At 62.8% G+C, this 57,671-nt stretch carries 43 protein-coding genes and 1 riboswitch (2 of these 44 running past the window's edge); of the genes, 11 read left to right on the forward strand and 32 right to left on the reverse strand.

Features of this window, described 5'->3' with window-relative positions:
- From DM813_RS21335 to DM813_RS21360, 6 genes are all read right to left on the reverse strand, one after another.
- Positions 1-425 carry the beginning of a cytochrome c/ABC transporter substrate-binding protein gene (locus DM813_RS21335; RefSeq protein ID WP_241653216.1) on the reverse strand. It extends 1,111 nt beyond the left edge of the window, so 425 of the gene's 1,536 nt are visible here — the first part of the coding sequence; it begins with the start codon at positions 423-425; its stop codon lies beyond the left edge, outside the window.
- A 5-nt stretch (positions 426-430) separates the two neighbouring features.
- Positions 431-1,099 carry an SCO family protein gene (locus DM813_RS21340; RefSeq protein ID WP_128325388.1) on the reverse strand — a complete coding sequence of 223 codons (669 nt, stop codon included), beginning with the start codon at positions 1,097-1,099 and terminating at the stop codon, positions 431-433.
- Positions 1,096-1,746: an SCO family protein gene (locus DM813_RS21345; protein WP_128325389.1), complete on the reverse strand. Its 651-nt coding sequence runs from the start codon at positions 1,744-1,746 to the stop codon at positions 1,096-1,098. The genes DM813_RS21340 and DM813_RS21345 overlap by 4 nt, the downstream gene beginning before the upstream one ends.
- The gene (locus DM813_RS21350; RefSeq protein ID WP_128325390.1) at positions 1,743-3,725 is read right to left on the reverse strand and encodes a cytochrome D1 domain-containing protein; all 1,983 of its coding nucleotides are present in this window, start codon (positions 3,723-3,725) and stop codon (positions 1,743-1,745) included. The genes DM813_RS21345 and DM813_RS21350 overlap by 4 nt, the downstream gene beginning before the upstream one ends.
- Before the next feature lie 18 nt (positions 3,726-3,743).
- On the reverse strand, positions 3,744-9,602 hold the full coding sequence (gene mnxG, locus DM813_RS21355; protein ID WP_128325391.1) for a manganese-oxidizing multicopper oxidase MnxG: 5,859 nt from the start codon (positions 9,600-9,602) through the stop codon (positions 3,744-3,746).
- Between the two features lie 191 nt (positions 9,603-9,793).
- Positions 9,794-10,396 (reverse strand): lytic transglycosylase domain-containing protein, encoded by a 603-nt coding sequence (locus DM813_RS21360; protein ID WP_128325392.1) that lies wholly within the window; start codon positions 10,394-10,396, stop codon positions 9,794-9,796.
- 177 nt (positions 10,397-10,573) lie between these two features.
- Between DM813_RS21360 and gspG the strand changes: the two genes are divergently transcribed.
- From gspG to DM813_RS21380, 4 genes are all read left to right on the forward strand, one after another.
- Complete coding sequence (gspG, locus tag DM813_RS21365; RefSeq protein WP_128325393.1) at positions 10,574-10,996, forward strand: type II secretion system major pseudopilin GspG; 423 nt, start codon at positions 10,574-10,576, stop codon at positions 10,994-10,996.
- Positions 10,997-11,011: 15 nt separating this feature from the next.
- The gene (locus tag DM813_RS21370) at positions 11,012-12,199 is read left to right on the forward strand and encodes a type II secretion system F family protein (RefSeq protein WP_128325394.1); all 1,188 of its coding nucleotides are present in this window, start codon (positions 11,012-11,014) and stop codon (positions 12,197-12,199) included.
- 38 nt (positions 12,200-12,237) lie between these two features.
- Positions 12,238-12,352: riboswitch (TPP riboswitch) on the forward strand.
- A gap of 79 nt (positions 12,353-12,431) precedes the next feature.
- Positions 12,432-13,079: a TenA family protein gene (locus DM813_RS21375; RefSeq protein WP_128325800.1), complete on the forward strand. Its 648-nt coding sequence runs from the start codon at positions 12,432-12,434 to the stop codon at positions 13,077-13,079.
- 3 nt (positions 13,080-13,082) lie between these two features.
- Positions 13,083-13,745, forward strand: coding sequence for a TenA family protein (locus DM813_RS21380; RefSeq protein ID WP_128325395.1), 663 nt, complete (start codon positions 13,083-13,085; stop codon positions 13,743-13,745).
- Here DM813_RS21380 and qhpG read toward each other — a convergent pair.
- From qhpG to DM813_RS21435, 11 genes are all read right to left on the reverse strand, one after another.
- Entirely contained in the window at positions 13,742-15,046 is a 1,305-nt protein-coding gene (qhpG, locus tag DM813_RS21385; RefSeq protein WP_128325396.1) for a flavin-dependent monooxygenase QhpG, read from the reverse strand. The genes DM813_RS21380 and qhpG overlap by 4 nt on opposite strands.
- Complete coding sequence (qhpE, locus tag DM813_RS21390; RefSeq protein WP_128325397.1) at positions 15,039-15,719, reverse strand: subtilisin-like serine protease QhpE; 681 nt, start codon at positions 15,717-15,719, stop codon at positions 15,039-15,041. Before qhpE ends, qhpG begins: the two co-directional genes overlap by 8 nt.
- Complete coding sequence (locus DM813_RS21395; protein WP_128325398.1) at positions 15,709-17,442, reverse strand: ABC transporter ATP-binding protein; 1,734 nt, start codon at positions 17,440-17,442, stop codon at positions 15,709-15,711. Before DM813_RS21395 ends, qhpE begins: the two co-directional genes overlap by 11 nt.
- 10 nt (positions 17,443-17,452) lie before the next feature.
- Complete coding sequence (locus DM813_RS21400) at positions 17,453-19,360, reverse strand: sigma-54-dependent Fis family transcriptional regulator (RefSeq protein ID WP_128325399.1); 1,908 nt, start codon at positions 19,358-19,360, stop codon at positions 17,453-17,455.
- A 196-nt stretch (positions 19,361-19,556) separates the two neighbouring features.
- Positions 19,557-20,591, reverse strand: coding sequence for a DUF1214 domain-containing protein (locus DM813_RS21405; protein ID WP_128325400.1), 1,035 nt, complete (start codon positions 20,589-20,591; stop codon positions 19,557-19,559).
- Positions 20,592-20,617: 26 nt separating this feature from the next.
- Positions 20,618-22,024, reverse strand: a complete 1,407-nt coding sequence (locus DM813_RS21410) for a DUF1254 domain-containing protein (protein WP_128325401.1) — start codon at positions 22,022-22,024, stop codon at positions 20,618-20,620.
- Between the two features lie 39 nt (positions 22,025-22,063).
- Positions 22,064-22,633: a DUF2889 domain-containing protein gene (locus tag DM813_RS21415; RefSeq protein WP_128325402.1), complete on the reverse strand. Its 570-nt coding sequence runs from the start codon at positions 22,631-22,633 to the stop codon at positions 22,064-22,066.
- A gap of 44 nt (positions 22,634-22,677) precedes the next feature.
- A complete protein-coding gene (locus DM813_RS21420; RefSeq protein WP_128325403.1) occupies positions 22,678-23,505 on the reverse strand; it encodes an SDR family NAD(P)-dependent oxidoreductase in 828 nt (275 codons plus the stop codon).
- Between the two features lie 26 nt (positions 23,506-23,531).
- Positions 23,532-23,951, reverse strand: a complete 420-nt coding sequence (locus DM813_RS21425; RefSeq protein WP_128325404.1) for a MaoC family dehydratase — start codon at positions 23,949-23,951, stop codon at positions 23,532-23,534.
- A 10-nt stretch (positions 23,952-23,961) separates the two neighbouring features.
- Positions 23,962-24,402, reverse strand: a complete 441-nt coding sequence (locus tag DM813_RS21430; RefSeq protein ID WP_128325405.1) for a MaoC family dehydratase N-terminal domain-containing protein — start codon at positions 24,400-24,402, stop codon at positions 23,962-23,964.
- Positions 24,403-24,471: 69 nt separating this feature from the next.
- A complete protein-coding gene (locus DM813_RS21435; protein WP_128325406.1) occupies positions 24,472-25,659 on the reverse strand; it encodes a lipid-transfer protein in 1,188 nt (395 codons plus the stop codon).
- 265 nt (positions 25,660-25,924) lie between these two features.
- Between DM813_RS21435 and DM813_RS21440 the strand changes: the two genes are divergently transcribed.
- Positions 25,925-27,850 carry a DUF1302 domain-containing protein gene (locus DM813_RS21440; RefSeq protein WP_128325407.1) on the forward strand — a complete coding sequence of 642 codons (1,926 nt, stop codon included), beginning with the start codon at positions 25,925-25,927 and terminating at the stop codon, positions 27,848-27,850.
- A 25-nt stretch (positions 27,851-27,875) separates the two neighbouring features.
- The gene (locus DM813_RS21445) at positions 27,876-29,246 is read left to right on the forward strand and encodes a DUF1329 domain-containing protein (protein ID WP_128325408.1); all 1,371 of its coding nucleotides are present in this window, start codon (positions 27,876-27,878) and stop codon (positions 29,244-29,246) included.
- A gap of 219 nt (positions 29,247-29,465) precedes the next feature.
- Here DM813_RS21445 and DM813_RS21450 read toward each other — a convergent pair whose 3' ends face one another.
- From DM813_RS21450 to DM813_RS21480, 7 genes are all read right to left on the reverse strand, one after another.
- A complete protein-coding gene (locus tag DM813_RS21450) occupies positions 29,466-31,163 on the reverse strand; it encodes an AMP-binding protein (protein WP_128325409.1) in 1,698 nt (565 codons plus the stop codon).
- 86 nt (positions 31,164-31,249) lie between these two features.
- Positions 31,250-32,314, reverse strand: coding sequence for a thiolase C-terminal domain-containing protein (locus DM813_RS21455; protein WP_241653217.1), 1,065 nt, complete (start codon positions 32,312-32,314; stop codon positions 31,250-31,252).
- A 106-nt stretch (positions 32,315-32,420) separates the two neighbouring features.
- The gene (locus DM813_RS21460; RefSeq protein ID WP_128325411.1) at positions 32,421-34,238 is read right to left on the reverse strand and encodes an SDR family oxidoreductase; all 1,818 of its coding nucleotides are present in this window, start codon (positions 34,236-34,238) and stop codon (positions 32,421-32,423) included.
- A gap of 25 nt (positions 34,239-34,263) precedes the next feature.
- Positions 34,264-35,403, reverse strand: a complete 1,140-nt coding sequence (locus tag DM813_RS21465) for an acyl-CoA dehydrogenase family protein (protein WP_241653233.1) — start codon at positions 35,401-35,403, stop codon at positions 34,264-34,266.
- 32 nt (positions 35,404-35,435) lie between these two features.
- Complete coding sequence (locus DM813_RS21470; RefSeq protein ID WP_128325413.1) at positions 35,436-36,581, reverse strand: acyl-CoA dehydrogenase family protein; 1,146 nt, start codon at positions 36,579-36,581, stop codon at positions 35,436-35,438.
- A 260-nt stretch (positions 36,582-36,841) separates the two neighbouring features.
- The gene (locus DM813_RS21475; protein ID WP_128325414.1) at positions 36,842-39,523 is read right to left on the reverse strand and encodes a LuxR C-terminal-related transcriptional regulator; all 2,682 of its coding nucleotides are present in this window, start codon (positions 39,521-39,523) and stop codon (positions 36,842-36,844) included.
- Between the two features lie 251 nt (positions 39,524-39,774).
- Complete coding sequence (locus tag DM813_RS21480) at positions 39,775-40,917, reverse strand: acyl-CoA dehydrogenase family protein (protein WP_128325415.1); 1,143 nt, start codon at positions 40,915-40,917, stop codon at positions 39,775-39,777.
- A 263-nt stretch (positions 40,918-41,180) separates the two neighbouring features.
- Between DM813_RS21480 and DM813_RS21485 the strand changes: the two genes are divergently transcribed.
- Both DM813_RS21485 and DM813_RS21490 read left to right on the forward strand, forming a co-directional pair.
- A complete protein-coding gene (locus DM813_RS21485; protein WP_128325416.1) occupies positions 41,181-42,365 on the forward strand; it encodes an acetyl-CoA C-acyltransferase in 1,185 nt (394 codons plus the stop codon).
- Positions 42,366-42,476: 111 nt separating this feature from the next.
- Positions 42,477-44,054, forward strand: a complete 1,578-nt coding sequence (locus DM813_RS21490; protein ID WP_128325417.1) for an AMP-binding protein — start codon at positions 42,477-42,479, stop codon at positions 44,052-44,054.
- Between the two features lie 69 nt (positions 44,055-44,123).
- Here DM813_RS21490 and DM813_RS21495 read toward each other — a convergent pair whose 3' ends face one another.
- The 8 genes from DM813_RS21495 to DM813_RS21530 form a co-directional block, all read right to left on the reverse strand.
- Positions 44,124-45,476 (reverse strand): DUF1329 domain-containing protein, encoded by a 1,353-nt coding sequence (locus DM813_RS21495; protein WP_431312005.1) that lies wholly within the window; start codon positions 45,474-45,476, stop codon positions 44,124-44,126.
- A 246-nt stretch (positions 45,477-45,722) separates the two neighbouring features.
- On the reverse strand, positions 45,723-46,178 hold the full coding sequence (locus DM813_RS21500) for a MaoC family dehydratase (RefSeq protein WP_128325419.1): 456 nt from the start codon (positions 46,176-46,178) through the stop codon (positions 45,723-45,725).
- A 36-nt stretch (positions 46,179-46,214) separates the two neighbouring features.
- On the reverse strand, positions 46,215-47,354 hold the full coding sequence (locus DM813_RS21505) for an acyl-CoA dehydrogenase family protein (RefSeq protein ID WP_128325420.1): 1,140 nt from the start codon (positions 47,352-47,354) through the stop codon (positions 46,215-46,217).
- Positions 47,355-47,369: 15 nt separating this feature from the next.
- Positions 47,370-48,566, reverse strand: coding sequence for an acyl-CoA dehydrogenase family protein (locus DM813_RS21510; protein WP_128325421.1), 1,197 nt, complete (start codon positions 48,564-48,566; stop codon positions 47,370-47,372).
- A 13-nt stretch (positions 48,567-48,579) separates the two neighbouring features.
- Positions 48,580-49,767: a lipid-transfer protein gene (locus DM813_RS21515; RefSeq protein ID WP_128325422.1), complete on the reverse strand. Its 1,188-nt coding sequence runs from the start codon at positions 49,765-49,767 to the stop codon at positions 48,580-48,582.
- 129 nt (positions 49,768-49,896) lie between these two features.
- Positions 49,897-50,697: an enoyl-CoA hydratase/isomerase family protein gene (locus DM813_RS21520; RefSeq protein WP_128325423.1), complete on the reverse strand. Its 801-nt coding sequence runs from the start codon at positions 50,695-50,697 to the stop codon at positions 49,897-49,899.
- 69 nt (positions 50,698-50,766) lie between these two features.
- Positions 50,767-51,912 (reverse strand): acyl-CoA dehydrogenase family protein, encoded by a 1,146-nt coding sequence (locus DM813_RS21525; protein ID WP_128325424.1) that lies wholly within the window; start codon positions 51,910-51,912, stop codon positions 50,767-50,769.
- Between the two features lie 114 nt (positions 51,913-52,026).
- Complete coding sequence (locus tag DM813_RS21530; protein ID WP_128325425.1) at positions 52,027-54,738, reverse strand: LuxR C-terminal-related transcriptional regulator; 2,712 nt, start codon at positions 54,736-54,738, stop codon at positions 52,027-52,029.
- 167 nt (positions 54,739-54,905) lie between these two features.
- Between DM813_RS21530 and DM813_RS21535 the strand changes: the two genes are divergently transcribed.
- The 3 genes from DM813_RS21535 to DM813_RS21545 all read left to right on the forward strand — a co-directional run.
- Positions 54,906-55,679 (forward strand): enoyl-CoA hydratase/isomerase family protein, encoded by a 774-nt coding sequence (locus DM813_RS21535; RefSeq protein WP_128325426.1) that lies wholly within the window; start codon positions 54,906-54,908, stop codon positions 55,677-55,679.
- Between the two features lie 45 nt (positions 55,680-55,724).
- The gene (locus tag DM813_RS21540; RefSeq protein WP_128325427.1) at positions 55,725-56,969 is read left to right on the forward strand and encodes a thiolase family protein; all 1,245 of its coding nucleotides are present in this window, start codon (positions 55,725-55,727) and stop codon (positions 56,967-56,969) included.
- Between the two features lie 85 nt (positions 56,970-57,054).
- On the forward strand, positions 57,055-57,671 hold the 5' portion of the coding sequence (locus tag DM813_RS21545; protein WP_128325428.1) for an SDR family NAD(P)-dependent oxidoreductase. 304 nt of this gene lie beyond the right edge of the window; the window shows 617 of its 921 coding nt (coding positions 1-617); the start codon lies at positions 57,055-57,057; its stop codon lies off the right edge, out of view.

Consider the following 57,671-nt stretch of genomic DNA (forward strand, 5'->3'; position numbering starts at 1 on the left):
TGATCAGCCATGCTCAGGACAAAGCGTGGCATGGCCGGGTCCAGCTGATTGCCAGCGGGGTCTCGACCCTCCTGAATCGCCCGGGCCAGGCTGGCCTCGGTGTAGGCCGGATAGCGCCGGCCATTGGCGCTGCGCAGCCCCTGCCCTTGCGCTAGCCGCTGCCAGTTGAGTACCGGCGGCCTTACGCCGCCCTCTGCCCGCCCCAGCCCGTCGGCGCCGTGGCAACTGCCGCAGGGCACGACACTGGCCGGCACCAGCATGTCGGCGGCGCCGACGCGCGCTGACACCTGGGCATCGCTGCTCGACAGCCCCTCGCGGTACAGGCGCTTGCCGGCGTGTTCCGCCGGGCTCAGGTCGAGGGCCTGGGCCAGCGTGCTGACGATGAGCATCAGCACCAGCGTTCCGGCAGGCAGTGCCCGGCACATGATGCTCAACGTCCGGCCAGCGGCTGGGACAGCAGCTGCAGGCGTTGTGCGATAGCTTGCGCCGGTGCATCGGGGCGAATCTTGCTCCAGCGTTTATTGGCCACGTCGCCAGCGATCAGCTGCGTGGAGTGCTGCTCAGGGCTCGGGATCAAATGCCCCAGACGCGCCAGCACCAGGTCCATCTGCGCCTTGTCGCCGGTCAGGAACAACCAGTTGGGACCGTCCACACCTTGTTTCTCGGCAAAGGCCTTGAGCACTTGCGGGGTGTCGTTGGCCGGGTCGCTGCTCAGTGAAACAAAGGTCACTTTGCTGGCGGCCTCCTCCCCGAGCGCCTCGCGCACTTCGCGCAACTTGCGGGTGATCAACGGGCAGGCATCGTTGCAGTGAGTGAAGATGACATTGAGCAGCACCACCCGGTCCTTGAGCACATCGCTGTAGAAACGCAGGCTGTTGCCGTTCTGGTCCTGCACCAGGCTATCGGTGAAGTAGGCCTGGGCATCATGGGTGCCGGCGGTCGGCGTCACTGCACCTTGCGGTGCCTGCGGTGTTTGCGGCGCCTGGGGGGCGTGCCCTTCGTGGGCAAACGCCACCGAGCTCATGATCCACAGGCAGGCCCCGAGGGTCAGCCAGTCGAGCGCGCGCATGGGCGATTTGCGGCTAACGGTGGCGCTCATGGTTGCACCTCCTGGGCGATGGCTGTGTGTTTGGCGTGCACCCGGCGGGCGCTAAGGCGGTCAATTTCCTTGACCAGCAGCGCCGGGTCGGTAAAGCCGTAGAAGCGTGTCCATTTACCGCTGCGGCCATCACCCACCAGGATCAGCGGCGGGTGTTCGGCGAGGTTGGCACTGAAACTGCCGAGCCCCTTGAGGGTTTCGGTCACCGCATACGGCGAACCGGTGAGCCAGCTCCAGCCGGGGCCGACCTGGAATGCCTTGGCGTAGTCCTGCAGACGCTTGGAGTCATCACGCTGGGGGTCGACGCTGATCGACACCAGTTGCACTTCTTCGCCCACCCGTCCACCCAGCTGCTTTTGCACCTTGCCCATGATCGACGACACCACCGGGCACACGGTGGTGCAACTGGTGTAGATGAAGCCCATCACCACCAGGTGGTCGGAGACCAGGTCCTTTTCCAGGCGCACTGGCATGCCGTTCTGGTCCAGAAGCTGGACGTCGGCAAAGCGCACCGAGGTTTTCTCCTGGAAGGCAGCGGGTGCACCGTGGCCACTATGGTCACCATGGTCGCCATGGGCCTGGGCCAGGCCACAACTGGCGGCCAGCAGGCACAGGCTGAACAGTTTGCAGCGATTGAGCCTATTCATCGCACACTCCTTGAACCCAGGTCGGACGCTTGTTGGGCGGTAGCGGGCAGCACCCGCAAACTGGTGTAGTTCTTCTCGGCAAAGGCACTGCCCAGCGACGGCGCCTGTACATGCACGTACCAGGCACCGGCTTCGGCCAGCTCCAACTGTGCTTCGTAGACGCCATCGCCCACTTCATGCACGCGACTGTCGCGGGCTTGTGACGAGGGTGCCAGGAAGTAGCGCACGCTCAGGTCCTTGATGCCGTTGCGCGGAGTGCCGTTGCCTTCGACGATGCGAAAACGCGCGGTGTAGGTACTGCCCTGCAGGACCATCTTGGGGTCGAGCATGAATTCGACCTGTGGCGTTTGCCGGTGCTTCGCGGTCGGCGACACCGCCACTTCAGTGCTGAAGCAATGGATGATCTGCGGTTGATTGAGCAGGAAGGCGACATCAAAGGTACCCGCCGCTGGCAGTTTGATGGTCGAGCTGTACACCCCGGGCGACACCTCGCGCAGGCTGCGGTCGATCACCAGTGCCGCACGGGCGTTGTGCCCGCGGTTGGCGTAGCCGGACATCGGTGCGTTCATGCCTTCGGCATAAAAGTAGGTGGTGTTGTCGACCGGGTTGACCACAAACACCGAGTTCTCGTCACGGGCTACTGTCAGGCCCTGGGCCAACGGCAGGTCGCCCGCCTGGCGCGGCGCCGCCGGCCCGGCTTCAAAACCCTGGACAATCGGCTGACGGCCTTCGCCCAGGCTGCTCAGGTTGATCATGGTGACCTTCGGTGAGGCCAGGCCGCGCACATAGGCATAGGCTTTGGTGAAGGTCAGCTGGTAGGGTTCGGCAGCGACCGGCAAGCTGTGGATCAGCTGGTCGGTACTGGCGTCGATCACCAGCGCCTGGCTTTCCAGGGTGTTGAGCACAATGCCAAAGCGCCCGTCGCCGCTGAAGCGCATCGGTCCAAGGCCCTGATGGCCCTGGATGGTGTGCCGCAGTTCATGGTTGCGGGCATCGATCACGCTGATGCTGCCTTCGCGGCCATCGGCTACATACACTGCCTGCGACAACGCCGAGTACGCCACCGACAACGGATGCGGGCCGACCTTGAGCGTTTTAACCAGGCGCATTTCGCTGGCATCGATGACGCTCAGGGTACCGCTGTCGCGGTTGCTGACATAGGCGTAGCGGGAATCGGCACTGAAGGCGATTTCGTGATGGCCGGTGCCGGTGGCAAAAAACTTCAGGGTCTTGCGGCTGGGCACATCGATCACGGTGACGCCGCTGTGCGCCGGATCGCTGGCATTGTTACCCACCCACAGCAGGCGCTGGTCCGGTTGCAGGGCAACCCGCAACGGCTGCTTGCCGGCGTTGATGTTGGTCACGCGCTGAAAGGTCGCGGTGTCGATCAACGCCACTTCACCGCGCTCAGGCATCGACACGAACACCTGCTTGTCGTCACTGCTGGCGACCCAGTCCATGGGCACGCCGGGCAGTTCAATGCGCGCCAGGGTGCTTGTAACGCCACCTACCGAGACATTCGGGTCGATCACGGTAAGGCTGGCATCCTTGTTCAGCACCAGCAGGAAGTAGCTGTTGAGATCCAGCAAAGGCCGCGCGCCAATACTGCTTTTGAGAAACAACGCCACCCGCGCCTTGCAGCTCTTGTTGCGGTCTTTGGCCGCATCGCCGCTCAGCGCCGGGTCCAGCCAGGCGCCGGGCGACACCCCCGACAGTGGCTGGCCGCTGTTCTGGTCGGTGACCTTGAAACGGACGCTGGCGAATGCCCCCTCCGTCAGCACCCCGTCACTGCCCAGTGGCCGCGCCTCGAACTCGACCGTGACGCCGTCACGGCTGAGTCGGTGCAGGCCCTGTGGATCGCTCTCGACAGCCACCTCGCCGCGTGGGTCGCACCACAGGCTCTCGTAGCTGATACCCAGGCCCATCAGGGTCAACCCTGCCATCAAGCCCAGGTACAGCGGTCGATTCTTCTTGTTCATGACACTCCCCCTATTCCCTTACTGCGCTGGCGGTGTAGTCGGCGGTGTTTCGTCCGTTACTCGCAAGATGCCCCACAGGCCCGAGGCATTGCCGTAGGCGGCGTAGTCACGGAACAGGTAGTCACCCGGTACCGCATTGCCGCCACCGGCGCTGGGCACCATGAAGCTGAAGTGCGCAGCCGGCAGCACGCTCTCCTGGGCGCCGATGTACATGGCCTGCGGGTTGTAGCCGAAGCGCACCGAGCCAATGCCGGGCTGGGCCATGGGGTAACCGCTGACATCGGACTTCTCGGGCAGGAAGTTATGCAGCGGCCACAGGTGGCCATCGAGCTGGAAGGTGGTGCCGCGGCTGCCACCGGTTGGCATCAGCACATGGGTCCGCAGTGCCTGGCCGGGTTTGGCCCACAGCACCGGCGTTTGTGGATCGCCGCCAACCAGCGCGTTGCTGTAGGCCATGTGGGCGTTGGGAATATCCGCCCAACCGTTGCCATCGGCGTGGCCGAACGGTGCGTTCGGTGCAACGCCGAAGCGGTACCACAGCGGCTCGGTCTTGTAGTTGATGGCCATGTTGGAGTTGTCTTGCGGGTCGGTCGGCACGCCGTTGCCTTCGGCAGCGATGCCCTCCACAGGTCGACCGTTGGCCCAACGGGTGTTCAAGGCCTTCTGGAACACCAGGGCAAAGTCGCGGTAAGCGTTGGTGCCCGGTACCTGAACAGTGGCCGAGGCACGGCTGGCGGTGTCCTCCGTCCAGGTTGCGGTTTGCGGCAGAATGCTCATGGCGCCGACCAGGCCTTTTTGCGGTTGCTTGATCACATCCGCGGGGGTCAGGTTCAGGCCGCCAAACTCGATGGCCGTGGTGTTGATGTTGTCCACCGAGCGGCCGGTTTGCGTGACCGGTTTGCCTTCGCGCTCCAGGTGCCCGGCGTAGTACTGGTAGACCTTGCTTGGGTACGCACCGCTGCTGCCGGTACGCGGTGGCACGGTTTGCACCGGGTTCAGGCCGACGTTGACACCGTCCGACTTGGTGATGTCGTAGGCCAGCAACTGCGCATGCAGGCCGACATGGCTGGATGGACGCATCAGGTTGTTGTTGAAGGTGGTAGCGCCCTCGCTGTCATTGCGGTTGCGTTTGACCATGCCATGCATCACCGCCGTACTGGCCAGGTCCGGCATGACCATGGGCAGGCGGTTCTCCAGGGTCACGCTCAGGCAGTCACCGGCTGCAGCGCGCAGCACCAGCGGCTCGACCGGTACACCGGGCTTGAGTTTGCCGGTAATCGGATCAAGGTCGCTTTTGCGCACGTAGAGCACCGCGGTCGGGTCGTGCAGCGGCCCGCTCTGACCGCCGATGGTGAAGGTTTCGCCATCCTCCGGATCGGTCACCGTCACCTGCGGGATGTTCACTGCACGGCTGTTGTAGACCAGGGTACCGCCGTTGGCCTTGAGCGGACCGCCGACGTGCTGGCCGACGCCTGCCGGGTCGTTGATGCTCAGGTTGAGCGGGTTGCTGAGGATGTCGTTGGCCAGGGCCGCGACAATCTCATAGCTGCGCTTGACCGTGGCACGGGTACCGATGCCGTTGGGGTTGGCAGTAAAGCGTGGGCAGATACCGTCGAATGCCACGGTATTGCGTGCCGCCATGGGTTGCGGGTTGTTCGGCAAGGCGAACAGGTCGGTGCGGCTGTTGGTGTAGTTGCGCATGATGCCCCACAGGCCGTTCCAGTAGCCCTCAAGCGACGCGTCCAGGGAGTATAGATAGTCACCATTGGGTGCCGAGGCGCTGGAAATCATCGACACCGGCGCCATGAACCCCAGTTGTTCGGAGATGCCGACCATCTGCGAAGCTTTCCACCCCGAGTTCGAGCTGTTGCCAAAACCCGAGCCGTTCTGCAGCCACTTGACGCCGTGCAACGTCACGTTGTGTTCCTCTTCATGGCCACCGGCGTGCATCCGCAGGCGCACGTTGTCACCGGAGTAGGTGCGCAACATCGGCGTGAACGGGTCGCCCGGCTCACCACCGCCCTTGTTGATGTGCGGTGGGAACAAGGTGGTGCCACCGGTAGGGCCGACGGCCGAAGTGATCGCCTGTGGCGCCAGATTCAGGGCAGGAATCGCCCGGTCGATTCGGCTTTGCATGGCGTACGCCAGGTCGCCGGCCATGCCGTCGGCCTGCATCCCGCGCTTGCCGTCAGGCCCGACCCGGTTGGGGTCGTAGACCCGCAGTGCCAATGGCTCGTTACGGTAGTTGACGACGAACATGCCAGGGTCATCCACGGAAATCGCCTGTGGGCACGGCCGGCTCGGGCACGACGGCATCAAGCCGCCGCGGGCCTCGGTGACCGCCTCGAGCAGGCTCTCGGCTTCTTTGCGCACTGGCGGGTTGATGGCGTAACGGAAGCTGTCTGCCGTTGCCGGGAACGCCTGGGCATTAGGCACGCCATCCGGGCCTGCGCCGACATACACGCCCGCCTCGTAGGCATGCTGGAAGTCGCTGTACTCCAGGAAGAACTCGCGGTAGCTGTCGTTACGACCGTCGCCATCGAGGTCACCGGTCTTGACCACGGCTTGCCAGGAGGTTGGCCCGCCGTCTTGACGCAGCGCGGTGTTGTACAGTTGCTCACCGGTTTCTGCGTGGTACCAGGTCGACCCTGCCGGTTCTGCCAGCACGGTGGCGTACAGGCCCAGTTGCTGGTGCGTCGATGGGCCAAGGTGGTCGTGGGTAAAGATGGTGCCCAGGCCGCGGTCGACGTTGTTGACGTTGACCACCGGGTCTGCGAACCAGCGCTGCATCGCCGTGCGGGCGCCCATCCAGTCGGCGCGCCCGAAGCGGCCGAAGAACGGATGCGCCTTGGCCACCGGACACTCTGCAGTGCCTTCACGCGGGTCGCCGCTCTGGCATTCGTTGAACTCGCGAATGGCATGAATGCGCTCAACCACGGTGCCGGGCGAGAGGATGCCGTCTTCGTAGTTCCAGCCGTTGGCCGAACCGTCGGCAGCGGTGAGGTCCCACTTGGGCAGGTGGATGTGCTGGCCGATCACATCGGTCGGCGTGCGCACCTGGTAGTCATCCATCTCGTAGTACGACGGAATCAGGTTGGTGTGCTGGTACATCACGCAGTCGAAGGTGTTCATGCGCATCACCAGTGGCTCAGGTGGGCGCTGCTTGTTGATCACCGGCCAGACGTCTTCCCAGAGGGCAATGATGCGCGCCTGCGGGAAGTGGTAGCCGACCTTGTTGTACACCGCGTCGAACTGGATGTTTGCACCTTTGTAGATGCGCGGGCGGTCGGCGGTGAAGGTCGAGGAACCGGTGAAGGTCATGCCGTCCAGGCGTTCGCCACTGTTGAACTCACCGGTGCCGGCCGCCGAGGTCAGGCGCTTGGCACGGTCGTCCATGCAGGGCTCGTAGTACGGTGCGCCGGCCGTTGGCAGCGCGCCGTTGGTACGGAAGTTTCGCGCCACCAGTTGCTTGCCCGGCAACACGGCATAGCTTGGGTGCTCAAGCTTGGAGTGGAAGCTCATGGCCGCCTGTTCGACGTCCGTGCCCTCTTCGGGCAGGAACACCGCCTTGGCTTTGGTAACCTGCTTGGAGAAGTCCAGCGCAGTGGTGGTCACATCCGCTTCACCGCCATCGGCCACACCTTGCAGTGCATGCCGCGGCAGCCCGCCATCCCAGCCGCCGACCTGAGTCGGATCAAGGTTGGCCCACAGGGCATTGCCACTGTTTTTAAGTTGCTGCGCCTTGGTCGGGTCGAGCATGTCCAGCGGTGGGGTTGGCGGACGTTGGCCCACGGTGCTTTCAATGCCGCCGATCCAGAACGGATAACCGGGGTTTTTCAGGGTGCCGTCGGCATTGCGGTTGGCTTCACTGCGGTCCACCAGGGCGACCGAGCCTATCGCGCGAGGCGCGGCTTCATGATGACCGCTGTCATCATCACCTTCCTCCTCATCGTCATCATCCTGTTCAGCCACCAGCGTTTCCGAGAGTTTCGGAATCACCGCCACTTTGCCCGGCATCGGCGCCATGGCTTTGCCTGGCAGCGGTACGACCGCCGGAATCGGTGTACCGGCGATGATCTCGCCGTCCGGCAAGGCACGTGCGCCCGACGCCGGTTTACCGTTACGCAGGGCAAAAGGCGTGGTGTGGTAGCCGTCCTGGCCTTGGCCGGATACTTCCAGACGCGTGCCTTCTTCGAACACATCGTGCACCCGCCACATAGTCCACATGCCTTGGGCAAAGTGCGGGTAGAAGTGGCAGTGATAGATCGCATCGCCCGCTACCCGGTTACGGTTGCCCGAACCACCGTTAGCGATTTCGTATGTATAGCCGGCACCCGGGCCAATGCCCTGGGCATCGACATAGTCGGAATTGTCGTCATTGGGGTTGAACAGCCATTGGTGGCCGTGCAGGTGGAAGATGTGCTGTTCGTGGCCGTTGTGGGTATTGCGGAATTTGACGAAGTCACCAATGTAGCTGTGGTTGACGTTGGACGGCTCGGCCGGGAACAGTGCCATGGTGGCTTTGACCCCGACCTGATCGGCCGAAGGCGTTTCCCCGGGACGAATGTTCTCGAGCCCGACGTTGGCAGGCACATCCACCAGCATCGCCACGTCACCCACGGTGTGCGAGCTGAGGAAGAACTCTTCATAAGAGCAGGACAGGCAGTCATGCATCGGCCCGACACCCAGGCGGTTGGCGATCACCTCGGCGCCCATGCCGCCAGAGCCGTAGTTGATCATGAACGAGTCGCGGGTCGGCTCCAGTACATGCCCCATCACCGGGTCCGCCCAATAGCCGGGGAAGGCCTGGGTGACAGCTACCTCGTCGGTGAATTGCGAGGCAAAGTCGCGGAACGGCTCCAGCCGGTTGGGCAGTGCCGGGTTGCGTTTGCCGATGCTTTCCAGCGGATAGGTGGAAGGCGGGAAGCTACCGTCAGCATTGGAGCCCATGACCACCGCATCGGATTCGCTGGAGATGATCTCGTTGCCATCGACCATGGCAATGATCGGCGTACCGGCCTTGCCTTCACGCAACCAGGGTTCGCGCTGCGGATAGCGCGCCTGGTAATCGACTATCGGCTGTCCGGTCGGTGCACGGCCAGTGGTGCTCAGGCGCATCTCTTCTTCGGTCAGGGTGTTGCGGTAGGTGCGCCCACCTTTGGGGACCACCACCATTTGCCCGAACAGACCATTGGCAACGTTACCCGCGGCGCCTTCGCCACCAAAGGTGGCGCCACGGCTGGAGACGGCAAAGGCACCTTCGCGTTCGGCATACAGGGTGTAGGAGCGTGTGCCTCCCGGGGCCACCAGGTAGTTGCTGTTGCGCCCGGTATTGGCAGCAATGTCACCAATGCTGTTGACCGCCTGCATGCCGTTAACCTGAAAGCCGACGTGGCGGTCGGTGACCTGGTCGTCGACCACTTCACCTTCCTGGCCACCTACCTCGACTTCCTCTGCGCCCTCCTCTTCGCCCTCTGCTTCGATCTCCTCACCGGTATCGTTGGAGTGATTCGGGTTGGCCTGATAGGCCAGCAGGTTCTGCAGGTTGACGGTCAGGCAATCGCCGGCCGCCACCCGCAGCACAATGGGTCGCGGGCGCTTGTCCGGGCGCAAGGTGACCTTGCCCGGTACGGCGGCCCCGCCATTGGCCAGCGACACCTGATGCTCGTCGACCACATCGCGACTCAAGGCGAACATCATGCCGTTGGCATTCTGCGCACCGAGGCGGTTGAACATCAGTGGCTGGTCCAGCGCCACCACGTTGGCCACCAGATTACGCTCGCAGCGTACGGCAGCTTCACCCTCCGACTGCCACACAAAGGTGACGGCAGAGATCAGCATTGAAGTCAGGACGGAGCCTTTGATTGGTGTCATCATGGCGTGCCTCTGGTGATGCCGGGAACTTTGGAGGGGCTGCAGCAAGCCCCGTGCCAGTCTTTTTTGTTGTTTTAAATCAGTCAGTTAGGGGTGTTAATGAATCTCAATTGGGGGTTATCCCCCGAAATTCCCCAGTATTCGGGGGCGGCCCCGTAGCTGTCCCCATTACCCGCACCCGCCAATACCCCCGATCACAGCGGCGCATCCATTGCCAGCCCCTGTAACCGCCGATACTGGCGCAACACCTTGGGCACATAGCGCTGCGTCTCGGCATAAGGCGGAACTGCGCCGCGGCGCATGACTGCGTCGGGGCCGGCGTTGTAGGCCGCCACTGCCAGGGTGATGTCGTTGTCGAACATCGTCAGCATGCGCTTGAGGTAGCGCGCCCCGCCCTGGACATTCGAGGCCGGGTCCAGTGAATTCTTCACCCCGAGCTCGCGCGCGGTCCCCGGCATCAACTGCATCAGCCCCACCGCGCCACTCGCCGACCGCGCGTTGGGGTTGTAGCGCGACTCCGCCTGAATCACCGCATGCAGCAGCGCTGCCGGTAAATCGTTGGCCTCGGCTGCCTCTGCCACCAGCTCGGCATAGGGCATGCCGGTGATCAGTTGCGGCTGGTCAGCATTGCCCAGGCTGGCAACGGGTTCACTGACCACCCGCTGATAGGTCCGTCCGGGTCGATGAACGTTGGACAGCACATAGCTGCCGTCAGCCTTTACCGAGATGTACACATCAGCTTCGACCGGGCCTGTACAGGCCAGGCACGCAAACAATCCTGCAGTAAGCCAGCGCATAGTGCCGCCCTCCCCGTTGCGTCCCCCGAAAAGTGGGGCATATGCCCCGATTGCCGAGGCTTTTGAGCTATGACGCAAGCACTGTGCCGCCTTGCCGGGCGCGTGGCGCAAAGGCTTGAGGCAGACGCGCACGGCATTTGCATAAAGCCCTGCAGGCGCACAACGGAGGGCCTGGGCATGAACAACATAAAACGTTCGCAACGGGGATTCACTTTGCTCGAACTGCTGGTGGTGTTGGTGGTGCTGGGCCTTTTGGCCGGGATCGTTGCCCCCAAGTATTTCAGCCAGCTGGGCCGCTCTGAGGCCAAGGTGGCACGGGCGCAGATCGAAGGCCTGAGCAAGGCCCTTGACCTGTACCGGCTGGAAGTGGGGCATTACCCCAATACTGAGCAAGGCCTGCAGGCACTGGTGACGGCCCCCAGTGACGAAGCACGCTGGTCCGGGCCCTACTTGCAGAAAAAAGTCCCCCAGGACCCGTGGGGGCGTAACTACATCTACCGCCAACCCGGTGAAAACGGCGAGTACGACCTGCTGTCCATGGGCAAAGACGGTCAACCTGGCGGCGATGGCGAGAATGCCGAGGTCACCAGCTGGCAGTAAACGGAGGATCAGCACATGCGCTATGAGCTCAAGGCGTTGGGTAAATCCGGTGTGGTCCTGCTCACACTGGACGCGCAAGATGCCGGCCAGGCCCGCTTGCAGGCCGAGCAACAAGGCTTGCGGGTGGTCAGTGTGCGCAGCGCCGAGCGCTTCGCGCAGTTGCGCTGGCGCCGTGCTGAAGCCTTCAACCTGGTGCTGTTCAGTCAGGAACTGACCACCCTGCTCAACGCCGGCCTGCCGTTGATTGACGCGCTGGAAAGCCTGGCGGAAAAAGAGTCCGCCCCGCAGGCGCGCAAGACGCTCAGCGAACTGGTGCGTCTGCTGTATGAGGGCAAGTCGTTTTCACAAGCCCTGGGCCAATTGCCCAGTGTGTTCCCGCCGCTGTATGTAGCCCTGGTGCAGTCGAGTGAAAAGACCGGCGCCCTGGGCGATGCACTGGGGCGTTACGTCGCCTACCGCCAGCGCATGGACGAGGTTCGCCAGAAGATCGTCAGCGCCTCGATCTATCCGTTATTGCTGTTGTTGGTCGGCGGTGGCGTGGTGCTGTTTCTGCTCGGCTATGTGGTGCCGCGCTTTAGCCTAGTGTTCGAGGGGCTGGGTACCGAGTTGCCCTGGCTGTCACGCTGCCTGATGCAGGCCGGGATGTTCCTGCATGCTCACCAGGCAACACTGGGGCTGGGCTTTCTGGCGTTTTGCCTGAGCCTGTTCGTACTGCGGCGCGACCCTCGCGTGCGGCGCTGGCTTAACCGCCAGCTGGAACGTTTGCCTGCCCTGCACCGGCGGCTGGTGATGTACGAACTGGCGCGCTTCTATCGCTCGCTGGGCATTTTGCTGCAAGGCGGTATCCCGGTACTCACCGCCATGGAAATGGCCCGCGGTCTGCTTGGCGCTGCAGCCAAACAGCGGTTGCAGCACGCCTGTGACCGGGTGCGTGAGGGGCTTTCATTGTCGGCGGCACTGGAAGTCGGGCAACTGGTCACACCGGTGTCGCTGCGCCTGCTGCGGGCGGGCGAACAGTCGGGTAACCTCGGGCAGATGATGGAGCGCAGCGCCGACTTTTATGATGAAGAGATCAGCCGCTGGATCGAATGGTTCGTGCGCCTGTTCGAACCTTTGCTGATGACCTTCATTGGCCTGTTGATCGGGCTGATCGTGATCCTGATGTACATGCCGATCTTTGAGCTGGCTTCAAGCATTCACTAGCGCGTGACGTGACAAGCGATTGCACTTGCTGTATAGATTCGGCCACCAAGGGGAGCCCGGCAACGGGCTGAGAAACCGCTGGCACCAGCAGCGCGGTGACCCTTCGAACCTGATCCGGATCATGCCGGCGAAGGGATGGGGATTGCCAACCTGCCTTTTTGCCGGTCTCACTGCGAGGCCGCCCATGTCTGATGTACCCGGTCTCGCTGTCGCCCGCTACGAGGACAGCACGATGACCGCACGCTTCACCGATACCCTGCGCCAACAGAGCCAGCCCACCTGGACGCAGATCATTGAACACCGCTTCGTCAATGAACTGCTCGACGGCAGCCTGAGCGACGCAGTGCTGAGCAATTACCTGATCCAGGACCACCGTTTCATCGATGCCTTCCTGACCTTGCTCGGTGCCGCCATTGCCAGCGCCGACACCTTTGACGCGCGGATTCGCCTGGGCCGTTTTACCGGAGTGATCGCGGGCGAGGAAAATACTTATTTCCTGCGCGCATTCGAGGCCTTGGGTGTTTCCGAGGCGCAGCGCCAGCAGGCGCCGGATTCGGCGCCCACGGCAGGCTTCAAGGCAATCATGCGCGAAGCCGCGGCCACGCGCTCATATGCAGCCGCCCTGGCCGTGCTCAATGTCGCCGAAGGCCTGTACCTGGACTGGGCCTTGCGCGCGCCCGCAGCGCTGCCACCTCGCTTTGAACATGCCGAGTGGATCACCCTGCACAACAACCCGGACTTCCAGAGCTTCGTGGCCTTCCTGCGCGCCGAACTGGATCGCGTTGGCCCTGCGGACACGGCCATCAGCAATGACTTCTTCCAGCGCGCCGTGGCACTGGAGCAGGCGTTTTTCGACGCCGCCTACGACATCAAGGGGTAATGCATGGATATCTTCGATCGCCTCAAACAGGCCGCCGCCAGCGACTGGAACAGCTACGTCGAGCATGATTTTGTTCGTCAGATGGGGGCCGGCACCCTGGCGCAACCAGCCTTTCGCAAATACCTGGTGCAGGATTACCTGTTCCTGATCCAGTTCGCCCGCTCCTGGGCGCTGGCGGCCTACAAGAGCCGGACCCTTGCCGACATCCGCGCGGCGCAGGCGGGCCTGGCGGCAATCCTCGATGAAACCGAGCTCCATGTCCGGCTGTGTCAACGTTGGGGGCTGTCGCCTGATGACCTGGCCGCTACGCCGGAACATCAGGCCACCGTCGCCTACACCCGTTTCGTGCTCGACTGCGGCGCGGCGGGCGACCTGCTCGATCTGCATGTCGCCCTGGCGCCCTGCGTAATCGGTTATGCCGAAATCGGCCGCAACCTCGCCCCCGACGGCATCGAGGCGCTGGACGATCATCCGTACCGCGACTGGATCGGCGAATATGCCGGCGCCGGCTACCAAGGGGTGGCCACCGCAGCACGCGCGCACCTGGACGACCTCGCCTCACGGGCGATGACCGAGCGGCGTTTTGAAGAGCTGGCCAAACTGTTCGGCCAGGCGTCCCGACTTGAGGCCGACTTCTGGCAGATGGGCCTGGATGCTATCGGCTAACCACGATACCCCTGGGCGACAAGCCAGGCGCGCAGCATGGACTGCTGCGCAACCGGCCGGTTGCTCAGCAGCGCCTCAAGTTGCTGTCCGGCCTGCAGGCCGTGCACCAGCGGCGCCAGCTCCACGCCCTGCACATGCCAGATACCCAACGGCTGGTCCGGGCCGACGACCACCTCGGCTTCATCAATCAGCCCGTCGCGAATGACCGGGCGGCGGTCGACGCGTAGCTGACGGAAATCAGCCGCCGCATGAATTGGCTGGTCATCCGGCCAACTGCGGCGCGGCGCCCAGAATGGCTGATCGATGCCACGTTGTTCCTGGGCATAGAAGTCCCGTCCGATCCGCGCAAAACGCAGAAACAGCTGTTCGATCCGCTCCTGGTGGAAGCGCTTGGCCAATGCCGCGCGCTGCGGATGGCGCAGCAAGGTGTTGATCACCGCAGGGGCCTGCAACGCTGAAGACAAGGATTGGAAGATGCCGTTACCGGACAACGGATCCACTGCCATCGCGGCATCGCCTACACGTAGCCAGGTGTCACCGACACAGTCACCCGCCAGAATTGCCGTGCTGCTACGCGCATGCAGTTCAGCCAATACCCCGACATGCTCACCGAACAACTCGCAGGCCAAAGCCGACTGCTGCCGGCGCTGCGCGCAATACGCGGGGAGCTGCGCACGTGGCGGCAGGCTGCTGGTGCTGCTGTCGAGGGTGATCTGCCAGTAGCAACGGCCATCGGCCAGGCGTGCCATCCACGCCCAGCCATCGTCGAGGCTTTCCACCGCCGACAGCGGTTCACCCGCTTCGCCCTGCCAGAGGTTGAGCAGGCTGACGCTCTCCGGACCACGCAATCGGTTGGCCGTCAGCGGCGCCTGGCGGCCACGGGCCTCGACCAGAAAGTCGGCCTGCAGCACCTGCCCGCCGTCCAGTACCACCCGATGCCCCAGTGCAGTGTTCTCGACATCGCGAACCCGCCCTTCGATCACCGTCACCCCGGCATGGCGCAGGTCTTCACGCAGTGCCCGGTCAAACAGCTGGCGGTCGAGCAGAAATTCCTGATTGAGTTGCTGACGGCTGCCGTTCCAGTCCACCCGTCGCCGTGCCGGCACGGCAGCCTGCTCCAGTGCACGGCTCAGCCCGGCATGGCGCATGCCGTCGAGTACGCGCTGGGATACGCCCTCTACTGCAGCAAAACGGCGCCAGTCCGACACCAGCTCAACGGCATAGCCCAGGTGCCGTAAGCCCATAGCGGTGGCGCCGCCCGCGGGCCCTGCGCCAAGAATCACGATACGCGGTTCAGCCATGCTCACCTCCGCGGCGCTCAGGCCCGACAAATGCCGCCTGTTCGCGCAAATGAGCAATGAGTTGATCGCGGCTGGCCCCTGGATGCATGCGCCAATAGGCACACAGTTGGCCGCTGAAGGTCGCGCAGGCAAGGCTTGCACCGGCGGGCCCATCGCGCTCCCCCACGGCTGCGCCGAAATCTGCTTGCACGGTGTTCAGCCAGGACCACTGGCCTTCACGCAAGCGGGCATCGCCAGTAATACGCAACACGCCCGGGTAGCTGGCCGGGTAGACCGGCGCACCTCGCGCCGGGCTGGACGCACATAACAGCACCCCGGCGTCCTGTGCTTGCGCGCAGGCCTGGCGCAGTACCGGTCGATCCTGCGCCAGGCCCAGGCTCAGGTTGACCAGGGTCACACCTTGCTCCACAAGCCACAGCAACGCTGCGCTGACCTGCAGCACCGAGGTGGCGCCACGGCTGTCGAACACCTGGGCCATGCTTACCGCAACGCCGTCGGTTTGCTTCAACAGCCGCGCCAGCACGGCAGTGCCGTGGCCCAGGCTATCGGCCTGCAGTTCACCTTCGCAAAGCATGCCCTGTTCCAGCCAGAAACGCCGCCCGCCTGCCAGATGCCCGGCCTGCTGCGCGGTACAGCCCGAATCGATTACCCCGACATGTACCTCATTCACCATGGCGCAACGACTCCTGCCATACCGCTTGCAGGCGGCCGCTCTCAAGGTGCAGGTGCAGGTCGGCATCCGCCAGGGTGCTGGTGCGGTGGCTGATGAGGATGCGTGTGCGCCCGGCGAACAACTGGTCGATAGCCGCGATCACTTCGCGTTCGGTGGCTTCGTCCACTGCCGAGGTGGCTTCGTCCAGCACCAGCAGCCGCGGGTCCTGAAGCAAGGCCCGGGCAATGGCGATACGTTGCTTCTGCCCGCCCGACAATTGCTGGCCGCGCTCGCCCAGCTGACCGTCCAGGCCCAGCGGCAAGGCGTCGACCAAACCCTCCAGGCGCGTCAGGCGCACCACCCGTTCGAGGTCCTCGCGGCTTGCCTCGGGCACGCTGTAGGCGAGGTTCTGCGCCAGGGTGCCACGAAACAGCACAATGTCCTGGCTGACCACGGCGATCTGCTTGCGCAACGCCAGCAGATCCAGCTCACGCAGGTCGGTGCCGTCGAGCAGGATGCGGCCCTGGTCCGGGTCATAAAAGCGCTGCAGCAAGTCGATCAGCGTCGACTTGCCAACGCCCGAGGCGCCACTGATGGCGACCTTGATCCCGGCCGGTATGCAGATATCGACACCGCCGAGTACCGTGCCCAGGCGCTGTTCATGGGCAAAATGCACCGACTCCAGGCGCAACTCGCCGGGCCCGACAGGCATCGGCGAAGGCGATGCGGCCTGATGCACGCCGACGGGCTCCTGCTTGAGCTCCATCACCCGCCCGAGGCTCACGGCCATGCGTTGCACCGCCACATACAGGCCCAGCAGGCTTTGCACCGGCCCCACGGCCATGCCGAGATAAGTGGAAAAGGCGATCAACGCACCCAGTTGCCAGGTGCCCTGGATCACCCAGTAGCCGCCGACCAGAAACGCACAGGCGCGACACAGCGAGGTCAGCGTGCCCGGCACCGCCTGGGTGAAAAACTCGGTGACCTGCACCCGCAGCAACTGTCCCATGTAGCCCTGCCCCAGGTGCTCCAGGCGTTCGGATTCGCGGCGTTGCTGCCCGGCCGCCTGGATGAACTTCATCGCCGGTAGCGTCTCGACCATGAACGAGGAGACATCGGCAGAGCGCTCGCGCAGGCTGCGCACTTCACGCTCGACCTTGCGCCGCATCCAGCGCAGCCACAGCACTTCGACGGGAATCAGCAGCGCCAGCAACAACGATAGTTGCCACGACAACATCAGCATCAGGGTCACCGCGCCGATCAGGCCGATTACGCTGGAAACAGCAGCGAACAACGAGTCCACGGCAAAGCGCTGAATCTCGGCAACGTCACCGTCAAGCCGCGAAAGGATGTCGCCGATACGTTTGCGCCCGTAAAACGCCGGCGACAGCTGTTGCAGATGGCGATACAGGTCGTCGCGCAGGGCAAACAGAATGCGCCCGGACAGCCGCGTGTGCAGGTAGCGGTTAACGCCCGACAGCAGCATGCCGGCAATACCCACGGCGATCATGATCGCCGCCATGTGCCACAAAACCTGGAAGTCCTTGGCCAGCAGGCCCTGATCGATCAGGGTCTTGACCAGCCAGGGTTGCACCAGCACCAGTAGCGAAGCGGCAAAGGATAGACCCAGCAACACGGCGACCGCGCGCCAGTGCGGGCGCACGAAACCGTACAGCCAGGCCAGCGCCCGGCGCATCAGCTCCGGGTCGGAGGCGTTGACCAGCCTGAGGAAAATACCACCCATCACCGGCCCCTTAATCGCGCAGCTGCTTGAGTTTTCGGTACAAGGTCGCGCGACTGATGCCCAAGGCGTCCGCCGCGGCCGAAACGTTGCCCTGATGGCGGGCCAGGGCCCCGCGGATCAGTTCCACTTCGTTTTCGCGGATGCTGCCGCTTTGCTGCGCACTGCCGTTGAGCTCATCGAGCAGACAATCGGTCAGGTGTTCCAGGCTCAGCTGCTGTTCATCCGGCTCGCGCATGGCCAGTGCCGAACGCAACACCATTTCCAGCTGGCGGATGTTGCCCGGCCAGTCGAAGTTACCCAGCAATTCGCGCAGGCCTTTGTCGAGGCTGACGCCTTCGGCGCCGAACTTGCCCAGCAGGCTGTCGATCACCTCGTTGAGGTCGTCGCGGTCACGCAAGGCTGGCAGCTGCAGGCTGACGCCATTGATGCGGTAGTAGAGGTCTTCCCGAAAATGCTGGTCGAGGACCAGGCGCTTCAGATCGCGGTGCGTTGCGCAGATCACCGCGACATCGATGGCCTGCTCCTCGCCGCCGCCCAGTGGCGCAACCCGGCGTTCCTGCAGCACCCTGAGCAAACGCGCCTGCAGGGCCAACGGCATGTCGCCGATCTCGTCGAGGAACAGGGTGCCGCCATGCGCCTGGGCGAGGCGCCCGACCATTCCGCCACGGCGTGAACCGGTGAACGCCCCTTCGCGATAGCCAAACAGTTCCGACTCGATCAGCCCTTCCGGGATGGCCGCGCAGTTGACTGCAACAAAGGGTTTGTCTGCACGCGCGCTGGCCTGATGCAGGGCGCGGGCGACGACTTCCTTGCCGGTGCCTGTCTCGCCGAGCAGCAGCACCGGTAAATCATTGTTCAAGCCACGCTGGGCCATGCGCAGGGCCCGGGCCAGGCGGGCATCGCTGCCTGCCAGGGCGTCAATCTGCGCAGGTTTAGGCGCCGGCAATGCCTTGCCGGCAGGCTGCGCAGCCCCCATGTTGGCCCGCCGCGGCAGGTGCACCGCACGGAAGAAAAACTCACCCTTGGCGGTCTGCACGCTGCTGACCCGGTCGGTCCACAAGCGGGTGAGGAAGGTTGCCGTGCGTTCGCCCATCAGCTCGCTGCAACGTCGGCCAATCAACGCCGGACGCAGCAGGTGGAGCAACTCGCAGGCACGGTCGTTGGCCGCCAGCACCTCGCCATCGAGGCTCAGGGCCAACAGGCCGTGCCAGGCACTGCCGAGAAATTGCGGGCGGCTATGGAAAGCCAGCACCAGTTGTTCGGGGTAGCACAATCCGAACAGGCGGCTTTCGATGTTGCTGGCCGCCAGAATCAGCGTTGCCAGGTTGTCCTGGGGCTGGGCCATGACGCCTTCGCGGGTCAGGTCGAGCACGCCGATCACGTGCCCCTGCGGGTCGCGCAATGGCACGGAAGTACAGGAAAACGGGCTCAGTCGATCGAGGTAATGCTCACCACAGTTGATCAGGGTTGGCCGCCCTTCCACCACGGCGGTGCCGATGGCGTTGGTGCCGCGGCTCGACTCGCTCCAGCAGCTGCCCGGATGCAAATCGCGCAATCCCACCTGGTTGAGCTCGGCGGTCTGGCCGCCGATGGCCAGAATGTTGGCCTGGGCATCACCGAGGATGATCATCGCACTGTTGCCATGGCGATTGACCAGGTATTCCATTTCCGGTGTCGCGGCGTCGATCAGCAGCCGGTTGCCGTCAAGCAATGCCTGCAGGCGATGCCGTGCATCCAGCTCGACCTGCTCGTCTTGCAGGCAGCTGAGGCCGTATTCCAGGCTACGCCGCCAGGAGGCGTCGATTTCGTCACGCAGCATGCCCTGGGGCAAGGCGCCCTCGCTGATCAGCTTCAGGCGGACCATTCGCGAGGCGTGCACGGGGTCGGTCGTATTTGTTATTGGTATGTGTCGCGGCATGTCTCACTCCAGCGTGCTTTCTCCAGCGCTCTGCTTTTAAAAGCAAATGTCGACTTCTCACTGCTGATGCGATTGCTCCATCACCGCTGACTTTACTCTAAATTCCTCCGCTTCCACACTTCGCCATCACCTGTCGCCGTGTCGGTGCAGGCCAAGCCCCGACACGGCGATCTTTGTGCTTGCCTGGCCGATTGAATCAGATGGCCGGTTTGGCCTCGGGAAACTGCCAGCTCCCGTCCAGCACCTGGGCACGCGGTTTGTACATCCGGGTCATATAATTCCAGCCCGGCGTGATCGGCAGGCAGTTGCTGGCCCCGCTCTCACAGCCCCCAAACTGCACGACGATACTGCCATCGGCCTCGCGCTTGGCGGTGAGGTTGTTGAGGGTGTAGCGATTGAGCGGGTTCGGTTCGAAATAACCGGCGGCGTTGTACACGCTGATCGACCAGAACGCATCCACCGGCACGTCCTTGACGGTGAGCTGGTAGCGGGTAACGCCATCATTCCGGGCGGGCGATACATTGAGGTAGAACGCATCCCTTTCCTGGTTGCCGCCCCAGGCCGAGGCGCTGCCGATAAAGTGCCGTACCGGGTCGACTTGCGCCGGTGTACCGAACATCCTGCGCGAATCCGGCACCGTTGCCGCCAGCAACAGCAGCGAATTGCGCACGGCATCGAGGCTGGCAGTGTCCCACTGTGGTACCTCGAAACGCCCCGGCCCACCCGCTTGCTCCACCTTGATCCGGTCCTGGAGGGCGCGGCCGCTTTGCACGTCGCTGGCGGATGCCGGGTCGACCAGGGTGCGTACGCCCAGCAGCACGTAGCGCGTACCGACCGATTCGCGGCTGAACTGATAGTTGCCAGGCGCGTAGGCCACCCCTTGGGTGTATTGGTCTTCGTTGATGGCCATCAGCGAGAAATACCGTTGGCCGGCATCCGGCAAGGTCACGGTCACGGTCACCGGCCCGGCATCCAGGTCGAACACTGCTGATGAGTACAGCGTGTCGCGGTTCGGACGGATGACTACCTGGGTGGTGACCGGTACCAGATCGCGGTTGTGCACGAAGGTGCCAAAGCCGCCCCGGGCAACGACCCGGCTGAAAAACTTGTGTGATTCGGCGCGGACAAAGTTATCCGCGGTTACCCGGGTGCTGCTGACTGCAGGCTCTTCGGCCAGGCACACCGGGGCGATCAGGCTGAGCATAAGCAGGTAAGTGCGTAACGAATGCATGGTTGCCTCCTTTGACAGGTGGTGGGTCAGTCGATGCGTTGAACTTTCGGTGCCTGCCAGCGGCCATCCAGCGCCTCAGGCTTGGGCCAGTACAGGCGACCGGCCAGGTAGAAAGGCCCGTCAGGTGCAGGGAGCCAGTTGGGCACAAGCGCACTATCAGGTTGTGCATGCTGGATGTAGAGGGTCACCCCGCCGTCGGCATCCCGCTTGAGGTCGCCCAGCATCGGTGAATTGATCAGGTAGCGGTTCAACGGGTTGGACACCAGCAGGCGGTTGGCGTCGTACAGGGTCAGCGACCAGAACGCATTGACCGGCGGCAGCTGTCCGGGGGCAAAGCGCAGGGTGTACCGGTGCTGCGAGGCATCGAGCTTCTGCCCCTGGGCATCCAGGTAAAACGGCGGGTACAGCGTTTCTTCGCGGTCGTTGCCATACAGGCCGGTAACGGTCGCGCGCATACGGTACAGGTAGTTGTTGGCCAGGTAGTCTCGGCTACCTAGAAAACGCGACGTCGACACCTCGCCACGCGCCACCTGCTGGCCCAGCGCGTCGAAGTCTTTCCAGGCGTCGGCGATGCCCGCGTTGATCGCTGCACGGATGTCCTCAGGCCAGGCCTGCTCGTCAAAGGTCAGGCCGGGGCCGATGCCCAAGGCCACAAAGGACTGCATCAGCGCCTTTTCCGAGGGATGGATCGGCGACAGCCTGAGGACAAAGTTCAACTGATTGAAAAACGCCGGGTCGGTGCGCTCGGCTTGTGCGCTGAGCGGCACGGGAAAGTTCACGGCGGGGGCGGCCGCCGGCGCCGGCTGTCCGAGGTAGGCCGAGAGCGGCTGGACCTTGTAGCCGGCCTGAACCTTTTTCACGTTTTCCAGATCGTCCGGCCCGCGCAACTGGGTACGGTAGAAGACAAAGGCAAAACGGGTTTCGGAACGCAACACACGGTCGATGCCCGGCGGCACGCTGCCGTGCCAGTCGGGGCCCGCAATCAGGAACCTGCCGCCACCGTTGCCCGTGGTGCGGCTACCGACGTAGCCGAAGTTGTACGTGTAGGCGTCAACGAACTGCGCCGAGTAATAACGCCCGTCCTTCACCGGTGGCATCGTCAGCACCAGCGGCTCCGTACCGAGGTCGGCGCCCAGTTGCGAATACGGGGTATCGGCATTGGGCGTCGGGTAAGCCTTGTCATCCGGGGTGTAGATGCGCGCGGTGTTGTGCAAGGTGTTCCACGGCGCTTTGAATTCGGGGTGTTGGCGGTCCTGAAAATAGGTGTACTGCACCCGGTAATGGTCCACCAGCGGGAAACCATAGATATAGGCTTGCTTGGCAATGCTGCGGGCCTGTGCGGGTGTCAGGCTGTCGGCCAGCGTCAGCGGCGCCTGGCAGAACAGGGTCAGCAAGGCCAGCAGGAGGAAGCGTTTTATTGTGATTATGCTCACCGGGTACTCCTTGTCGTGATGCAGGGGCGCCGCAGCCCGTCAGCGCGGCGCAGGGTCTTCGATGGGTTGCCATTCATTGGCCAGGCGTGCCGCTTCGCCATCAGGGTGATACGCATGGCAGGTGCCGATCACCCAATGGCCGGGCAGCTGATAGTCGGGGTCGCGGCGGGCACGCTTGCGTTGCTGCATGCGCATCAGCGGCGCCAGGGTCTGGATGGCGGTCGTCGCCATGGGCCCCAGCAGTTCGGTGAGGTGCGTGCAGCCCTTGATGCCCCCTACCCGCTCGGCAACACGCTTTCTGAAGCCGGGGCCGATGCTCACCCCCACCAATGCCGAGTAGGCGCGGTTGATCTGACTGCACACCGGTGTCGGCGCCTGCTCCGACACGGCGGTGAGCTGCTGGATGACCAGCGAGCGGTCGACTGTCATGATCACGCGCATGTAGTGCAGTACGCCGTTGGCCGGGATCGTGCCGTAGGGAAACTCGGTGTCTACGCCCTTGGTGTCAAGCAGACGCCCTTCGATATCAAACAGTCCGTCGTCACGCTCAAAGCCTGTGCACACCACCTGGCGGGTATGCAGCAGGCGGCGCTTGGTTGTCAGGGTCATATGCACTCCGCACAGGCGGCGCACCGAAGTGCGCCGCCGCGTTTTCAGACGTTGCCCAGGCCACCGCCGCAGACCAGCACCTGGCCGCTGACGTAATCGGACTCTGGAATGCAGAACAGGTAGACGGCGCCGGCTGCCTCCTCGGTGTTGCCGGGCCGGCCCAGCGGAATCAGGCTCTTGGATTGCTCGACAATGGCCGGGCTGATGCCGACCTTGATCTCGCGGCCTTCGATGTTGATGTAGTTCGGGTCGCCCTCAACCGGCTGGGTCTGGCGGGTTTCGATATGGCCGAAGGCAACGGCGTTGACGTTGACCTTCATCCGTCCCCACTCCTTGGCCAGGCACTTGGTCATGCCCAGCACGCCGGCCTTGGCCGTCGAGTAGTTGACCTGACCCGGGTTGCCGCTGGCCGACACCGACGACACGTTGACCACCTTGCGATTGACCACGCGACCCTCAGCGGCCTCTTTCTTGGCCATGGCACTGATGATCGGCTGCGCGGCGCGCAGGATGCGGAACGGTGCGGTGATATGGCAATCGATGATCGCGTACCACTGCTCGTCGCTCATCTTCTGGATCACGTTGTCCCAGGTGTAGCCGGCGTTGTTGACGATGATGTCGATGCCGCCGTAGTTGTCGACCGCGGTCTTGACGAAGCGGTCGGCGAAATCCACTGCGGTAACACTACCGACGCAGGCTACGGCGTCGCCGCCGGCGGCGCGGATCTCGGCAACCACTTCTTCAGCGGGGCCGGCGTCAAGGTCGTTGACCACCACGCGCGCGCCATCGGCGGCGAGTTTCAGTGCCACGCTGCGGCCGATGCCACGACCGGAACCGGTCACCAATGCAACTTTGCCTGTGAGTTTACTCATGGGGGATAGTCCTTGTTTTTATAGGTTCAGGTCAGCGCCACGACGGCTTCGCCAACCAGTTTGTCGTCGCCGTATTGATTGGCGCAGCGGATTGCCAGGCGTACACGCCGTTCGCCATCGACTTCGAAACTGTCGATGACCTTGGCGCTGCAGGTCGGCACGTGGCCCAGCTGGGTGATACCGGTGAAACGCACGGACAGGCTGCGGATCTGCTGTTGCGCCACCCACCCGGTGAGCAACCGCCCCAGGTAGGCCACCGACAGCATGCCGTGGGCAAATACATCGGGCTGGCGCGCCTTGCGGGCAAAATCCAGGTCGATGTGCACCTGGTTGTGATCGCCCGAAGCGCCGGCGTACAGCGCCAGGGTGGTGCGGTTGACCGCAGGTAAGGTCAGCACGGGCAGTTCGAAGCCAACTTGCACGTCACGCCATTGCATAGGGTTCATTGCCGGCTCCTCAGCGCTGTACCAGGGATGAGCGAATGTCGGCGACATGCACGCCATCCTGGTTGGTCACACGGGTCTGTTGCACCACGAAGGTCAGCGCCCCGCCCTTTTTCTCGTAGACGTCCAGCACCTCGGTGGCAAAGGTCAGTACATCACCGGCGTAAGCCATGGCGTGGTAGTCGAAGGCCTGCTCGGCATGCAGGATGCGCCCCAGGTCGAAACCAAATATGTCCTGGACGATGTGGTCGGTATCGCGCCCCTCAGCCTCCAGGCACATGAGGAAACTGGGTGGTACCGGTAGCGACCGGTGCCCGGCAGCCATGGCTGCGGTTTCGTCGGTGTACAGCGGGTCGGTCTCGCCAATGGCCTTGGCGAAAAAGCGCAGGCGGCCTTTTTCAACTTCACAGGTGGTTACACCCAGTGAACGGCCGATCAGATTCTTGTCTGCCATCTCAGGTCGTCCTGTCAGTCCGTCCTATCAGTTTCTGAAACTGCGCGCCCGGGCAGGCGCGCACTCTCGTCAGCCGCGCCCGAACAGGGTCACGATGCCGGCGCCGCCCAGACCCAGGTTGTGCTGCAGGGCGTGGTGCAGATCCGCGACCTGGCGTTTGTCGGCTGTGCCGCGCAGTTGATGGGTCAGCTCGTAGCACTGGGCAAGGCCGGTCGCGCCCAGCGGGTGACCTTTGGACAGCAGGCCGCCTGACGGGTTGATCACCACCTGGCCGCCGTAGGTGTTGTCGCCATCCATCACGAATTTTTCGGCGCCACCCTCAGGGCAGAAGCCCAGGCCTTCGTAGGTCAGCAATTCATTGTGGGCAAAGCAGTCGTGCAGCTCGCAGACACGGATCTCGTCGGGGCCGACACCGGCCTTTTCGTAGACTTCGGTGGCCGCCTGACGGGTCATGCCGACACCGACGATGCTGATCAGCGACGCGGGTTCAAACGCTTGAGGCTGGTCGGTGACCAGGGCCTGGGCGAGGATGCACACATCGGTGCGCAGGCCATGCTGTTTGGCGAAGCGCTCGGAGACGACGATGGCTGCGGCGCCACCGCAGGTTGGCGGGCAAGCCATCAGGCGGGTCATCACACCCGGGAAAATGACCTGGTCGGCCATCACTTCTTCGGTAGTTACCACCTTCTTGAACACCGACAGCGGGTTGTTCGCAGCATGGCGACTGGCCTTGGCGCGAATGGCCGCGAAGGTTTCCATGCGGGTGCCGTACTTTTCCATGTGCTCACGCCCGGCACCGCCGAAGAATTTCAGGGCATCGGGCATGTCACGGCCTTCGGGGAAGATCGCATCGGCCACTTCATGGCCCTTGCCGTAGGTGATCGGGCGGTCGAGCCAGTGCGACTTGAGCGCACCGGGCTGCATCTGTTCGAAGCCAAAGGCCAGGGCGCAATCCACCGCACCGCTCTCCACCGCCTGGCGAGCCAGGAAAAGCGCTGTGGAGCCACTGCCGCAGTTGTTGTTGACGTTGATCACCGGAATGCCGGTAAGGCCGACTTCGTAGAGCGCCGACTGGCCGCTGGTGGAGTCGCCATACACGTAGCCGGCGTAAGCCTGCTGCACCTTGCGGTAGTCCAGCCCTGCATCTTGCAGTGCCTGACGAATGGCTTGTGCGCCCATTTCGATGTAGGTACCGCTCTGTCCAGGTTTGGCAAAGGGAATCATGCCAACACCGGCAACAAATACTTTCTGCGACATCACGTTCTCCAGGGTGAGTGATCAAGGCTCGCGACATTCGCCGCTGGTTGAGAGCGACCGCGGCAAACCGTTTTTCGATGGTCACGTAATGCACCGCGCTAACGCCCCCTCGGGTGGAGGGGGTGCGGGCAGCGAGGCAGCGCCCGCGTCAGACCAATGGTGGGGGTATCCCCCCCCACGCGAGGGGGAGGCCCTCGAAGCGTCGGCGGTAGCGTTCGCTGGCAGTTCACCCAAACAACAACAAGATCTCAGGGGTAACCAACACGTGACTTTCGCAAGACACATCAGCCCACAACAGCACTGGCGCGCACCTACCCGACAGGTCGCGTTCCGCCCTCACCTGCTGGCCCTCGCGGTTGCCCTGGGCACCTGCGCCAACGCCTATGCCATCGACTTCCAGATAGGTGAAATCGAAGGGCAGTTCGACTCGTCGCTGTCCATCGGGTCGAGCTGGGCGGTGCGCGGACCGGACCCGAAACTCATCAACGCCGCCAATACCATGGGCCTGCGCGGCGAGTCCGCCACGCGTACCGCCGACGACAACCGGCAGAACTTCAAGAAAGGCGAAACCTTTTCGAAGATCTTCAAAGGGGTGCATGACCTCGAACTGAAGTACGGCGAAAGCGGCGTGTTCGTACGCGGCAAGTACTGGTACGACTTCGAGCTCAAGGACGAACACCGGCCGTTCTACGACATCGACGACAGCGGCCGTGACGACCTGGCCAAGTCGTCCGGCGCCGAGTTTCTCGACGCGTTCATCTACCACAACTACACCCTCGGCGACCTGGCCGGTAACGTGCGCCTGGGCAAACAGGTAGTGAGCTGGGGCGAAAGCACCTTCATCGGCAACTCGATCAACAGCATCAACCCCATCGACGTCGCGGCCCTGCGCCGTCCGGGTGCCGAGGTCAAGGAAGGCCTGGTGCCGGTGAACATGTTCTACCTGTCCCAGGGCCTGTCAGAGAACCTCAACGCCGAGGCCTTCTACCAGCTGGAATGGGAAAACTCGGTGGTCGATAACTGCGGCACGTTCTTCGGCTCCGACCCCCTGCCCCAGGGCTGCAACGACCGCCTGGTGTTTGCCGGCCCCGACCTTGCGCCGGGCGTTGCAAAAAACACCGCGACGGCGGCGCAGATCCTGAGCGGGCGGGTGGTGGACAACGTCTACATGCCACGCCTGGAAGACAACGATGCGCGTGACGGTGGCCAGTTCGGCGTGGCCTTGCGCTGGTTCGTGCCGGAACTGAACGATACCGAGTTCGGTTTCTATGCCATGAACTACCACAGCCGTTCACCGTTCCTGAGTTTCAAGCAAACCACCACGGCGCCGATCACCGCAGGCCAGCTGGCCGCCCTGCCCGCCGCGGCCAGGCAACTGGCAGCCGCGCAGAACCAGTTTGACCGGGTGCGCTCGGCCCGTTACCTGGTCGACTATCCGGAAGACATCCGCCTGTACGGGGTGAGTTTCCAGACCACCCTGGGCGCAACCTCGGTCGGTGGTGAAGTCAGCTTCCGCCCCAACATGCCGCTGCAGATCAACACCGCCGACCTCAACCTTGCGGCCCTGCAGTCCACCGACACCGACCTGCGCACCCAGACCTCGCCAGTGTTCACCAGCGGTGAAACGGCCCAGGTGCTGGGCGGCGACCTGCCGGGCTACAAGCGCATGCCGGTGATGCAGGCACAGATGACGGCAACGCAGTTCTTCGACCAGATCTGGGGCGCCAGCCGCCTGACCCTGGTCGGTGAAGTCGGCTACAACCGCATCAACGGCCTGGGCGATGCCGATGGCACTGACGTGCGCTTTGGACGCAGCCCGGTGTATGGGCCTGGCGAGTTTCCGGGCAGCCAGAACGCAACGGTCTGCGCCACCACCACCAATCCCCAGAAAAAATGCAACAGCCATGGGTTCTACACCACCGATTCGTGGGGTTACCGCCTGCGCGCCAAGCTCGACTACACCAACGTGATTGCCGGTATCAACCTCTCGCCGAACCTGGCCTGGTCGCACGATGTCGACGGCTGGGGCCCGAACTTCGAGGAAGGCGCCAAGGCCGTCAGTGTCGGCGTGGATGCCGACTACATGAGCACCTACACCGCAAGCCTGAACTACACGGACTTCTTCGGCGGTGAATTCAACACCAGTACTGACCGGGACTACGTGTCGCTCAGCTTCGGCGTCAACTTCTAAGCCGCAACCGACAGAGGGTATCTACATGAAAGCAAACATGCTCATCACGGCCTCAACACTGGCACTCTCGCTGCTGGCCAGCAGCGTCATGGCCGCTGTCAGCGAGCAGGAAGCGGCGCAACTCGGCACGGCCCTGACGCCACTGGGTGCACAGAAGGAAGGCAATGCCGATGGCAGCATCCCGGCGTGGACCGGAGGCCTCAAGCCCGGCGCGGCCAGCGTGGATGCCAAGGGCTTCCTTGGCGACCCGTTCAGTGGCGAAAAACCGCTGTTCACCATTACCGCCGCCAATGTCGAGCAGTACAAGGACAAGCTGACCCCGGGCCAGCTGGCGATGTTCAAGCGCTACCCGGACAGCTACAAGATCCCGGTGTTTGCGACGCACCGTACCGCGCGTGCGGCGCCTGAGATTTATGCCGCCGCCAAGAAGAGCGCCGTCAACGTGCAACTGGTCAATGACGGCACAGGCCTGACCAACTTCGCCGACTCGCGCTACTACGCCTTCCCGATCCCTAAAAGTGGCGTAGAGGTCTACTGGAACTATGTCACCCGTTTCCGTGGCGAGAACGTCGAGCGCTGGTCGACCCAGGCCGTGCCTCAGGTCGATGGTGCCTACACCATCGTCGAGACCCATGACCAGAACAGCTTCCCGCAGTACATGGACGGGGTGAACCCGCAGGAAGCGAAAAACATCCTTTATTACTACATCTTTGCCGTCAACGCCCCGGCGCGCCTGGCCGGTACCGTGTCGATGGCTCATGAAACCATTGACCAGGTCAGCGAGCCCCGCAAAGCCTGGACCTACAACGCAGGCCAGCGTCGCGTACGCCGTGCGCCACAACTGGCCTATGACGCACCCGGCCTTGCTTCTGACGGCATGCGTACCTCCGACAACGCCGACATGATGAACGGCTCCCCGGACCGCTATGACTGGAAGCTTATCGGCAAGAAGGAGATGTACATTCCCTACAACAACTACCGCTTGCAATCACCCAGCCTGAAGTATGCCGACATCGTCAAACCCGGGCATATCAACCAGGACCTGACACGTTACGAGCTGCACCGTGTGTGGCATGTGCAGGCAACACTGAAGGCCGGCGAGCGGCATATCTATGCCAAGCGTGACATGTACTTCGATGAAGACACCTGGGTGCTGGCCGAGGTGGACCACTATGACGGCCGCGGGCAGCTGTGGCGCGTGGGTGAGAACTACACCTACAACCACTATGACAAAGGCCTGAATGCGCCAGCGGCGCAAGGTTTCTATGACCTGCTTGCCGGGCGCTATATTGTCGCCACGATGAGCAACGAATCGAAGCTTGCACCGCAATACGGTGGCCGTACCAAGCTGGCTGACTTCACCCCGGCGGCCTTGCGCAACGCAGGCATTCGCTAACCTCCCCCAGGGCTGCTTTCGCAGCCCTTCTTTTTTGCCTGCAACTTTATCTTCCACTGCCGTCGTAAAGGTGAGCAGCAGGCTCCGCTTGACGTCATGTGGTGTCTCATCGCGGATGAATCCGCTCCTACAGGTCAACGGTGCACCCGATATCTGTAGGCACTGGATACGCATAAAAAAGCCGGTCACAAGGACCGGCTTTGTCTATTGCACTACGCCTTATTCAAACAGCACCTTGCTACGGCTCGCTCCCCAGCCCTCGATCGCACCGTGATAGCGATCCTCGATCTGACTACGGCGAATCTTCAAGGTCGGCGTCAGCAACGCATTGGCGATGGTCCAGGGCTCACTGACCACCACCAGGCATGCCAGCTGTTCATGAGGCTCGAACTGGCTGTTGACGTCCGCAAGGAACACTTCAAGCTCCGTGACGACCTTGTCGCGACCTTCGGCAGTCGCCAGCGCAGCACGGGTATCGGGCGAGACATTGAGCAATGCCAACGGCTGTGCCAGCCCCACACCGGTAACGCACGACGCCTCGACCCGAGGATGGTTGCCCAGCTTGGCCTCGATCGGCACTGGCGCGACGTATTTGCCCTTGGCAGTCTTGAACAGCTCCTTGACCCGCCCGGTGATGCGCAGGCGCCCTTGTTCGTCCAGTTCGCCTCGGTCGCCGGTGCGGAACAGGCCGTCGACGGTATAGCTTTGTGCAGTCAGTTCAGGAAGCTTGTAGTAACCGAGCATCTGCGCCGGGCTTTTCACCAGGATTTCGTTGTCGTCACCAATCCGGCATTCAACCCCCGGAATCGCCGCGCCGACGTAACCCACCCGAACCTGCCCCGGCAAGCTGAAGTGCGACGTGCCGAAATTCTCCGACATGCCATAGCCTTCGAGCAGTTCCAGGCCAAGCTGGCGGTACCAGGCCATGACCTTGACCGGCAACGGCGCAGAGCCGGACAAGCCGGTATGCACCTGGTCCAGCCCCAGTACCGAGAGGATCTGCGCCTTCATCAGCGGGCCTTCCACGGGGTCGGCGAACGTCGTGGCCTGGACGTGCGGATCGATCTTGTCGTTGATGCCCTGGTAGAACTTGCCCCACAACCGCGGCATCGACAAGAAGATGGTCGGCCGCGCACGACGCAGGTCTTCGGTAAATGTCTCCAGCCCCAGGTTGAAAAACACCCGGCAGCCGCTGAACAGCGACACCGCTTCCACCACGGCACGCTCGGCGGTATGCGCCAGCGGCAAATACGACAGCAGACGATCACTGCTGCAAGTGCCCTTGCCGTTGGCGTACATGCAGCCGGTTACCGCCGGGGCGGCGTACATCGCGCCAAAGCTGTGCATCACACCTTTGGGATCGCCAGTGCTGCCCGAGGTATAGATGATGGTTGCAAGGTCTTCGGGCGTCGGCAGCGCCACGGTTTGCAGCGGCGCCGTGGACGCGACGATCTGCGCCCATGGCATGCCTTCGCCAGCGCTGGACTGGGGCAGATCGATCAGCGGCAGATCGTCCGGGATCGCGGCACGCACCGCTTTCCAGCCGGCCTCTTCGCCTTCCAGGCGGCCGACCAGCAGCAAGCGCACTTCTGCGTGTTTGAGCACGTAACGCACAGTATCGGCGTTGGCGGTGGTGTACAGCGGCACACTGACGTGCCCGGCCATCCAGATGGCCAGGTCGGCAATGATCCAGTGCGCACTGTTCTTGGCATACAGGCCAATCGAGGACTTGGCCGGCAGGCCGAGCGTTTGCAGGTAAGCGGCCACGCGCCGCGCCTGGTCACCGACCTGACGCCAGCTGTAGTCCTGCACACTGCCATCAGGCAAGGGTTGGGTCAGGTAGATCGCATCGGGTGTACTGCGCTCCCACTCGAGGAAGCGATGCAACAGGGTTGTCTGATTATTGTTGTTGTTCATGGCACATCCTGCATCTGAAGGGTGGTGCTCCACCTGGTGAAAGTGTTCTGTTCTAAGCGTTTCCTGCTGTAGCTGAACGCGAAAATTCAGTCGCGCTGATAAAGGGTGGTGATAACCGTACCATCAGAGCCGGCCTGATGTTGCAGGGCGATTCGGGCGTTGGCAACCTGCCGCCGACCGGCGCTACCGCGCAACTGCTGGACCAGCTCGACACATTGCGCCAGCGCACTGGCTGCGCCCGCCTGGCCGAGTGACAACAAGCCGCCGCCGGGATTGACCACCAGGTTGCCGCCGTAGGTGTTGTCACCCTCCTCGACGAACTTTTCAGCGCTGCCTTCGCAGCACAAACCCAGTGCTTCGTAGAGCAGCAGCTCGCTGAGTGTGCTGCTGTCATGCAACTCGCACACGGCAATGTCCTCAGGCCCTCTGCCCGTTTGCTCATACAGCTCGCGGGCGGCGGCGACATGAATGTCGTAGCCGACGTCGGCAAAAGGCGATGCCAGGTCGACATCGACCACCTGCCGGGGTGAGACACTCGCCTGACCCAAGATGCGTACAAGCGGGCCTTGGCAGTGGCGACTGGCGAACTCACCGGAGCACAGCACCACCGCCGCGACGCCCACCGTCGGCCAGGCCCATTGCGGCCGGGTCAGCGGCTCGGCCAGCATCGGCGCCTCGAGTACTTGTTCCAGGGTCATGAGCTGGTTGAACGCGGCCTGAGGGTTGTACGCCGCGTGCTGGCGCGCCTTGACCGCGATCATCGCAAAGGTTTCACACCGTGCCTGATAGCGGGCCATGTACGCCCGTGCAGCGACGCCCATGGGTTCTACCGCAGGCAGCACTAGCCCCTGGCCTTGCACGCCCAGGACCAGAATGGCTTCGGCTTGCCCCGCCAGAATGGCCTGATGTGCACATGCCAGCATCTGGTTGTTATCGGTGTGCTCCGGGAATTCGTGACGTAGCGCTATCCCCTGCATCCCGCACCGGTCGAGGGCACGCTGCAAGGTCGCACCTTCCGGCATGTCCGACGCGGCATAGATCGATGTCAGGCTGCTGGCGGGCAACCCGGCGTCAGCCAACGCCTGCCGGACCGTAGCCGCGACAAGGTCGTCCATGTCCGGGTACACCCTGGCCGGTCTGAACGGGGACATTCCTACGCCAATCACATTGACGCAACGTTGCATCGTGCTCTCCTGAAAATGCAAAGCTGCCGCTACCAGTCCCGGCTAGCGGCAGACGGCCGTTAGTGGCCGAGGGTTAGCCCGGGACGGACTCGAACAGTTCCACGGCACCGTTTTTCAGCACAATCACGTCACGCTCCACCGCACGCATCTCAACGATGATGCGCGTGGCAGACTCGCGCCACATGCGGGTTTCCAGGGTGTCGCCCGGCATCACGATCGAGGCAAAGCGGGCGCGCACGCTTTTGAACAGGCGCGAGTCGTTGTCGCAGAACGCCTTGATCACATGACGGCCGAGGTAGCCGAAGGTGCACAGGCCATGCAGGAACGGCTTTTCGTAGCCGGCCTTGGCGGCGTAGTCGGGGTCGACGTGCATCGGGTTCCAGTCGCCGCACAGGCGGTAAAGCAAAGCCTGGTTGACGTCGGTCTGGTCAGCGAGCACGGCATCCGGCACGCGTGCTGGCGGCACGTTGATCTCTTCGCTGGCAACCCGTTCAAGACCGGCACCTGGCACGCCCGGGTAGAAGCCGGTGACTTCGTTATAGAACAGCGGCGTACCGTGCTCATCGGTGGTTTCGATGGCCAGGACGCTCACCGAGCTTTTGCCTTTGTCGATGGCGGACTTCAGGCGCATGGTGTGCTTGAGCTTGGCCTTGGGCGGCAACGGACGATACATCACGGTGTACTGTTCGCCATGCAAGCCCTTGGCGAACGGCAGGTTCAGGCCTTCAAGCTGTGGCTCGCCGGACTTGGCAGCACGCAGGAACACCTCGGTTGCCGGCAACACGGCCATGGTCGGCAGCACGCGGAAGTCGTCACCGGTGAACTCGTTGACGTACAGCAGTTCAGTGCGGTCCAGCGGGTCTTTGGCGGCGCCGACGGCGAGCGCATAAAGCGCCGCATCGTTCTGGTCATACTCGGTTTCAAGGTAGGACACGGCATTGGCCGCCACTTCCATGTCGACGAAGGCGTTACCGCCCTTGGCCGGCGACGCCATGCGCGCGAACAGCTCGGTGAAACCTTCGCCGCCGTTGCTGTGGTGCACGCTGTGCTCGTCGAAGCGGGTAATGCGTTCCCAGTTGTCGCGCACCAGCTCCGGGCTGAGAGTGTTGGTGTGCAGAAGGCGACCTTGCGAACGCTCCCAGCGGTACTTGGCGTGGAAGCCGCCGCCGACTTCGAACAGGCCGCCGGTGTCCTGGCATTGCTCGCTGCACAGCCAGCCCACCAGCGGCGCAACATCGTCGACTTTCAGTTTGTCGTGCAGTTCCTCAGGGAACAGGCCGCTGGCGATGACCATACGTGAGGCGGCGATCGGTGCGATGGTATTGACGCGGATGTTCTTGCTCGCGCCTTCAAGGGCCAGCGAGCTGGCAAAACCGATCAGCCCGGCCTTGGCGGTGCCGTAGTTGCACTGGCCGAAGTTGCCGTAGATGCCGGTGCCCGAAGCGGTCATGACGATCCGGCCGTAGCCTTTTTCGCGCATGATCGGCCACACCGCGTGGGTCAGGCGGAAGGCGCCCTTGACGTGCACGGCCTGGATCAGGTCCCACTGTTCTTCGGTCATCTTGTGGAACGAGGTGTCGCGCAGAATGCCGGCGTTGTTGATGAGGATGTCGACGGTGCCGAAGGCTTCCAGCGCGGTGGCGACGATTTTCTCGCCCTCTGTGACCGAATGATGGTCGGCTACTGCTTCACCGCCAAGGGCACGGATTTCGGCCACCACCGCATCGGCGGCAGCGCTGGAGGCGCCCAGGCCATCGGTGCTGACACCGAGGTCGTTGACCACTACTTTGGCGCCGCGGGCACCCAGCAACAGCGCGTGGGCGCGGCCCAGGCCGTTGCCGGCGCCGGTGACAATGGCGACTTTACCGTCAAAACGAATTTCTTCAGACACGTGTGCACTCCTATTGTTATGGCGCTCACAAGGTGCGAGCGATGATCTCTTTCATGATTTCGTTGGTACCGCCCCAGATGCGGTTGCCGCGGGTGTCCAGGTACAGCCTGGCAATCGGGTATTCGGTCATGTAGCCATTGCCGCCGTGCAGCTGCAGGCAGGCATCGACCACGCGACTGCTGAGTTCGGCAGTCCAGTACTTGGCCACCGCCGCGGTCTCGGCACTCAGTTCGCCGCGCAGCAGCAAGTCCATGCAGCTGTCGACCCACGAGCGGCCGATCTGGATTTCGGTCTTGAGTTGCGCCAGGGTGAAGCGCGAGTTCTGGAAATCGAGCACCGGCTTGCCGAACACGATGCGTGTGCGGGTGTACTCGAGGGTGTTCTCAAGGGCCGCTTCGGCCTGGGCCTGAAAGCCCACGGCGCCGATGATGCGTTCCCAGGCCAGGTCATGCATGAGCTGGTAGAAGCCCTGGCCCTGCTCGCCACCCAGCACGTTTTCGGCGGGCACACGGCAGTCGTCGAAGAACAGCATGCTGGTGTCCTGGGCATGCAGGCCGATTTTTTCCAGCGGCTGCGAGCGTTCAAACCCGGCGCGCTCTTTTTCGACGATGACCAGCGAGATGTCCTTGGCCGTGCCGCTGGTGCCGGTCTTGCACACCACCAGGGCCATGTCGCAGGAGGCGCCATTGGAGATAAAGGTCTTGGAACCGTTGAGGACCAGCTCATCGCCGTCCAGCACGGCGCGGGTGCGCACCGCCTGCAGGTCGGAACCGGTGTTGGGCTCGGTCATGGCGATGGCGCCCACCGCCTCGCCGGCAATCATCTTCGGCAGCCAGGCTTGCTTTTGCGCCTCGGTGCCGTAGTTGAGGATGTAGAACGCCACCAGGCCATGCACACCAAAGCCCATCAGCCCGGTGGCGCCGATGCGCATGAATTCTTCGGCAAACACCATGTCGAACAGGCGGTCGGCACCCGGGCCGCCGTATTCTTCCGGCATGGAGGGCAGCAACATGCCCAGCTCGCCAGCCTTGCGCCACACCTCGCGGGGGACGCACTTGTCCTTCTCCCATTGGGCGTGGAACGGCGCCACTTCCTCTTCCATGAAGCGGCGTGCAGCGCGACGGTACTCGTCATGCTCGGTGCTGAACAGTGTACGGGGGATCAGGTATTCCATTGGGTACTCCTCAGCGGCCCGGATCAGAGCGTGCGCCCGACCAGATCTTTCATGATGTCGTTGGCGCCACCGGCAATGCGCAGCACGCGATGGTCAAGGTAGTGACGGGCTACCGGGTACTCGAGCATGTAGCCGTTGCCCCCGTGCAGCTGCACGCACTCGTCCACCACCCTGGTGTAGAGGTCTGAGCACCACAGCTTGGCGGCGGCTGCCGCTTCCGGGCTCAAGGTGCCGTTCAGGCACTGTTCCATGCAGCGGTCGACGTAGTTCTGCGACACCGCCAGCTGCATTTTCAGGTCGGCCAACTTGAAGCGGGTGTTCTGGAAGGCAAAGATTGGCTGGCCAAAGACGTTGCGGTCCTTGGTGTATTCCAGGGTGCTTTCCAGTACCGCGAGCGACCCGGCAACACTGCTGATGGCGATGGACAACCGCTCCCAGGCCAGTTCTTTCATCAACTGGAAGAAGCCCTGCCCCGGCACGCCGCCCAGCAGGTTCTCTTTTGGCACCCGCACGTTGTCGAAGAACAGCATGGTGGTGTCCTGGGCATGCAGGCCGACCTTGCGCAACGGTTGCGAGCGGCTGAAACCGGCGCGGTCCGCCTCGACCAGGATCAACGAAGTGTCCTGGGCGCCCTTGCCGGTGTTGCCGGTCTTGGCCACGACCACCACGATGTCGCAGTTGGTACCGTTGGAAATGAAGGTTTTGGCACCGTTGATGACGTATTCGTCACCGTCGAGCACGGCGCGGGTCTTGACCGCTTGCAGGTCCGAGCCAGTGTCCGGCTCGGTCATGGCCACGGCACCGATCGCTTCGCCTGCGGCCATCTTCGGCAGCCAGGCCTGCTTTTGCGCTTCGCTGCCAAAGTTCACCAGGTAGCCGGCGACGATGTCATGCACGCCGAAACCGATCAGCCCGGAGGCCAGGCCCGCGCGGTAGATCTCTTCGGTGGCCACCATCGAAAAACGCCGGTCCAGACCCAGCCCGCCGTAGGCGTGCGGCGTGGTCGCATTGAGCATGCCCAGCGCACCGGCGCGCTGCCAGATTTCCCGGGGCACCCGATGATCGGCTTCCCACTCTTCCTGGCGGGGCGCACATTCGTGCGCCAGGAAGCGTCGCACACTGCTGCGAAACGCCTCGTGCTCATGATCAAACAGGCTACGCGGGATCATTGAAGGTTTACTCCTCGGCTCATCGTTCTGCCGCCCTTGCGGGGGCGATGAATCGATCATAGGAGGAGCGTTGGTTGAACCGCCCCCTCACGGCGGGGGGGATCTGCGCGGTGACTCAAGGTAAGACTTGCGCCCCCCCGACCGGGGTTGGGCGCGGGGCGGCCAAGGCGCTTAGCCTAGGCCGGCGAAATACCCGTGCAGAGACCTGGCGAGACGTCCACGCAACGTCCCGCCAGCGCTCTGCACGGGTGGTTTCGCGCTTATTCGATCAGGCCGTTCTTGCGCGCCCAGGACACCGCGTCATAGCGGCTGGAAACACCCAGCTTGGCGTAGATGTTCTTCAGGTTCCATTTCACCGTTTCCAGGGAAATGTTCAGGGTCAGGGCCACGCGTTTGTTGGCCATCGCCTGACTGATCAACTGCAGGATGGCCAGCTCGCGTGGTGTCAGCATCGAGGGCGCGCCATTGGCGGATGAATCATTGCTGCGCCCTGCTCCGCCTTGGCCGAAGCGCTCCAGCAGCAGGGTCAGGTACGTCACGTCGGCGCTGACCAGTGTCTGGTTTGTCAGCGCCGAGAGCATCTTGCGCAGCACCTCGCCTTCATCCAGAAACGTGCGTACCAAACCCAGTTCGCGGCCTTGGGACAGGGCCGCGACCAGGTGTTCCTGGGCCTGCTCGGGTTGGCGCAGGTCGGCAGCAGCGCAGGCCATGAGCAACTGGCCGGTAACCTGCAGTTGACCGCGGCGGAATGTGCAAGCATAGCCATTGAGCAGTTGCAGATCCTGCAGCGCCTTGTCCGGGTAGTTGGTTGCCAGCAACAGACGCGCACGCGCCAACGCCGCCATCGCCATGATATCGGCCTGAAACCCTTGCGCGCCTTTGTGCAACTCTGCCAGCACCTGCAACTTGGCAACCTGTTCGCTGGCGTAGGCTTTGTTGCTCTCCAGCAAGGCAATGCGTACCTGTTCGGCCAGACAGTGGACCAGGGCGCGATCCTGGCCGATGGTGCGAAAATGACGTTCCTGGCGCTCCAGGAAAGCCATTGCCACTGCAGCACAATCTTGCAGCAGATCCAGACGCGCGCGGCAGATCGTGGCGCGCAACATGGTATCGGGCATTGCCCACTGCAAGAGCCCGCTCCGGTTGGCAAGGATTTCCCGCGCCTCATCGGTTCTGTCCAGCTCCCGATACACCTCAGCCAGGGTGGCGGCACCGAGGTACGCACTGGCCGAGCGGTGACCGTGAACCGACACGGCGCGGGCCAGTTGCGCAGCGCCAACGCGCTCGGCTTCAAGAATGCGCCCCTCCTGCAGGTAGCAGAGGGTTCGTGCGCCCTGAGCTACCAGGGCCATTTCGGCATCCAGCTCGGATTCAGGTATCGGGTTGTCATCCAGGCAGCGCAACGCCTCTTCCATGCGCCCCGCTGCCAGGTAGGCAATGGCCAGCAATGCCGGGGCACCATAGCGGGTTACCGAATAATCATCGGGCAACGCCTGAAAATCCTTCAGCAGGTCAATGATCGGTTCGGTGCGGTCACGCTGCAGCTCTATGGTGGCCTGCACCAACGGCAGTCGGTAGGCGACGTCGTCCTGATGGGCCGCACCGCTGTGACGAAACTGCTCTAGCCAGGCTTCGGCCTTGGCCGGACGCGCAGTCAGCGCATAGGCCAGGCAACCGAGGAAGAACAGCCGTGGCCTCGAGAACAGGATGTCCTGTGGCAAGCGGTCGAGCAGGCGCAGCAGCGGGCTGAGCTGCCCCAGGCTCCAGGTGGCCGGTGCCGCCCGTTCAATCACCTGGGCGGCAAATCCAAGATCGCCAGCCTGGGTGGCATGGCGTACGGCTTCGGCGAGCAGTTTTCGCTCAGCGAACCAGTGAGCCGCGCGGCTGTGCAGTTCCGTTTGCGAGGTGCTGTCGCGCCGGGCCAGGCGCGTGGCCAGAAAATCGCCGAACAGCGCGTGAAAGCGGTACCAGGGCTGACGGTCGTCCGCCTCAACGCGAAAAATCAGCAGGTTGTCTTCGTCCAGACGCTTCAACATCGCCTGCGCCGCGTCATTGCCGGTCACTGCCTGCGCGAGCGAGGCATTGAAGCGCCGGCAGATACTGATGCTTTCCATGAAGGTTGCCAGTTCGACAGGCAGATGGGCCATGACGTTTTCGGCCAGGTAACTCTGCAGGTCATCGGAGCGCCAGCCCATCTCGCGCAAGGTGCCGCGTGATTCCGGATCACTGCGCAGGAGAATGATCACCAGTTGCAAGGTCGCCGGCCAGCCACTGGTGAGTTCATGGATCTGGTGCAGTTCTTCCGGGCTGAGTTTCAGCGCCGCCAGGCTCTGCTCAAGGAAAGCCCGCGACTCGCTCAGGTCAAACGGCAAGGCCGCACAATCAATCTCCACCAGTTGCCCACTGAGCCGCAGGCGGCTGAAGCTCAAGGGTGGGCCAACCCGTGAGGAAATGATGAAGTGCAGGTTTTCCGGGCTATGGTCCAACAGTTTTTGCATCAACTGATGCGCGCGCGGATCAACAACATGCTGGTAGTCGTCGACAACCAGGTACAGCTCTTTATTGATTGAGGCGGCGCCTTCGACGATCGCCGCGACGACTTCATCGATCAACTCCTGACGCGCGCCTTCCAGCGGGATGCCACTGTCCAGGGCAATGCCCAGGCGTTGCAGGGCACCGCGCAGGTAGGCGAAGAATATCGACAGGTGTTTGTCATCGGCGCTCAGCGACAACCAGGCCACATCAGCCCCCGAGCGCATCATCACCTGGCGCCATTGGGCCAGCAGTGTGGTCTTGCCAAAACCGGGGCTTCCGGTGATCAGACCCACACGGCACTGCGCCATGCTGCGCAGATCCTCCAGCAGGCGTTCGCGAACGATCGTCTGGGTGCTGATGCGCGGTGGCGCAAATTTCGTCGATACGAGCAGTTTGTCGGTATGCATGTGCTGACTGGTCTCCGATCCCGCCGAATGCACCGCTACAGCACCCCAGGGTGCTGCACGATCGGCTAGGTGTGGCCACGTTCTGGCGTTTTTTTCGGATTATTTACCCGAATACCGGCAAAAGACAGCACGTATCGTTATTACGCCCTGACTTGCGGCACCTCGAGGATCCGCCTGGCACAGATGGTGGCGGGGATCAGCGATAAACCACCCCCTACAAGTGAGGGGGCTGTCGTCACTCCGGCAAAGGTTCAGAGGGTGCGTGCCACCAGTTCACGCATGATGTCGTTGGCGCCCCCATAGATACGGTTGACCCGGCTGTCCAGATAATGCCGCGCCACCGGATACTCAAGCATATAGCCGTTGCCACCGTGAAGCTGTACGCACTGGTCGACCACTTTTGAATACAGTTCGGTACACCAGAGCTTGGCGGCCGCAGCTGCCTCCGGGCTCAGCTGGTGTTGCAGAATCAGTTCCATGCAACGGTCGACGTAGGTCTGCCCGAGAACGATCTCGGTCTTGAGCTCGGCGAGTTTGAAGCGCGAGTTCTGGAATTCGAAGATCGGCGTACCGAATGCCTTGCGCTCGCGCGTATAGGCGATGGTCTGCTCCAGCACCGCCTGACTCGCGGCAATAGCAAGGATGCCGATGCTCAGGCGCTCCCAGGCCAGCTCTTTCATCAATTGATAAAAACCCTGGCCGGGCTCACCGCCAAGAATATTGGCCTTGGGCACACGCACATCCTGGAAAAACACCATGGTGGTGTCCTGGGCGTGCATACCGACCTTGCGCAACGGCTTGGACTTGCTGACGCCCGCCCGCTCGGCCTCAACCAGGATCAGCGAAATGTCGCGCGAGCCTTTGCCACTGGTGCCGGTCTTGGCAATCACCACGATGATGTCGCTGTTGGTGCCGTTGGAGATAAACGTCTTCGCGCCGTTGATGACGTACTCATCGCCATCCAGCACGGCGCGGGTTTTCACTGCCTGCAGGTCAGAACCGGTATCGGGTTCGGTCATGGCCACCGCTGCGATGGCTTCACCAGCGGCCATTTTCCCCAGCCATTGCTGTTTCTGAGCCTCAGTGCCGAAATTGTTCAGGTACCCGGCGCAGATGTCGTGCACGTTGAAGCCGTTCAAGCCCGATAGCCCCGCCCGGGCGATTTCCTCGACGGCGATCATCGAAAAGCGCCGGTCCAGTCCCAGCCCCCCATAGGCTTCAGGCGTGGTGGCATTGAGCATGCCCAGCTCGCCGGCACGCTGCCATACCTGGCGCGGCACGCGATGGTCTTCCTCCCACTGTTCATGGAAGGGCGTGCATTCCTCGGCGAGGAAACGCTGCACGGTGCTGCGGAACGCTTCGTGTTCATGATCGAAAAGGGTACGCGGAATCATCGTTTGACCTCGGGAGACAGTGGCTGCGTTGCGCCACATTAGGGCCGCGCAATCAGCTTCTGCCCCCTCGAAGCGGGTAGGCGGTGGTACTCGGGCAACTGTCAGCAACACCTTGCAGCGTGCCGGCGCCCTGCCCTACGCACCTGCGCCCCCCTCCGAAAGGGAGTTACGCTGATGTGCCGGAATTGGATTTACTGCGGGTTCCGTCGCCTCCGCCGGCACCGGCGAAGGACACCAGGCGCCACCTTCAAGAGACCTACGCCATGAAAGAAGCCGTTATCCTCTCAACCGCCCGCACACCCATAGCCAAAGCCTTTCGCGGCGCGTTCAACCACACCACGTCACCGACCATGGCGGCATTCGCCATCCGCGCGGCGGTAGAACGCGCAGGCATTCGTGCCAATGAAATCGAAGACCTGGTCATGGGCACCGGGATGCCTGCCGGTACGGCGGGCTGGAATCTGGGGCGCATGAGCGCATTGGCGGCCGGGCTACCGGTCAGTGTCAGCGGGCAAACCCTGGATCGGCAATGCGCATCAGGCTTGATGGCCATTGCTACGGCCGCCAAACAGATCATCGTCGACGGTATGCTGGTTACCCTGGGGGCGGGTCAGGAACATATCAGCCTGGTACAGAACCGCCACACCCAGTGGATTGGCGAGTTCCACGATACCCAGGTGCTCAGCCATGCACCGGATGCCTACATGCCCATGCTGCGCACCGCCGAACTGGTTGCCCAGCGCTATGGCATCAGCCGCGACGACCAGGACGCCTATGCGCTGCAATCCCAGCAACGTACAGCAGCAGCGCAGCAAGCAGGCCTGTTCGAAGGCGAGATAGTCCCGGTGACGGTGACCCAGCAGGTGGTGGACAAAGCCACGGGGGCCGTCAGCTTCCAACAAACCAGCCTGAGCCAGGACGAAGGCAACCGTCCGCACACCGTGCTGGACGACCTGACCCGGCTCAAGCCGGTCATTGAAGGCGGCTGTATCACAGCCGGCAACGCCAGCCAGCTGTCCGACGGTGCCAGTGCCTGTGTATTGATGGACGGGCGTCTGGCCGAACAGCGCAACCTTGAACCGCTGGGGGCTTACCGCGGCATTGCGGTGGCGGGCCTGGCCCCGGATGAAATGGGCATTGGCCCGGTATTGGCGGTACCGAAACTGCTCAAGGCCCACGGCTTGAGTGTCAATGACATCGGCCTGTGGGAGCTGAACGAGGCTTTCGCCTGCCAGGTGCTGTACTGCCGCAACGTGCTTGGCATCGACAATGACAAGCTCAATGTCAATGGCGGCGCCATTGCCATCGGCCATCCCTATGGCATGAGCGGCGCGCGCATGGTTGGTCATGCACTGCTCGAAGGTAAACGCCGCGGCGTGCGTTATGTCGTGGTGACCATGTGCGTTGGTGGCGGTATGGGCGCTGCCGGGCTGTTCGAGGTCTACTGACGTTCACACAGCTGTGCGTGCATGCGCCCCTCTCCTGTAGGGAGGCGCTGCACCAGGCGGTGCTTCCTAGAATGCGTTCTCCACTGATTACAACAACAAATGGAGATCGCGATGAAGATGAATTTTTCCCGCGTCATGGCTCAGATTGCCCAGCGCTATTCCAAGCAGGACGCGCTGGTCAACGTCGAGCGCAACCGGCGGTATCGTTTCGATGAATTGCACCGTTTGACCAATCGTATCGCCACGATGCTGCGCACACGGCTCAACCTGCAGCGTGGCGATACCGCGCTGTGCATTCTGGAAAACGACAACTTGTCGCTTTTGCATGCCTGGACCGCGTTCAAGGGTGAGGTGGCATTCGCCCACACCAACATCCGCGACTCCCTGGAAGAACACCGCTGGCAGGTGACTTTCATCGAGCCGAAAGTCATTTTCATCGAGCGGGCCCTGCTGCCACTGTACAACGACATGCTGCGTGCCAGCGGCGCCACGGTGGTGTGCATGGACCCGCCACCTGCCGGCTGCACTTTCGCGCTGGACTTCTGGGCACTGCTCGAAGGCGTCCCGGAGCAGGAGCCCGACATCGAGTCCGATGTCTACCAGGACACTCTCATCTATCGCTTTACCGGAGGGACCACCGGCAGGAGCAAGTGCGCCCGCTACACCATCGACAACTGGTTGGCGGCGCGTGATTCGATGTATGCCGATAGCGAGCAGAGTCAGGCCTTCAACGAAAACACCCGTTATCTGCACATAGCGCCCATCAGCCATGGCTCAGGGTTGTCGCTGCTGCCAACACTGTTTCGTGGCGGCTGCACCGTGACCCAGAATGCCGCCGACCTCAAGGCCTGGTGCCGAAACGTAGAAGCGGAGCGCATCACCACCGCGCTGATGGTACCGACCCTGGTCGGCTGGTTGCTCGAACTGCCCGAGGCATCACAGTCCGACCTCTCCAGCCTGCAAACACTGTTCTACGGCGCCGCTCCGATGAGTCCGGCCAAGCTCAGACAAGCCCAGCAGCGCTTCGGCAATATCTTCTTTCAGCTCTACGGTGCCACAGAGTGTGCCCAGGCGGTTTGTACCCTGACCAAGGCCGACCACCTGGATGCCGTGGAGACGGGTCGGCTGGCCTCCGCCGGACGGCCGGTCACCGGCATCGAGCTGAAGATTGTCGATGAAGCGGGTAATCGCCTGGCGCCCGGCAGCACCGGGGAAATCTGGCTGCGCGGGCGCGGCACCATCAGCGGCTACCACAACAATCCGCAAGGTACCGCAGCCGAGTTCAGCGATGGCTACTGGAAGTCCGGGGACCTGGGCTATGTTGATGAAGCCGGCTATGTGTTCATCGTCGATCGCAAGAAAGATGTGATCATCACCGGAGGTTTCAATGTCTACGCCGTTGAAGTGGAAGCCACCCTCAACGCCCACCCCGCCGTGTCGATGTCGGCTGTGGTGGGTATTCCGGATGACAAATGGGGTGAAGCGGTGCATGCCGAAGTGGTGCTCAAAGCAGGCATGTGCGTGACTGCAGAAGAACTGATCTTGCTGGTCAAGGAGCGTCTGGGCCGCTTCAAGGCACCGAAGTCAGTCAAGTTGGTGGAAGCGCTGCCCCTGAGTGCCGTCGGCAAGGTGCTGCGGCGTCAGGTAAGGGACCGTTACTGGTCCGATCAACCTCGCCGGGTATCCTGAACGACATCGCGGCACACGCCTTCGCCTGTTGCAGGCGTGGGCATGTGCCGCGATGGAAACCCTGCTATATCAGCGAACGCCGGCACCGGCCAGGCTGTCGGATGTCCAGCCGTTGTCGGGGCTGAGCTTGTCCATGACCTTCACACCGCCTTTGCCGGGCCAGACGTTGATGTAGTAGGTGCCGCTGATCAAGTCGTAGTGACCGCCCGGCGAATTGTTGATTGCACCGACATCATACATCTGGGTCATATAGCTGAAGCCGGGGCGCCAGAGCTGGCCACGCCCGTCATACTGGTCCACTGCCAGTGCGGTCCAGCTGTCCTCGTCGATGTAGAAGGTACGCTTGGAATAGATGTGGCGCTTGCCCTCCTTGAGGTTGGCCTCCACCACCCAGACACGGTGACGCTCCCAGCGCACCAGGTCGGGATTGATGAACTTCGGCCCGAACACATTCTTCGGGTCATCGGCGTAGGTGAAGCGATAGGTATTGTAAGGAACGTACATTTCCTTCTTGCCGATCAGCTTCCAGTCGAAGCGGTCCAGCCTGCCGTTGAACAGGTAGATGTCGTCGACCGTGGACATGCCCGAGGTACTGGCGTTTGGTGTGTCGTAAGCCAGATCGGGCGCCAGCCGCACACGGCGCTGCCCCGGCAGGTACTGATAGGCTTTGCGCCCCTTCTCGGTGTCGATGTTGTCGAAGGTCATCACCGCTTCGCCAGCGCGGCGTGCGGGGCCTGTGTAGTTGGCACGGGCACGGGTAATGATCGTCGGTGCCTCGGCCTTGCTGGTGTCGTAGTACGGCATCTCGTACATCCAGCGGCCCTCGGTCGAGACCACCAGTTTGCCGGCGGCATCGACGTTGTAGGCGCCGTACTTGGGCGCGAGGTAACCCACCCCCTGGTAACGGGTCAAGTGGTTGAACATCACCTCGATACCGCGTTTGGGAATCGGGAATGGCACGCCAGCGCGTGCGCCCTGCAAGTTCTGATCGTCGTTGGTCAACTGCGCCTGGGTAGCATTCTTGCGGGTGTTGTCGAGTACGAACTGCGGGTAACCGACCGTGCGGTGGGTCGGGTAGACATCAACGCGAAAGCCCGGCCTGGCCTTGATCAGCGCCTTGGTACCTTCGGTGAGCTTGTCTGCATACGTGTCAACGTTCGAAGCATCGATGGTGAACTGCGGTTTTTCGTTGATGAAGGGATCAGGGCGAATGCCCGACGCCTTGTCGAAACCTGCGGGCGCGGTCAGCAGCCCGCCGGTGTAGGCCGGGATGCTGCCGTCGGCATTACCGGCCATCTCGGCGCCCACGGGGGTCAATGTGGTGCCCAGTTGCCGGGCTTCCTGTTCGCTCACTGCTGCATGGAGCACGCCTGCGTGTGCAGCCACTAACGCGGCAGCAATCAGGGTTTTTGTCAGTCTAATCATGTCTCCAACCTCTAGGATGGTGGTTTGAGCGTCTGCTAAAGCGCGCCCGGCCCCTCAGGAAATGCGGTTTCTCTTCCCGTCCTGGCCCTATGTTTTTAACCAACCACCCTGTCCTCTCGCCCCCCCCTTATTGGCGCGGCGAGGGGGGGCCGTTTACCGGCCATCGCCAAAACACAAACGCCACGCAACAGAGCACTGTGCGTGGCGTTTGTGGGCGTGGCGTTTCTACCCGCCAGGGTGCGATCAGGCAAAGACGCGCAAGATGGTCTCCGCTACGCAGGCAGGTTTTGAGGCACCTTCGATCTCCACGGTCATCTCGTAGGTCACCTGGGCGCCGTTGCCCTCCAGCGGCTCCCAGGACTGCACCTTGAAGTGCGCGCGCAGGCGGCTGTCCACCGGCACCGGCTGGACGAAGCGCACTTTGTTCATGCCGTAGTTCACGCCCATTTTCACGTCACGCAGCTCAAACGCGTTGGTCATGAACGTCGGCAGCAGGCTCAGGGTCAGGAAGCCATGGGCAATCGGCTTGCCGAAAGGCCCGCTGGCGGCGCGTTGCGGATCGACATGAATCCACTGGTGATCACCAGTGGCTTGGGCAAAGGTATTGATGCGTTGCTGATCGATGCTGATCCAGTCGCTGGTGCCGACGACTTCGCCGACCAGGCCTTGCAGTTCAGCCAGGGTTTCGTAGCTTTTCATTGTTGTGCGGTTCTCGAGGGTCTGTCTGTAGGCGGATCAGGCGCGCAACTCGGCCTGCAATGCGGCCGCGCAGGCGGCTTCGTGACCGTCACTGCTACCGAGCAACACGTCGGCGACGACGGCACGTTTGTAGTAATGGCCGACCAGGTACTCTTCAGTCATGCCGATACCGCCGTGCAACTGGATGCCCTGGCCACAGACAAACCTGGCGGCGCGGCAAATGAGCATCTTGCTGCCGGAAACAGTCTTGTAGCGGGTCGCTTCCTCATCGTTGGCCATCGACGCCAGGGCCACGTGCAGGCTTGACCGCGCCAGCTCCAGCTCCGCAGCCATATCGGCCAGGCGGTGCTGCAGTGTCTGGAACGAACCGATGGGCACGCCGAACTGCTGGCGTACCTTGAGGTAGTCAGCGGTGACTTCAAGGGTTTTTTCCATCGCCCCGATCAGCTCGGCACACAGGGCTACAATGCCGTTGGCCAACCCCTGGCGCAGCCCGGGCAAACCCTGCCCTGCCTCACCGAGCAAAGCATCGGCAGCAACTTCAACGCCATCGAACTGCAGCTCCTGGACCCAACTGCCATCGTGCAGTGGCAACGTCTGGCATTCGAGGCCCGCGCAGTCTGCTTCGACCAGAAACAGGCTGACGCCCGGGGTCTTCGGTATTTGTGCAGAAACGATGAAGGCGTCCGCCCCCGGCGCCCCGAGCACCAGACTTTTGCGCCCGGCCAGGCGATAACCGTCGCCGGTGCGCTCGGCCTGCAGCGCAACCGGCTCAGGCATGCCACGCGAACCTGGCTCGCTGTAGGCCAGTGCTACGCGGTAGGAACCATCGGCCACCTGCGGCAGCAGGCGTACCTTCTGCGCCTCGCTAGCGGCGCCCAGCAGGGTCTGTGCGGCCAGCACGCCACAGCCAAGGAAAGGTTCCAGTACCAGGCCACGGCCCAGTTCCTGGGCAATGATTACTGTATCCACGAGCGAACCGCCAAGCCCGCCATAAGCCTCCGGCAACGCGGCCATCAACCAGCCGTTGTCGGCAAAGATGCCCCAGTTTTCGGCGCTACCGTTCTTGTCCGCTGCAAGCAGCGCAGTACGCGCTTCGAAACTGTAGGCCTTGTCTACATAGCGTCGCAGGCTGTCCTGCAACAGTTGTTGTTCCGAAGTGAATTCGAAATCCATAGCGGTTTCCTGATATCAGAGTTGGAACAGCATCTTGGCGATAATGCCGCGCTGCACTTCGCTGGTGCCGCCGTAGATGGTCGACGCCCGGCGCAGGAACATATCGTTGCTGATACCCCGGGCAAGCGCCTGCAGCGGAAACGGCTGCTGCGGATCGGCCTCATGCGGATGCGCATAGGCAATCGCACCGTAATCCCCCAGTGCCTCGATCTGCGCCTCGGTCATGCGTTGCTGCAGTTCAGTGGCGCGAATCTTGAGCATCGACCCCAGGGTGTGGGACGCCGGGTTTTGCTGTTCATCCAGGCGTGCAACACGCTGCACCAGCATCTCGATCGCCTGCAGCTCAGCCTCCAGGCGCGCCAGTTTCAGGGCGAACTCCGGACGCTCGAACAACGGCTTGCCGGCCACCTGCAGCGTGGTGCCAATCAAGCGCAGTTCGCGCATGTAGCGTTTGAGTTCGGGCAGGTCGGCGGTGGTGGCATGTTCGTTGTTGAGCAGAAACTTGGTAATGCTCCAGCCCTGCCCTTCGCTGCCAATCAGGTTACCCACCGGCACCCGTACATTGTCGAAGAAGGTTTCGTTCAAGTGATGGGCATCGTCGATGCTGCGGATCGGCCGCACGGTGATGCCGGGCGTGCGCATGTCCACCAGCAGGAAGCTGATACCCGCCTGCTTCTTCACCTGCGGGTCGGTACGCACCAGCAGGAAAATCCAGTCCGCGTGGTGGGCGTAGCTGGTCCAGATTTTCTGGCCATTGACCACGTAGCAATCACCGTCACGCTCAGCACGGGTGCGCAGCGACGCCAGGTCAGAGCCGGCGCCAGGCTCGGAAAAACCCTGGCACCACAAACGTTCGCCATTGAACACGGCCGGCAGGTGCTCGGCCTTTTGATCAGGCGTGGCGAAGGCATTGAGCACCGGCCCGAGCATCTTGTGCACGAAGCCATCCTGGGTCGGTGTGCCAGCCAGGCTGCACTCGTCATCGAACACCAGGATCTGCGGCACCGTCCAGCCCGTGCCGCCGTGTTCCTTGGGCCAGTACGGTGCCCCCCAGCCACGTTCGTTGAGGAGCTTTTGCCAACGCATGATCTGCTCGCGTGGCGAGCGGGTACAGCGCTGCTGCCCTTTCAGGTCCGCCGGGACCTGGTCCCGAAGGAACTGACGAACCTCCTGGCGGAACACCTCGAGGCTGGCATCAGGTCGAAAATCCATGGTGTTTCCCCTGTCAGTCTTTGCGGTACAGGGTGACGACGCAGGCGCCACCGATGCCGACGTTGTGTTGCAGGGCGATCCGTGCGCCTTCTACCTGGCGCTGTTCGGCGCGGCCACGCAGTTGCTGGACCAGCTCGGTGCACTGCGCCAGGCCCGTAGCACCGATCGGGTGGCCTTTGGAAAGCAGGCCGCCGGACGGGTTGACTACGTACTGGCCGCCATAGGTATTGTCACCATCGTCGACAAATTTCTGCGCCCCGCCTTCCGGGCACAGGCCAAGCGATTCATAGGTCAACAGCTCGTTCTGGGCAAAGCAGTCGTGCAGTTCAACCACGTGCACGTCTTCAGCACCGATGCCGGCCATTTCATAAGCCTGCTGCGCCGCCGCCCGTGACATCGAAAACCCGGCAACATCGCGCATGTCGCCGGACTTGAAGGTTTCCGCGCCGTCGGTAGTCAAGGCCTGACCGGCAATCGACACGCTACGGTCCAGACCATGTTTCAATGCATAGGCTTCACTGCACAGCACCACCGCTGCGGCGCCGCAGGTCGGCGGGCAGGCCATCAAGCGGGTCATGACCTCAGGCCAGACCACCTGATCGGCCATGACTTCTTCGGTGGTGATCACCTTGCGGAATACCGCCTTGGGGTTGTTGGCAGCGTGACGGCTGGCCTTGGCGCGGATCTTGGCGAAGGTTTCCAGCGGCGTGCCGAAGCGTTTCATGTGCTCCACCCCGGCGCTACCGAATATGCGCAGCGCGGCCGGGATCTGCGACGCGCCAGGAATCGCTTCGTCGCATTGATCCAGAAAAAGCTCCAACGGGCTCGGACGATCGGGGAAGGCACTACCGATGGCGCCGGGAATCATTTGCTCGAAGCCGAACGCCAGGACGATGTCGACCATGCCGCTGGCAATCGCCTGATTGGCCAGGAACAGCGCGGTAGAACCACTGGCGCAATTGTTGTTGACGTTGATCACCGGGATACCGGTCATGCCGACGTTGTAGAGAACGCGCTGACCGCAGGTGGAGTCGCCGAACACAAAGCTGGCATAGGCCTGCTGCACTGACTCGTAGCCAACCCCGGCATCGGCCAGGGCCAGACGCACGGCCTGTTCACCCATGACTGCGTAGGTCTCGCTCTGGCCAGGTTTGACGAAGGGAATCATACCGACACCCGCGATGACGACTTTCTGCCTCATGTCTTACTCCTCAGCGTTGGATAGTCTGCCGGCCTTCAGGGGCGTGTGCGCCGGATCATGACGGGCGGCAGGCGGTGAGTCTCAAGGATAGGTGCACGCTCATGCGCTCGGCCCCTCCCTATTTGGGGCTTACGGCGGCGGTAGCACCGCCCCCCGGTAGGACAAACCCTCTTTACCGAGAAAGCGCCGTACGGCTTCGGCATGGTAGCGGCTGGCGCCGCACATCGACTGCGCGCTGGCTTCGAACTCGGTCATCGCCGGGCGATCGGTCTCAAAGGCACGGTTGAGCAAGGTCTTGGCCATACCGAGCGCATCCGCGGGTGCTTCATCGAACTGCCGGGCAAACTGCAAGGCACTCTCAAGCAATTGCTCTCGAGGAATGATCACCTGCGCCAGGCCAAGTGCCAATGCCTGTTGTGCATCTAGCGCACGGGCGCAAAAGATCAGCTCCTTGGCTTTTGCCAGCCCGACCAGGCGCGGCAGCACATACAGCATCGACAGGTCCGGCACCAGGCCGAGGCTGAGAAACGTCGGCAACAGCCTTACCTGCGGCGTGACAAACATGAAGTCCGCAGCCAGGGCCAGGGAAAAGCCGGCACCGACAGCTGCACCATCGACGGCAGCAATGACCGGTTTGGGCATATCGGCAAAGCTGCCGAACCATTGATGAAAACCCTGTACCAGCGCGCGCCCGGCAAATGCCGGGTCCTCGCCGGGGTCCAGGCTACCCAGGTCGAAGCCGGAACAGAATGTGGCCCCCGCCCCGGTCAGCACAACGGAGCGCACGGCACTATCGTCGCGCGCCTTCATTACTGCTGCGGGCAAAGCATCGTTGATGGCCGCCTCGAAGGCGTTCCTTTTCTGCGGCCGGTTCAAGGTGATCAGCGCTGTCTTGCCGATCCGTTCATAAAGCACTGCACTCTCAGTCATGTCCCTTCCCTCCTCAAGGGGCATCGGCCAGCATATGCGGGCCGTACCCAGGTCGACAGGCCGCCTGGCCTACAGGTTGCGGGCAATGATTACTTTCTGGATATGACTGGTTCCCTCATAAATCTTGGTCACCCGCACATCACGGCAGTACCGCTCAACCGGGAAGTCACTCAGGTAGCCGTAGCCACCGTGAATCTGCAGCGCCTCGGAGCAGACCTTCTCGGCCATTTCACTGGCGAACAGCTTGGCAATCGACGCCTCTTTGGCGCAGGGCACACCGGCACCGTGCAGCCGCGCGGCGTGCAGCATGTAGTGTTGTGCCACTTCGAACTGAGTGGCCATGTCGGCCAGATCGAATGCCACGCCTTGCAGGTTGATGATCGGCGCGCCATAGGCCTCACGCTCCTGGGCATACTTGACCGCAGCCTCCAGCGCGGCACGGGCGGCACCCACAGCAACGGCGGCGATGCCGATGCGGCCTTCGGACAGCGTCGCCATCAGGCGCTTGTATGCCGTCCCTTCTTCTGCCAGCAGGTTCTGCGCCGGCACCCGGCAGTTGTCCAGCTGGATCGCAGCGACGTGCGCGGAGCGCTGGCCCATCTTGCTTTCAACCCGGGTGACGATGTAGCCAGGCTCGCGTGGATCGATGATGAACATGCTCGGGCCTTTGCGCCCCTCCGCAGTCTCGGTGCTCGCGGCAATGGCGAAGGCGATACCGGCTTCGTTGCCGTTGGAGATGAATTGTTTGCTGCCGTTGAGCACATAGTGGTCGCCTTCGCGGCGAGCCGTGGTGCGAAATGCCGAGGTGTCGGAACCGGCCTGTGGCTCGGTGAGCAAGCCCGCAGCGATCAGCTCGCCGGAAATCATCCCGGCCAGGTAGCGGTCCTTTTGCGCTTGGGTGCCAAAACGGTGAAGCATGTCGGCCATGCCGTTGTGCACATGAAGGATGGTGGCGAAACCGGCGTCCGCCGCCGCGAACTCCTCGATGCACAGGCAATATTCGGGAAAGGACATCCCGGCACCACCCGATGCCTCTGGAATGTGCATGCCCAGAAAGCCGAGCTCAGCCACCGCTTTGAGCTCCGCGTGTGGCCAGGCTCCCGTTCGGTCGCGCTCGGCTGCCGTAGCGCCCACCACTTCTTGCGCCACCTTGCGGGCGGCATCACGGATCATGATTTCCTGCTCGCTCAGGAATACTGCAGATGTATCGCTCATGGTCTTCCTCTTGAACCGGGTCGGATAGTCGAAGCTGACCTGAGCATGGCGGCTGACAAGGGCCGCACGCGCCTATCCTCTCGGGAGGGCGTAACGGCCGTTGTCAGCATCCCGCTACTCGAGCAGACCTTGCTGGCGGGCCAGGGTGATCGCTGCATAGCGGCTCGACACGCCGAGTTTGGCGAGGATGTTCTTGACGTTCCATTTCACCGTGCCGAAGGTGATATTGAGGGTCAGGGCGATGCGTTTGTTCGACATCGCCTGGGCCACCAGCCCGAGAATTTCCAGCTCGCGCGGAGTCAGACTGGCCCGTGGCGAATCGACCCGACTCCTGCTCGCACACGCCAGTGGTGCCGGCGCGTGCACGGGCGCCTTGCGATTGAGCAGCGTCTGTACATACTCGGCAACGGCAGGCGCCGGGTTGATGGCTTCCAGGTGCGCGGCGAGCAAGTCGAGCACGCCTTGGCCCTCATCAAGCAAGGTGCGCACCAAGCCCATCCTCACGCCAGATGCCAGCGCCGCCTGCAGGCTCACCAGCACCGCGTCTGTCTGCCCCAGCAGGGCATGGGCCTGCGCGCTGAGCAGGTGCGCCCTGACCCAGCTGCGGCCACGGGCCGACTGCTCGACGTGGGTATGAATGGCCGTAAGCGCGTCCAGTGCCGATTGCCCGTCCTGCGCGGCCAGCGCCAGACGTACCCGGGACAATGCCACCAGGTAGTTGATCTCCTCGCGGGTTTCAGCATTCGGGCGCTGTGCGCCGGCCAGGCTCGTCAGGCGTCCTGCCACCTCGGCGGCGCGGCGGCTTTCACCTTGCAGCACCAACACGCGCACCTGCTCGGCCAGAATCAATGCCAACAAACGGTCCAGCTCCAGCACCTGAAAATGTGCGCCCTGGGTGTCGAGAAAGCTCAGCGCTGCCTGGGGTGAATCTTGCTGCAGGGTAATACGCGCACGACAGAGCGAAGCGCGGATCATCACATCCGGCATGGAAGAGCGCAAAATGCCGCTGCGATTGGCCAGTACGCGCAAAGCGTCATCCAGCTGGTCCAGTTCGTAATAGGCATCGCACAGCGTGGCCGCGCACAGGTTGGCAGACACCGAGCCGCGCCCGTAAGCCTCCTCGGCGCGGGCGATCACCTGCTCGCCGATGCTCAAGGCCTGGCGGGCATTGCCTTCCTTGAGCCGGGCCAGGGCCTGCGTACTTTCAAATACCATGGCCATGTCGTTGGCACGGTCTTGCAGGTCAATCGGGTACTGTTCATGGAGTTTGCGGGCATCCGCTGCACGGCCCACGGACAGGTAGGCAGTGGCCAGCCCGGAGAAACTGATATAGCGCAACGAGCGGTTCTCCAGAGGTGTCTGGTGGGCTGCTTCCAGCAAGCTGATGACTCGCCGTGGCTGATCAAGCTGGAGGGCGATGGCCGCGTCGGCCAGGACCAGTTTCGAGGAGATCGCCGGATTACGCGCCGCATCGCTGCGGCGCATCTGCTCAAGCCAGCGCTGGGCTTTTTCCGGCCGGGCGGTGAAGGCATAGGTCAGGCAGCCCATGATGAAGAGCTGCGGACGGGCAAACAGAGTGTCCTGCGGCAGACGCTCAAGCAGGCTCAACATCGGGCTGACATAGGCCATGCTCCAGGTCGTCGACGCCGCCTCCTCCATCGCCTTGATCGCGTAGTCGCGATCCCCGCCGAGGTTGGCGTGGCGCACTGCCTCGACCAGATACTCATGCTCGGCGAACCACTGGCTCGCGCGGCGATGCAGTGCCTGTACCGCACCCTCACCGCGGGCCGCCAGACGCTGGGTGAGAAACTCACCGAACAAGGGGTGGAAGCGGTACCACGGGGTGCTGTCATCCGATTCGATCCGGTAGATCAAAAGGTTCTCGTCTTCAGCACGCTTGATCATCTCCGGAGCGTGGTGGTTGGCACTGACGAAAGCCCCAAGGTCGGCGTTGAAACGCCGCAGTATCGAGACTTTTTCCATAAAATCCAGCAGTTCCGGCGACAGGCAGACAAGCACATCTTCGGCCAGGTAGGCCTGCAGGTCCGCCGAGTTGCGCAGAATCGAACGCAGGTGCGCACGCTTGCTCGGTCGCACCCGCAACATGGTTGCAATCGGCTGCAAGCTCGCCGGCCAACCGCTGGTCAAGTCATGGATCAGGCGTTCTTCGTCAGCGCTCAGTACCAGCGTGCTGAGGTTCTGTTTGAAAAAGTCACGGGTTTCGTCGGTGTCGAACGGCAGTTCGACGGTATCGATCTCGACCACATACCCCTGCATGCGCAAGCGACCCAGGCTCAATGCCGGCGTCGACCGGGAAGCAAGGGTAATGTGCAGGTTGGCCGGGCAATGGTCCAACAGCTTCTGCATCAAGCGGTGCGCCGCTGACGACTCCACATGATGAAAGTCATCCATCAGCAGATGCAGTTCTTTGTCGATACCTTGCGCGGCATGGGTAACGATGGCGATCAGGGTGTTGATCGATTGCTCGCTGCCATCGCTGTGCAGCCAGTCCTGTTCGACGGCAATCCCCAGACGCTGCAACGCCTCGAGCAAATACGAGAGGAAGCTGCCGAACTGCCGGTCGTCGAGGCTGAACGAGATCCAGGCCACGTCCAGCCCGGCCTTCATCAGCTCCAGGCGCCACTGCGCGAGCAGGATGGTCTTGCCAAAGCCTGCCCCCCCGGTAATCAGCGTTGCGCTGCACGGCTGTGACTCGCGCAGGCGACTCAGCAGCTGGCTACGGACAATGTGCCGGGCGTTCAGGCGCGGTGGCGAGAACTTGGTGGCGACCAGCAGATCGCCGGCGTTGATGACATTTGTATGCATTATTAGAGTCTCCGCCCTTGGCATTGTTGCCTGGATGTCGCCCGCATCCTGCTACAGACACCCGGGTGGGTGCCCCCGTCCGCAAGGGGGGGGGTGGGGCGCCGGGACACTCGCGTAACTTCCAATTCAGACAGAAACGTCAATTGCAGCGTGATTGAGGATTGAAGATGAGCGAGTCCGTTTCTTTTGAAATCAAAGGCCAGGTGGGGTGGATAACCCTGACCCGCCCGAAAGCCATGAATGCCCTGAACCGTGAAATGCTGGAGGCCATGACCGCCCGCCTGCACGCCTGGGAGAACGACAACCAGGTGCGTGTGATCGCCCTGACCGCCACCGGCAGCGCCTTTTGCGCCGGCGCCGACCTCAAGGCCGGTGGCACCCCGCTTCCCGGCGAAAAAGACCTGCTGGACACCATCGTGACGTTTTTCGATGCCCTGCGCGCCTTTCCCAAGCCGGTCATCGCCGCCGTCAACGGTCTGGCCCTCGCTGGCGGCCTGGAAACCGTACTGTGCTGCGACCTGGTGATTGCCGCCCAGAGTGCCCGTTTTGGCGATGCCCACTCCAACTTCGGGGTGTTCCCTGGCGGTGGTGGCGCCGCGGTACTGCCGCGCAAGATCCCGGAGAACATCGCCAAGTACATGCTGTTCACCGGCGACGCCCTGCCCGCCGAAGACATGAAGCTTTACGGCCTGGTCAGTGAAGTGGTTGCCGACGCCGAGCTGCTCGCGCGTGTTCAGGCCCTGGGCGACAAACTGGCCGGGAAAAGCCCGCTGGTGCTGCGCAAAATGAAGAAAGTCGCCAACGACGCCGCCGACAAATCGCGTGCCGACGCCCTGCGCCAGGAACTGCTGGAGCTGCGCAACCACCAGCGCTCCTACGACATGGCCGAAGGCGTGCGCGCATTCGCCGAAAAGCGCAAACCTGACTTCAAAGGCTACTGAGTCGGTCGCCCTTCCCTCCTGATTTCTGAACAATTCGAGGCAACGATGGAAAACGTATACATCGTCGGCGTCGGCATGACCGCCTTCGGCCGCCACATCGACAAGAGCATCAAGCAACTCACCGCCTGGGCGGTGGAGGATGCGCTCAAAGACGCCGGTTGTGACCGCAAGTGGGTCCAGGTCGGCTTCTTCGGCAACTGCACCCAGGGCCACTTCGATGGCCAGCACATGATCCGTGGTCAGGTGGCATTGCTGCCGCTGGGCCTGGACGGCATCCCGATTTTCAACATCGAAGGTGCCTGCGCGTCTTCCAGCCATGCCTTCAACCTGGCGGTGACCCAGCTGCAAGCCGGTGCCGCCGAGGTCGCTCTGGCCGTTGGTGCGGAGAAAATGTTCTACAGCGACAAGGCCAAAATGTTCTCGGCGTTCGAGTCGGCCTGGGACATTGAAACCTTCGAAGAGAACAAGCAGTACCTGGCTGCCATGGGCAAGGGCGTGATTCCACCCGCCGGTTCGCAATCGGAAAAGCCCTACAGCCCGTTCATGGACGTCTATGCGGCCCTGGGCCGTGGCGGCCTGATGGAGCGTTATGGCGTGACCCAGCGTCAGCTGGCCGCCGTGTCGTCGAAGAACCACGGTCATTCGGTGCACAATGAGCGCTCGCAGTACCGCAATGCCATGAGCATCGAGGAAATCCTCGCTGCGCCGCCGATCACCTATCCGATCACCCTGCCAATGTGCTCGCCGATCTCCGACGGCGCCGCTGCGGCGATTCTCTGCACCGAGTCGGCCCTGAAGAAATACGGTTTCGACAAGAACCGCGCGATCAAGGTCCTCGCCAGCGTGGTGCGCTCCGCCTCCGCCCGCGCGGCCGATGATTTCGACAAGGGTTGTACCCACCTGGCCGGCAAAGCCGCCTTCGAACAGGCCGGTATTGCCCCGCAGGATGTCGATGTGGCCGAAGTCCATGACGCCACGGCCATCGGTGAACTGCTCGCCATTGAAGCCCTGGGCCTGTGTGAGCCTGGCATGAGCGGGATAATGGCCGAACGTGGCGACAGCGCCCTTGGCGGCAGACTGCCAGTCAACCCCTCCGGTGGCCTGGAGTCCAAGGGGCACCCCATTGGCGCCACGGGCATCGGGCAGATTTTCGAACTGGTCGAGCAACTGCGCGGCAACTGCGGCCCGCGTCAGGTGGAAGGTGCACGGATTGCCCTGCAAGGCAACGGCGGCGGTCTCTGGCGGGTAGAAGAATCCACCGAGCATGTCGGTATTTTCGGCCGCGCCTGATCTTTATGGGGAACGGCGACTCAGGGGAAACCACGCACTTCCTCCGCCGTTCGCCACCTATCATCAATAACAAGAGGAAAACACCATGACCATTCGCTTCGATGACCGTGTTGCCATCGTCACCGGCGCCGGCAACGGCTTGGGCCGCGTTCACGCGCTGAACCTCGCGGCCCTGGGCGCCAAGGTAGTCGTCAACGATTTCGGCGGCAGCCGCGACGGCTCCGGCAGCTCGTCGGACGCCGCCCTGTCTGTGGTTGAGGAAATTCGCCAGGCGGGTGGCACCGCTATCGCCAACGGCGCAAACGTTGCGGACTACGAGCAGGTTCAGGCCATGGTCAGGCAGGCGATAGACGCCTTCGGGCGCGTCGACATCCTGATCAACAACGCCGGCATTCTGCGTGACAAGTCGTTCGCCAAGATGGAGATGGCCGACATCCATGCCGTGATCAATGTCCACCTGATGGGCTCGATCCACTGCACCAAGGCAGTGTGGGAAGTCATGCGCGAGCAGAACTACGGGCGCGTCCTGATGACCACCTCCGCCGCAGGCCTGTTTGGCAACTTCGGCCAGGCCAACTATGGTGCAGCGAAAATGGCCGTGGTCGGTCTGATGAACATGCTCGCCATCGAGGGCCGCAAGAACAACATTCTGGTCAATACCCTGGCGCCGATGGCTGCCACGCGCATGACCGAAGATGTGAT

This window comes from Pseudomonas alkylphenolica, assembly GCF_004025535.1.
Lineage (GTDB): Bacteria > Pseudomonadota > Gammaproteobacteria > Pseudomonadales > Pseudomonadaceae > Aquipseudomonas > Aquipseudomonas alkylphenolica_A.

Coding starts and splice junctions, on each gene's coding strand:
- DM813_RS21340 (WP_128325388.1), bottom strand. CDS start 1,099: ATGAGCGCCACCGTTAGCCGCAAATCGCCCATGCGCGCGCTCGACTGG.
- DM813_RS21345 (WP_128325389.1), bottom strand. CDS start 1,746: ATGAATAGGCTCAATCGCTGCAAACTGTTCAGCCTGTGCCTGCTGGCC.
- DM813_RS21350 (WP_128325390.1), bottom strand. CDS start 3,725: ATGAACAAGAAGAATCGACCGCTGTACCTGGGCTTGATGGCAGGGTTG.
- mnxG (WP_128325391.1), bottom strand. CDS start 9,602: ATGATGACACCAATCAAAGGCTCCGTCCTGACTTCAATGCTGATCTCT.
- DM813_RS21360 (WP_128325392.1), bottom strand. CDS start 10,396: ATGCGCTGGCTTACTGCAGGATTGTTTGCGTGCCTGGCCTGTACAGGC.
- gspG (WP_128325393.1), top strand. CDS start 10,574: ATGAACAACATAAAACGTTCGCAACGGGGATTCACTTTGCTCGAACTG.
- DM813_RS21370 (WP_128325394.1), top strand. CDS start 11,012: ATGCGCTATGAGCTCAAGGCGTTGGGTAAATCCGGTGTGGTCCTGCTC.
- DM813_RS21375 (WP_128325800.1), top strand. CDS start 12,432: ATGACCGCACGCTTCACCGATACCCTGCGCCAACAGAGCCAGCCCACC.
- DM813_RS21380 (WP_128325395.1), top strand. CDS start 13,083: ATGGATATCTTCGATCGCCTCAAACAGGCCGCCGCCAGCGACTGGAAC.
- qhpG (WP_128325396.1), bottom strand. CDS start 15,046: ATGGCTGAACCGCGTATCGTGATTCTTGGCGCAGGGCCCGCGGGCGGC.
- qhpE (WP_128325397.1), bottom strand. CDS start 15,719: ATGGTGAATGAGGTACATGTCGGGGTAATCGATTCGGGCTGTACCGCG.
- DM813_RS21395 (WP_128325398.1), bottom strand. CDS start 17,442: ATGGGTGGTATTTTCCTCAGGCTGGTCAACGCCTCCGACCCGGAGCTG.
- DM813_RS21400 (WP_128325399.1), bottom strand. CDS start 19,360: ATGCCGCGACACATACCAATAACAAATACGACCGACCCCGTGCACGCC.
- DM813_RS21405 (WP_128325400.1), bottom strand. CDS start 20,591: ATGCATTCGTTACGCACTTACCTGCTTATGCTCAGCCTGATCGCCCCG.
- DM813_RS21415 (WP_128325402.1), bottom strand. CDS start 22,633: ATGACCCTGACAACCAAGCGCCGCCTGCTGCATACCCGCCAGGTGGTG.
- DM813_RS21420 (WP_128325403.1), bottom strand. CDS start 23,505: ATGAGTAAACTCACAGGCAAAGTTGCATTGGTGACCGGTTCCGGTCGT.
- DM813_RS21425 (WP_128325404.1), bottom strand. CDS start 23,951: ATGAACCCTATGCAATGGCGTGACGTGCAAGTTGGCTTCGAACTGCCC.
- DM813_RS21430 (WP_128325405.1), bottom strand. CDS start 24,402: ATGGCAGACAAGAATCTGATCGGCCGTTCACTGGGTGTAACCACCTGT.
- DM813_RS21435 (WP_128325406.1), bottom strand. CDS start 25,659: ATGTCGCAGAAAGTATTTGTTGCCGGTGTTGGCATGATTCCCTTTGCC.
- DM813_RS21445 (WP_128325408.1), top strand. CDS start 27,876: ATGAAAGCAAACATGCTCATCACGGCCTCAACACTGGCACTCTCGCTG.
- DM813_RS21450 (WP_128325409.1), bottom strand. CDS start 31,163: ATGAACAACAACAATAATCAGACAACCCTGTTGCATCGCTTCCTCGAG.
- DM813_RS21455 (WP_241653217.1), bottom strand. CDS start 32,314: ATGTCCCCGTTCAGACCGGCCAGGGTGTACCCGGACATGGACGACCTT.
- DM813_RS21470 (WP_128325413.1), bottom strand. CDS start 36,581: ATGATCCCGCGTAGCCTGTTTGATCATGAGCACGAGGCGTTTCGCAGC.
- DM813_RS21475 (WP_128325414.1), bottom strand. CDS start 39,523: ATGCATACCGACAAACTGCTCGTATCGACGAAATTTGCGCCACCGCGC.
- DM813_RS21480 (WP_128325415.1), bottom strand. CDS start 40,917: ATGATTCCGCGTACCCTTTTCGATCATGAACACGAAGCGTTCCGCAGC.
- DM813_RS21485 (WP_128325416.1), top strand. CDS start 41,181: ATGAAAGAAGCCGTTATCCTCTCAACCGCCCGCACACCCATAGCCAAA.
- DM813_RS21490 (WP_128325417.1), top strand. CDS start 42,477: ATGAAGATGAATTTTTCCCGCGTCATGGCTCAGATTGCCCAGCGCTAT.
- DM813_RS21500 (WP_128325419.1), bottom strand. CDS start 46,178: ATGAAAAGCTACGAAACCCTGGCTGAACTGCAAGGCCTGGTCGGCGAA.
- DM813_RS21505 (WP_128325420.1), bottom strand. CDS start 47,354: ATGGATTTCGAATTCACTTCGGAACAACAACTGTTGCAGGACAGCCTG.
- DM813_RS21510 (WP_128325421.1), bottom strand. CDS start 48,566: ATGGATTTTCGACCTGATGCCAGCCTCGAGGTGTTCCGCCAGGAGGTT.
- DM813_RS21515 (WP_128325422.1), bottom strand. CDS start 49,767: ATGAGGCAGAAAGTCGTCATCGCGGGTGTCGGTATGATTCCCTTCGTC.
- DM813_RS21520 (WP_128325423.1), bottom strand. CDS start 50,697: ATGACTGAGAGTGCAGTGCTTTATGAACGGATCGGCAAGACAGCGCTG.
- DM813_RS21525 (WP_128325424.1), bottom strand. CDS start 51,912: ATGAGCGATACATCTGCAGTATTCCTGAGCGAGCAGGAAATCATGATC.
- DM813_RS21530 (WP_128325425.1), bottom strand. CDS start 54,738: ATGCATACAAATGTCATCAACGCCGGCGATCTGCTGGTCGCCACCAAG.
- DM813_RS21535 (WP_128325426.1), top strand. CDS start 54,906: ATGAGCGAGTCCGTTTCTTTTGAAATCAAAGGCCAGGTGGGGTGGATA.
- DM813_RS21540 (WP_128325427.1), top strand. CDS start 55,725: ATGGAAAACGTATACATCGTCGGCGTCGGCATGACCGCCTTCGGCCGC.